This window comes from Bradyrhizobium sp. 35, assembly GCF_023073215.1.
Taxonomy (GTDB): Bacteria; Pseudomonadota; Alphaproteobacteria; order Rhizobiales; family Xanthobacteraceae; genus Bradyrhizobium; species Bradyrhizobium canariense_D.
The window spans coordinates 627,089-682,879 of the sequence record NZ_JADPJC010000157.1 but is presented as its reverse complement, the minus strand read 5'-3'; the positions used below and the strand labels follow the sequence as shown (position 1 = coordinate 682,879).

54 protein-coding genes and 1 pseudogene (2 of these 55 only partly in view) are annotated in these 55,791 nt (G+C 64.0%); 34 read left to right on the top strand and 21 right to left on the bottom strand.

Annotated elements, in window-relative coordinates:
• A protein-coding gene (locus tag IVB36_RS35460; protein ID WP_085352088.1) for an SDR family oxidoreductase crosses the window boundary here: on the bottom strand, positions 1-10 show its 5' portion. Its footprint begins 734 nt before the window's first position; 10 of the gene's 744 nt are visible here — the first part of the coding sequence; it begins with the start codon at positions 8-10; the stop codon falls past the left edge of the window.
• Between the two features lie 163 nt (positions 11-173).
• Between IVB36_RS35460 and IVB36_RS35455 the strand changes: the two genes are divergently transcribed.
• From IVB36_RS35455 to IVB36_RS35435, 5 genes and pseudogenes are all read left to right on the top strand, one after another.
• Positions 174-944, top strand: a complete 771-nt coding sequence (locus tag IVB36_RS35455; protein ID WP_247394684.1) for a methyltransferase domain-containing protein — start codon at positions 174-176, stop codon at positions 942-944.
• A 210-nt stretch (positions 945-1,154) separates the two neighbouring features.
• Entirely contained in the window at positions 1,155-2,156 is a 1,002-nt protein-coding gene (locus IVB36_RS35450; RefSeq protein ID WP_018457148.1) for a DctP family TRAP transporter solute-binding subunit, read from the top strand.
• 67 nt (positions 2,157-2,223) lie between these two features.
• A pseudogene (locus IVB36_RS40620) lies at positions 2,224-2,784 on the top strand (TRAP transporter small permease); the annotation flags it as partial.
• 219 nt (positions 2,785-3,003) lie between these two features.
• The gene (locus IVB36_RS40615) at positions 3,004-4,284 is read left to right on the top strand and encodes a TRAP transporter large permease subunit (RefSeq protein ID WP_240543406.1); all 1,281 of its coding nucleotides are present in this window, start codon (positions 3,004-3,006) and stop codon (positions 4,282-4,284) included.
• A 124-nt stretch (positions 4,285-4,408) separates the two neighbouring features.
• Complete coding sequence (locus IVB36_RS35435) at positions 4,409-6,340, top strand: alkyl sulfatase dimerization domain-containing protein (RefSeq protein ID WP_247394681.1); 1,932 nt, start codon at positions 4,409-4,411, stop codon at positions 6,338-6,340.
• Between the two features lie 133 nt (positions 6,341-6,473).
• Here IVB36_RS35435 and IVB36_RS35430 read toward each other — a convergent pair whose 3' ends face one another.
• Together IVB36_RS35430 and IVB36_RS35425 are read right to left on the bottom strand one after the other, a co-directional pair.
• Positions 6,474-7,544: a glycosyltransferase family 4 protein gene (locus IVB36_RS35430; RefSeq protein ID WP_018457145.1), complete on the bottom strand. Its 1,071-nt coding sequence runs from the start codon at positions 7,542-7,544 to the stop codon at positions 6,474-6,476.
• A 110-nt stretch (positions 7,545-7,654) separates the two neighbouring features.
• On the bottom strand, positions 7,655-7,900 hold the full coding sequence (locus IVB36_RS35425; RefSeq protein WP_018457144.1) for a hypothetical protein: 246 nt from the start codon (positions 7,898-7,900) through the stop codon (positions 7,655-7,657).
• Between IVB36_RS35425 and IVB36_RS35420 the strand changes: the two genes are divergently transcribed.
• Genes IVB36_RS35420 through IVB36_RS35405 form a run of 4 tightly spaced genes read left to right on the top strand, consistent with a single transcriptional unit; the run spans position 7,823 to position 13,728 of the window.
• Positions 7,823-9,586 carry an ABC transporter ATP-binding protein gene (locus tag IVB36_RS35420; protein ID WP_026233312.1) on the top strand — a complete coding sequence of 588 codons (1,764 nt, stop codon included), beginning with the start codon at positions 7,823-7,825 and terminating at the stop codon, positions 9,584-9,586. The two genes, IVB36_RS35425 and IVB36_RS35420, sit on opposite strands and share 78 nt — an antisense overlap.
• 56 nt (positions 9,587-9,642) lie before the next feature.
• Complete coding sequence (locus tag IVB36_RS35415; protein WP_247394579.1) at positions 9,643-11,847, top strand: amylo-alpha-1,6-glucosidase; 2,205 nt, start codon at positions 9,643-9,645, stop codon at positions 11,845-11,847.
• A gap of 22 nt (positions 11,848-11,869) precedes the next feature.
• Positions 11,870-12,391: a PRC-barrel domain-containing protein gene (locus IVB36_RS35410; RefSeq protein ID WP_026233310.1), complete on the top strand. Its 522-nt coding sequence runs from the start codon at positions 11,870-11,872 to the stop codon at positions 12,389-12,391.
• Between the two features lie 23 nt (positions 12,392-12,414).
• Positions 12,415-13,728 (top strand): MFS transporter, encoded by a 1,314-nt coding sequence (locus tag IVB36_RS35405; RefSeq protein ID WP_166517750.1) that lies wholly within the window; start codon positions 12,415-12,417, stop codon positions 13,726-13,728.
• 38 nt (positions 13,729-13,766) lie between these two features.
• Here the strand turns inward: IVB36_RS35405 and IVB36_RS35400 are convergent, their stop codons facing one another.
• The 4 genes from IVB36_RS35400 to fixL all read right to left on the bottom strand — a co-directional run bounded on the left by IVB36_RS35400 (position 13,767) and on the right by fixL (position 17,190).
• Positions 13,767-14,465 (bottom strand): helix-turn-helix domain-containing protein, encoded by a 699-nt coding sequence (locus IVB36_RS35400; RefSeq protein ID WP_026233309.1) that lies wholly within the window; start codon positions 14,463-14,465, stop codon positions 13,767-13,769.
• A 107-nt stretch (positions 14,466-14,572) separates the two neighbouring features.
• Positions 14,573-14,992 carry a response regulator gene (locus tag IVB36_RS35395; protein ID WP_247394564.1) on the bottom strand — a complete coding sequence of 140 codons (420 nt, stop codon included), beginning with the start codon at positions 14,990-14,992 and terminating at the stop codon, positions 14,573-14,575.
• A 59-nt stretch (positions 14,993-15,051) separates the two neighbouring features.
• Positions 15,052-15,669: a response regulator FixJ gene (fixJ, locus tag IVB36_RS35390; protein WP_018457137.1), complete on the bottom strand. Its 618-nt coding sequence runs from the start codon at positions 15,667-15,669 to the stop codon at positions 15,052-15,054.
• Between the two features lie 3 nt (positions 15,670-15,672).
• Positions 15,673-17,190 (bottom strand): sensor protein FixL, encoded by a 1,518-nt coding sequence (gene fixL / locus IVB36_RS35385; RefSeq protein WP_085362240.1) that lies wholly within the window; start codon positions 17,188-17,190, stop codon positions 15,673-15,675.
• A gap of 205 nt (positions 17,191-17,395) precedes the next feature.
• Here fixL and IVB36_RS35380 point away from each other — a divergent pair, with 205 nt between their 5' ends.
• From IVB36_RS35380 to ccoS, 10 genes are all read left to right on the top strand, one after another.
• Positions 17,396-18,229 carry a universal stress protein gene (locus IVB36_RS35380; protein ID WP_247394561.1) on the top strand — a complete coding sequence of 278 codons (834 nt, stop codon included), beginning with the start codon at positions 17,396-17,398 and terminating at the stop codon, positions 18,227-18,229.
• A 38-nt stretch (positions 18,230-18,267) separates the two neighbouring features.
• Positions 18,268-18,693 (top strand): CBS domain-containing protein, encoded by a 426-nt coding sequence (locus IVB36_RS35375; protein ID WP_085362242.1) that lies wholly within the window; start codon positions 18,268-18,270, stop codon positions 18,691-18,693.
• 211 nt (positions 18,694-18,904) lie between these two features.
• On the top strand, positions 18,905-20,554 hold the full coding sequence (gene ccoN / locus IVB36_RS35370; RefSeq protein WP_247394558.1) for a cytochrome-c oxidase, cbb3-type subunit I: 1,650 nt from the start codon (positions 18,905-18,907) through the stop codon (positions 20,552-20,554).
• Positions 20,555-20,564: 10 nt separating this feature from the next.
• Positions 20,565-21,299, top strand: coding sequence for a cytochrome-c oxidase, cbb3-type subunit II (gene ccoO / locus IVB36_RS35365; protein WP_247300297.1), 735 nt, complete (start codon positions 20,565-20,567; stop codon positions 21,297-21,299).
• 13 nt (positions 21,300-21,312) lie between these two features.
• The gene (locus IVB36_RS35360) at positions 21,313-21,477 is read left to right on the top strand and encodes a CcoQ/FixQ family Cbb3-type cytochrome c oxidase assembly chaperone (RefSeq protein WP_018457132.1); all 165 of its coding nucleotides are present in this window, start codon (positions 21,313-21,315) and stop codon (positions 21,475-21,477) included.
• Positions 21,478-21,483: 6 nt separating this feature from the next.
• A complete protein-coding gene (gene ccoP / locus IVB36_RS35355) occupies positions 21,484-22,359 on the top strand; it encodes a cytochrome-c oxidase, cbb3-type subunit III (RefSeq protein ID WP_247394677.1) in 876 nt (291 codons plus the stop codon).
• Between the two features lie 111 nt (positions 22,360-22,470).
• On the top strand, positions 22,471-23,937 hold the full coding sequence (gene ccoG, locus IVB36_RS35350) for a cytochrome c oxidase accessory protein CcoG (RefSeq protein ID WP_085362245.1): 1,467 nt from the start codon (positions 22,471-22,473) through the stop codon (positions 23,935-23,937).
• A 15-nt stretch (positions 23,938-23,952) separates the two neighbouring features.
• Positions 23,953-24,438, top strand: coding sequence for a FixH family protein (locus IVB36_RS35345; protein WP_247394533.1), 486 nt, complete (start codon positions 23,953-23,955; stop codon positions 24,436-24,438).
• 11 nt (positions 24,439-24,449) lie between these two features.
• The gene (locus IVB36_RS35340) at positions 24,450-26,642 is read left to right on the top strand and encodes a cation-translocating P-type ATPase (protein WP_247394675.1); all 2,193 of its coding nucleotides are present in this window, start codon (positions 24,450-24,452) and stop codon (positions 26,640-26,642) included.
• On the top strand, positions 26,642-26,809 hold the full coding sequence (gene ccoS / locus IVB36_RS35335; RefSeq protein WP_007594007.1) for a cbb3-type cytochrome oxidase assembly protein CcoS: 168 nt from the start codon (positions 26,642-26,644) through the stop codon (positions 26,807-26,809). The genes IVB36_RS35340 and ccoS overlap by 1 nt, the downstream gene beginning before the upstream one ends.
• On the opposite strand, the gene IVB36_RS35330 is transcribed toward ccoS, so the two are convergent.
• A complete protein-coding gene (locus tag IVB36_RS35330; RefSeq protein WP_085352100.1) occupies positions 26,806-28,008 on the bottom strand; it encodes an MFS transporter in 1,203 nt (400 codons plus the stop codon). The genes ccoS and IVB36_RS35330 overlap by 4 nt on opposite strands.
• A 100-nt stretch (positions 28,009-28,108) precedes the next feature.
• A complete protein-coding gene (locus IVB36_RS35325) occupies positions 28,109-28,591 on the bottom strand; it encodes a cupin domain-containing protein (protein WP_204510570.1) in 483 nt (160 codons plus the stop codon).
• Positions 28,592-28,833: 242 nt separating this feature from the next.
• On the opposite strand from IVB36_RS35325, the gene IVB36_RS35320 reads away from it, so the two are divergent.
• Positions 28,834-29,118: a hypothetical protein gene (locus IVB36_RS35320; protein WP_247394530.1), complete on the top strand. Its 285-nt coding sequence runs from the start codon at positions 28,834-28,836 to the stop codon at positions 29,116-29,118.
• Positions 29,119-29,198: 80 nt separating this feature from the next.
• Entirely contained in the window at positions 29,199-29,915 is a 717-nt protein-coding gene (locus IVB36_RS35315) for a peroxiredoxin-like family protein (protein ID WP_085362251.1), read from the top strand.
• Positions 29,916-29,939: 24 nt separating this feature from the next.
• Here the strand turns inward: IVB36_RS35315 and IVB36_RS35310 are convergent, their stop codons facing one another.
• On the bottom strand, positions 29,940-30,827 hold the full coding sequence (locus IVB36_RS35310; protein ID WP_247394527.1) for a LysR family transcriptional regulator: 888 nt from the start codon (positions 30,825-30,827) through the stop codon (positions 29,940-29,942).
• Between the two features lie 177 nt (positions 30,828-31,004).
• Between IVB36_RS35310 and IVB36_RS35305 the strand changes: the two genes are divergently transcribed.
• The 3 genes from IVB36_RS35305 (at position 31,005) to IVB36_RS35295 (ending at position 34,069) form a co-directional block, all read left to right on the top strand.
• Positions 31,005-31,820 (top strand): 3-hydroxybutyrate dehydrogenase, encoded by an 816-nt coding sequence (locus tag IVB36_RS35305; protein ID WP_247394734.1) that lies wholly within the window; start codon positions 31,005-31,007, stop codon positions 31,818-31,820.
• Positions 31,821-31,888: 68 nt separating this feature from the next.
• On the top strand, positions 31,889-33,034 hold the full coding sequence (locus IVB36_RS35300; protein ID WP_247394524.1) for a patatin-like phospholipase family protein: 1,146 nt from the start codon (positions 31,889-31,891) through the stop codon (positions 33,032-33,034).
• Between the two features lie 84 nt (positions 33,035-33,118).
• On the top strand, positions 33,119-34,069 hold the full coding sequence (locus IVB36_RS35295) for an oxygenase MpaB family protein (RefSeq protein ID WP_247394718.1): 951 nt from the start codon (positions 33,119-33,121) through the stop codon (positions 34,067-34,069).
• A 127-nt stretch (positions 34,070-34,196) separates the two neighbouring features.
• Here IVB36_RS35295 and glgA read toward each other — a convergent pair whose 3' ends face one another.
• A complete protein-coding gene (gene glgA, locus IVB36_RS35290; protein WP_247394673.1) occupies positions 34,197-35,612 on the bottom strand; it encodes a glycogen synthase GlgA in 1,416 nt (471 codons plus the stop codon).
• A gap of 195 nt (positions 35,613-35,807) precedes the next feature.
• Between glgA and IVB36_RS35285 the strand changes: the two genes are divergently transcribed.
• From IVB36_RS35285 to IVB36_RS35275, 3 genes are all read left to right on the top strand, one after another.
• The gene (locus tag IVB36_RS35285; protein ID WP_247394520.1) at positions 35,808-37,004 is read left to right on the top strand and encodes a CaiB/BaiF CoA-transferase family protein; all 1,197 of its coding nucleotides are present in this window, start codon (positions 35,808-35,810) and stop codon (positions 37,002-37,004) included.
• A 184-nt stretch (positions 37,005-37,188) separates the two neighbouring features.
• Positions 37,189-38,256 (top strand): alcohol dehydrogenase, encoded by a 1,068-nt coding sequence (locus IVB36_RS35280; RefSeq protein ID WP_247394517.1) that lies wholly within the window; start codon positions 37,189-37,191, stop codon positions 38,254-38,256.
• Between the two features lie 131 nt (positions 38,257-38,387).
• Positions 38,388-39,467 (top strand): isocitrate/isopropylmalate dehydrogenase family protein, encoded by a 1,080-nt coding sequence (locus tag IVB36_RS35275; RefSeq protein WP_247394500.1) that lies wholly within the window; start codon positions 38,388-38,390, stop codon positions 39,465-39,467.
• Positions 39,468-39,500: 33 nt separating this feature from the next.
• Here the strand turns inward: IVB36_RS35275 and IVB36_RS35270 are convergent, their stop codons facing one another.
• From IVB36_RS35270 to IVB36_RS35250, 5 genes are all read right to left on the bottom strand, one after another.
• Positions 39,501-39,785 (bottom strand): hypothetical protein, encoded by a 285-nt coding sequence (locus IVB36_RS35270; RefSeq protein ID WP_085352111.1) that lies wholly within the window; start codon positions 39,783-39,785, stop codon positions 39,501-39,503.
• Positions 39,786-39,965: 180 nt separating this feature from the next.
• The gene (locus tag IVB36_RS35265) at positions 39,966-40,787 is read right to left on the bottom strand and encodes an enoyl-CoA hydratase (protein WP_018457114.1); all 822 of its coding nucleotides are present in this window, start codon (positions 40,785-40,787) and stop codon (positions 39,966-39,968) included.
• Positions 40,788-40,898: 111 nt separating this feature from the next.
• A complete protein-coding gene (locus IVB36_RS35260; RefSeq protein WP_247300290.1) occupies positions 40,899-42,248 on the bottom strand; it encodes a L,D-transpeptidase family protein in 1,350 nt (449 codons plus the stop codon).
• 375 nt (positions 42,249-42,623) lie between these two features.
• Positions 42,624-42,995 (bottom strand): helix-turn-helix transcriptional regulator, encoded by a 372-nt coding sequence (locus IVB36_RS35255; RefSeq protein ID WP_026233304.1) that lies wholly within the window; start codon positions 42,993-42,995, stop codon positions 42,624-42,626.
• Positions 42,996-43,024: 29 nt separating this feature from the next.
• Positions 43,025-44,071: a LysR family transcriptional regulator gene (locus IVB36_RS35250; protein ID WP_231188740.1), complete on the bottom strand. Its 1,047-nt coding sequence runs from the start codon at positions 44,069-44,071 to the stop codon at positions 43,025-43,027.
• Positions 44,072-44,585: 514 nt separating this feature from the next.
• Here IVB36_RS35250 and IVB36_RS35245 point away from each other — a divergent pair.
• Both IVB36_RS35245 and IVB36_RS35240 read left to right on the top strand, forming a co-directional pair.
• Positions 44,586-44,852, top strand: a complete 267-nt coding sequence (locus tag IVB36_RS35245) for a hypothetical protein (protein ID WP_007593979.1) — start codon at positions 44,586-44,588, stop codon at positions 44,850-44,852.
• 206 nt (positions 44,853-45,058) lie between these two features.
• Complete coding sequence (locus IVB36_RS35240) at positions 45,059-45,790, top strand: cytochrome c biogenesis protein CcdA (RefSeq protein ID WP_083926459.1); 732 nt, start codon at positions 45,059-45,061, stop codon at positions 45,788-45,790.
• Here IVB36_RS35240 and IVB36_RS35235 read toward each other — a convergent pair.
• The 3 genes from IVB36_RS35235 to IVB36_RS35225 form a co-directional block, all read right to left on the bottom strand.
• Positions 45,787-46,923: a mandelate racemase/muconate lactonizing enzyme family protein gene (locus IVB36_RS35235; RefSeq protein ID WP_247394481.1), complete on the bottom strand. Its 1,137-nt coding sequence runs from the start codon at positions 46,921-46,923 to the stop codon at positions 45,787-45,789. The two genes, IVB36_RS35240 and IVB36_RS35235, sit on opposite strands and share 4 nt — an antisense overlap.
• A gap of 13 nt (positions 46,924-46,936) precedes the next feature.
• Positions 46,937-48,394: a sensor histidine kinase gene (locus tag IVB36_RS35230; protein ID WP_247394714.1), complete on the bottom strand. Its 1,458-nt coding sequence runs from the start codon at positions 48,392-48,394 to the stop codon at positions 46,937-46,939.
• A gap of 346 nt (positions 48,395-48,740) precedes the next feature.
• On the bottom strand, positions 48,741-49,085 hold the full coding sequence (locus IVB36_RS35225) for a DUF1236 domain-containing protein (RefSeq protein WP_018457104.1): 345 nt from the start codon (positions 49,083-49,085) through the stop codon (positions 48,741-48,743).
• Between the two features lie 137 nt (positions 49,086-49,222).
• On the opposite strand from IVB36_RS35225, the gene IVB36_RS35220 reads away from it, so the two are divergent.
• The 4 genes from IVB36_RS35220 (at position 49,223) to IVB36_RS35205 (ending at position 52,745) form a co-directional block, all read left to right on the top strand.
• Positions 49,223-49,456, top strand: a complete 234-nt coding sequence (locus tag IVB36_RS35220) for a hypothetical protein (protein WP_026233301.1) — start codon at positions 49,223-49,225, stop codon at positions 49,454-49,456.
• A gap of 374 nt (positions 49,457-49,830) precedes the next feature.
• Positions 49,831-50,829, top strand: coding sequence for a TRAP transporter substrate-binding protein (locus IVB36_RS35215; protein ID WP_018457102.1), 999 nt, complete (start codon positions 49,831-49,833; stop codon positions 50,827-50,829).
• 84 nt (positions 50,830-50,913) lie between these two features.
• Positions 50,914-51,429: a TRAP transporter small permease gene (locus tag IVB36_RS35210; RefSeq protein WP_085352116.1), complete on the top strand. Its 516-nt coding sequence runs from the start codon at positions 50,914-50,916 to the stop codon at positions 51,427-51,429.
• Positions 51,426-52,745, top strand: coding sequence for a TRAP transporter large permease (locus IVB36_RS35205; RefSeq protein ID WP_018457100.1), 1,320 nt, complete (start codon positions 51,426-51,428; stop codon positions 52,743-52,745). Before IVB36_RS35210 ends, IVB36_RS35205 begins: the two co-directional genes overlap by 4 nt.
• 49 nt (positions 52,746-52,794) lie before the next feature.
• On the opposite strand, the gene IVB36_RS35200 is transcribed toward IVB36_RS35205, so the two are convergent.
• The gene (locus IVB36_RS35200) at positions 52,795-54,069 is read right to left on the bottom strand and encodes a serine hydrolase domain-containing protein (protein WP_247394478.1); all 1,275 of its coding nucleotides are present in this window, start codon (positions 54,067-54,069) and stop codon (positions 52,795-52,797) included.
• Between the two features lie 169 nt (positions 54,070-54,238).
• Here IVB36_RS35200 and IVB36_RS35195 point away from each other — a divergent pair, with 169 nt between their 5' ends.
• Positions 54,239-55,156 carry an intradiol ring-cleavage dioxygenase gene (locus tag IVB36_RS35195; protein ID WP_247394474.1) on the top strand — a complete coding sequence of 306 codons (918 nt, stop codon included), beginning with the start codon at positions 54,239-54,241 and terminating at the stop codon, positions 55,154-55,156.
• 31 nt (positions 55,157-55,187) lie between these two features.
• Here IVB36_RS35195 and IVB36_RS35190 read toward each other — a convergent pair whose 3' ends face one another.
• On the bottom strand, positions 55,188-55,791 hold the 3' portion of the coding sequence (locus tag IVB36_RS35190) for a LysR family transcriptional regulator (protein ID WP_247394698.1). The gene runs 290 nt beyond the window's last position; only the last 604 of its 894 coding nucleotides appear in the window; its start codon lies off the right edge, out of view — the gene reads right to left on this strand; its stop codon occupies positions 55,188-55,190.

The window sequence follows — 55,791 nt, the reverse complement described above, 5'->3', positions numbered from 1 at the left end:
CGAGATCCATGGTGACACGCCCTCTTGTTCGCTTTTCTGCTTGTCGCTGGGCTGTTCGTTCTTCTGTTCGTTTTCCTGCCCTGTCCCCGTCAGCCTGATTTGCCCGACCGGGAGGAGCAGTGGTAACCAAGAGCCGCGTTGAAGGGAACACGAAAAAGAAAAGGCGCCGAGCGATGGTCTGGGATCCGCAGCAATATCTGAAATTCTCCGGCCTCCGGCTCCGGCCCGCCGTCGACCTCTTGATGCGGATCCCGGATTCTGGTCCGCGTGCGATTGCCGATCTCGGCGCCGGCGCCGGCAATGTCACCAAGCTGATCAAGGAGCGTTGGCCGGACGCGACGGTGACCGGTGTCGAGGGTTCGGCCGAGATGGTCGCCGCCGGCCGCAAGGCGGCGCCGGACGTGGAATGGTCACACGAGGATCTCGGCCACTGGCGTCCGACGAAGCAATATGACGTCGTCTACTCCAATGCCGCGCTGCACTGGCTGCCCAATCATGCGGCCCTGTTTCCGTCGATCATGGAGAAGGTGACGCCCGGCGGAATGCTCGCTGTGCAGATGCCGCGCAACTTTCTGGCGCCCTCGCATGTGCTGATCGGCGAGACCGCGCTGAACGGTCCCTGGCGGTCCAAGGTCGAGCATCTCGTCACGCCGCCGCCGGTCGAAGCGCCGGCCTATTATCACGGTCTTCTTGCTCCGATGTCGGCCAATATCGACATCTGGGAGACCGAATATCTGCAGGTGCTGGAAGGCGAGAATCCCGTGAAGGAGTGGACCAAGGGGACCTGGCTGACGCGCTATCTCGACATCTTGCAGGGCGACGAGAAGGCCGCGTTCGAAGCCGCCTATGGGATGCGGGTCGCGAAAGCCTATCCGAAGAACGCCGCGGGACAGACGCTGTTTCCGTTCCGGCGTCTGTTCATGGTCGCCCAGCGCAACGGCTGATCGCACTGCCGCAATGCGACATAAGCGCTCGTTTCCGGGAGCGGCAGCAGGTGCCGGGTTGCGCATTCAGCAGCGGCCAAGATAGCTTGAAGGTTGCTTGGCTGCGGCAAATTGGGCTTAGGTCTAGTTGTTCGGGTGGCGGATTGCTGTCAGTACTGAAATCGGAAAACAAAAAAGACCCGGTTTTAGAGGTTGTTGGGAGGTTCGTTCATGCGCAAGCTGCTTCTTGCGGTCGCCGCCGCAGCTGTTCTCGTGGGGCCCGCCGTTGCCGAGGCCCAGAGCCCGATCGTCATCAAATTCAGCCACGTCGTCGCCAACGATACTCCCAAGGGCAAGGGCGCCCTGAAGTTCAAGGAACTTGCGGAGAAGTACACCGACGGCAAGGTCAAGGTCGAAATCTACCCGAACTCCACGCTGTACAAGGACAAGGAGGAGATCGAGGCGCTGCAGCTCGGCTCGGTGCACATGCTCGCCCCCTCGACCGCGAAGTTCGCACCGCTCGGTATCAAGGAGTTCGAGGCGCTCGACCTGCCCTGGTTGTTCAAGGACGATCAAACCTATTCCAACGCGATGAAGGGCACGATCGGCAAGTGGCTGTTCGATAAGCTCGAGACCAAGGGCATCACCGGGCTCGCTTATTGGGACAACGGCTTCCACATGCTCTCCGCCAACCGTGCCCTGATAAAGCCGACCGATTTCCAGGGTCTCAAATTCCGCATCTCCGGATCGAAGGTCGCCGACCAATATCTCCGTATCATGGGTTCGATCCCTCAGATAATGGCGTTTTCCGAAGTCTACCAGGCTTTGCAGACGGGCGTGGTCGACGGCTGCGAGAATACCGCGTCCAATTACCTGACTCAGAAGTTCTACGAGGTGCAGAAGGACATCACGGTGTCCTATCACGCGCACCTGCAATATGCCGTCATCGTCAATTCGAAATTCTGGTCCGGCCTGCCGCCCGATATCCGCGCCCAGCTCGAGAAGGCGATGAACGAGGCGACCGACTACACCAATTCGATCGCGCGTCAGGAAAACGAGGATGCGCTGGCCGAGATCAAGAAGACGGGCAAGACCACGCTGCATTATCTGACTGACGCCGATCGCAAGGCGTGGCAGGAGGCGATGCAGCCGACCTACAAATGGGCAAAGGGGCGGGTCGGGCAGGAGGTGCTCGATCTCCTCGCCAAGGAACTCGACGTCAAGATGAACTGACGCCGGCGCGCTGGAAGAACAACCATGAACGGTCGGGGGTGATCGCACTCCCGGCCGTTGCTCTTGAATGATGAGCCAAGCTGAGGGGACCAAGTTGCTGCGTGCATTGAATCGTGTGCTCGATCATCTCGAGGAATGGCTGATCGCGACGATGATCGCGGCCGCGACATTGCTCATCTTCGTTGCCGTGCTGCACCGATATGGCGCCGGGCTGTCGATCGACATCGCCAAATGGGCGGAGGCGCGCAACCTGTCCTTGCTGGCCGCGCCCGCGCGAGCGGCGTTCGTCTGGCTTGCCGCTCTCGACTTGTCCTGGGCGCAGGAACTCTGCATCTACATGTTCATCTGGATGGCGAAGTTCGGTGCGGCCTACGGGGTGCGCACCGGCATCCATGTAGGCGTCGACGTCCTGGTCAATGTCCTTCCCGGCGGATCGCGCCGCCGCGTCATCACGTTCGGCCTGATGTGCGGCGCCCTTTTCACTGCCATCGTGTGCTATTTCGGGGCCGCGTTCGTCGGCCAGATGTGGCAGACCGGCCAGCAATCCAACGACTTGGAAGCACCGATGTGGCTGGTGTATCTCACCATCCCGCTCGGCTCCGGGCTGATGTGCTTCCGCTTCCTGCAGGTCGCCTGGTCGTTCTATCGCACCGGCGAACTGCCGCATCACGACATGGCAGGCGTCGAGGGCGTCGAAATAGACCCGGTCCATCCGGCCCCGGTCACGCGCAGTCAGGTCGTCCGCGACGAACGCAGCCCGCTCGGCTGGGTCCTGATGTTGTTGCCGGTCCTGATCGTCGCCGTGTGCTTCGCCCATTCGGCGCACGTGATCACGATGCCGCAGGGCTTGCGTGTCGCCGTGGTTTTCGGCCTTCTGCTGTCGTTGATGCTCACGGGCATGCCGATCTCCATCGCGCTCGGCCTGACCGTGCTCAGCTTCATGTTCACGTTGACCGACGTACGGACGGAATCGGTGGCGCTGAAGCTGTTTACCGGCATCGAGAGCTTCGAGATCATGGCGATCCCGTTCTTCATCCTTGCCGGCAACTTCCTGACCCATGGCGGCGTGGCGCGCCGGATGATCACGTTCGCGACTTCGCTGGTCGGCCATTGGTACGGAGGCCTTGCGCTCTCGGGCGTGGTCGCCTGCGCGCTGTTCGCCGCGATTTCCGGCTCGTCGCCGGCCACCGTGGTGGCGATCGGATCGGTGATCCTGCCCGCGATGGTCGCGCAGGGATTTCCCAAGAAGTTCGGGGCGGGCGTGATCACGACCTCCGGCTCGCTGGGAATTCTCATTCCACCGTCGATTCCAATGGTGCTGTTTGCCGTCTCCACCAACACCTCCGTCGGCAAGCTGTTCATCGCCGGCATCGTGCCGGGAATGGTGCTCGCCATGCTGCTTGGCGCCACGACGTTCTACCGGGCCTGGCGTAACGACTATCCGAGGATGCCGAAAGCAACCCTCTACGAACGCTTCGATGCGTTCCGCAAGTCGATCTGGGGTATCCTGCTGATCGTGATCGTGATCGGTGGCATCTACAGCGGCCTGTTCACACCGACCGAAGCTGCCGCCGTCAGCGCGGTGTACGCCTTCATCGTCGCAGTGTTCATCTACAAGGATCTGAAGCTGCGAGACGTGCCGCGGGTGCTGCTGTCGTCGGCAAATCTTTCAGCGATGCTGCTCTACATCATCACCAACGCCGTCTTGTTCTCTTTCCTGATGACTTACGAGAACGTGCCGCAAGCGCTCGCGCAATGGATGATCGACCAGGGCCTCGGCTGGATCGGCTTCCTCCTCGTCGTCAATCTCCTGCTGCTATTAGCCGGCAACGTGATGGAGCCATCCTCGATCATCCTGATCATGGCGCCGATCCTGTTTCCGGTTGCGATCAAGCTCGGCATCGATCCGATCCATTTCGGCATCCTGATGACGGTCAACATGGAGGTCGGGCTGTGCCATCCGCCGGTCGGCCTCAATCTCTACGTGGCCTCAGGCATCGCCAAGATGGGTATCACCGAGCTCACGGTCGCGGTGTGGCCATGGCTGCTGACGATGTTGGGATTCCTGGTGGTCGTGACCTATTGGCCCGGCCTGTCGCTGTGGCTGCCGAGGCTGTTGGGCATGTAGCCCGCGAACACGCTGCTTCTCTCCACCTGTGGGCGCGGGGCTACGCATTGCTGCGCCCTCCCGTCATGGCAATCGGCCGCGGGATGCGGTTAGATGCCGCGCAACAGGCGGGGAGGAGATCGAGATGACGGACACGTCCAGCAACGAGCCGAAGGGCGCAACGCCGTCCGTCATCGCGCAGCAAACGGCGATGCTGAATGCACTGCCGTTTTCCGACACGCGCGATTTCGACGACGCCGCGCGCGGCTTCCTCGGCACGATCGAGAATGCGGAGATCACCAATCCGCAAGGGCGGACGGTCTGGAGCCTCGAGCCGTACGCCTTTCTTGCCGCCGAGCAGGCGCCGACCACGGTCAATCCGAGCCTGTGGCGGCAGTCGCGGCTCAACATGCAGCACGGCCTTTTCGAGGTCGTGCCCGGCGTGTACCAGGTGCGGGGGCTCGACATTGCCAACATGACGCTGATCGAAGGCGACAGCGGCGTCATCGTCGTCGACACCCTGACCTCGATCGAGGGCGCGCGCGCCGCGCTCGATCTCTACTACAGGCATCGTGGCCAGCGGCCGGTCGCGGCCGTGATCTTCACCCATACCCACACCGACCATTGGGGTGGTGCGCGCGGCGTGCTGGAGGAGGATGCACTCGCGAGCGGCCGCGTGCCGATCATCGCGCCGAACTTGTTCATGGAGCATGCCGTCTCCGAGAACATCATCGCGGGACCTGCGATGCTGCGCCGGGCGCAGTACCAGTTCGGGCCTCTCCTCGCCAAGGGCGCGCGCGGGCAGGTCGATTGCGGCCTCGGCAAGTCGATGGCGGCAGGTTCGGTGGCGCTGCTGCGGCCGACCGACCTGATCACGGCGACCGGCGACCGGCGCGTGATCGACGGCGTTGAATTCGAATTCCAGATGGCGCCGAACAGCGAAGCGCCGGCGGAGATGCATTTCTTCATCCCGCGCTACAAGCTGTTGAACCTCGCCGAGAACTGCACCCACAATTTCCACAATCTGCTGCCGTTCCGCGGCGCCGACGTGCGCGACGCGCTGGCCTGGTCGAAATATCTGGGCGAGGCCTTGCAGCTCTGGGATGGCAAGGCGGAGGCGATGTGCGGCCAGCATCACTGGCCGGTGTGGGGACACGAACGCATCGGCACGATGATCCGGCAGCAGCGCGACCTCTACAAATTCGCGCATGACCAGACCATCCGCCTGATGAACCACGGCCTCACCGCGGCCGAGATCGCTGAAACGATCCAGCTGCCCAAGAGCCTGGAGGGCGCCTGGCACGGCCGCGGCTATTACGGCCACATCCGGCACAATGTGAAGGCGATCTATCAAAAATATCTGGGCTGGTACGACGCCAATCCGGTCAATCTCGATCCTTTGCCCCCGGTTGAGTCGGGCAAGAAATACGTCGAGTACATGGGCGGCGCCGACGCCATCCTCGCGCGGGCGCGTGTCGATTTCGACAAGGGCGAATTCCGCTTCGTGGCGCAGGCGCTCGGCCATCTCGTCTTTGCCCAGCCGGACAACGCGGCGGCGCGTGCATTGCTTGCGGATACGCTGGAGCAGCTCGGCTACGCTGGTGAAAGCGCGACCTGGCGCAATGCCTATCTGTTCGGCGCGCAGGAATTGCGCCAGGGCATGCCGAAGGTGCCGGCGCGCCCGCCGATGCCGCGCGAGACGCTGGCGGCGCTGCGCACCTCACAGCTCTGGGACGTGCTCGGCATCCGCCTGAACGGACCAAAGGCGGAAGGAAAGCACATCGTGCTGAACTGGAGCTTCTCCGACACCGGCGAGACCTTCGTGCTCAATCTGGAGAACTGCGCGCTGACTTACACAGAGGGCATGCAGGCGCACAATGCCGATGCCAGCTTCACGCTGGCGCGGTCGACGCTCGACGAGGTGATCGCAAAACTGACCAGCTTCCCGGAGGCCGTGGCCGCCGGCAAGGTCAAATTCGCCGGCAACCCGATGCGCCTCGCCGAGCTGATGGGCCTGATGGACGAATTCCCGCGCATGTTCGAGATCGTCGAGCCGAAGCGGGCCGTGGTGAGGTAGGGCAGCCGTCACCGCGTTCCTACTGTCATCATCCGGCTTGACGGGACGATCCAGTACTCCGCGGCGGGAGTTGCGTGAGCAAACTGCTGCCGCGGCGTACTGGATGCCCCGCCTACGCGGGGCATGACAGTGGCTACTCCGCGCTGCTCACCAGCTTGATCCGCGGCGCCTGTTCCTCGCCGAGGCTGCGATAGGCCGCGAGATAATCCAGCGCCATGCGACGCGCCGTGAAACGCGTCTCGAACTGCTTGCGAATGACGGAGCGGTCGAGTTGCTGCAGGCGGCCGACGACGCCGGCCGCGCTGAGGACGTCCTCGACGACGAAGCCGGTGAGGCCCTCGTCGATGATCTCCGGCACTGAGCCGCGGTTGAAGGCGATGACCGGCGTTCCGCAAGCCATGGCCTCGATCATCACCAGGCCAAACGGCTCCGGCCAGTCGATCGGGAGCAATAAGCCCAGCGCGCCGCTCAAAAAGTCCGACTTCTCGTGATCGCTGATCTCGCCGATGAATTCCACCAGCGGATTGTTCTCGATCATCGGCCGGATCAGCTCGTCATAGTAATCCTGGTCGGCACGATCAACCTTGGCGGCGATCTTGAGCGGAATGCCACAATGCGTCGCGATCTTGATGGCGCGGTCGACGCCCTTTTCCGGTGCGATGCGGCCAAGCACGGCGAGGTATTCCTGTTTCGCCGGCTTCGGCGTCAGCAGGTTCTCCGGCAGGCCGTGGTGGATCGTCCTCACCCAGTTCGCCTGCGGCACCGGCCGGCGCTGCGCGTTCGAGATCGAGATGACGGGGACCTTCGAGAAGGTGTTGAAGACCGGTTGATGCTCCGGCAGGTCGAGCCGGCCGTGCAGCGTGGTCAGGAACGGTGTCGGCTGCCGGTAGAACAGCGACCACGGATAATAATCGAGATGGAAGTGGAGGAAGTCGAACTCCTCGTCGTCACATTTCTGCCGCACCCGCTCCAGCATCACCATGTGCAGCGCATTGGGATCGCGCACGGAACCGTCGAGGCGGAGCGCCCGGGGCCATAACGCGTCCAGCTTCGCCGAGGTCTGCGAGTCGCCGCTGGCGAACAGCGTTACGTCGTGCCCAAGGGCCACCAGCTCTTCCGTCAACCAATGCACCACCCGCTCGGTGCCGCCATACAGCTTGGGTGGAACAGCCTCCGTCAACGGAGCTACCTGCGCGATGCGCATCTCACCATCTCCTCTGTGCGATCATGATTGTAGAAAGCCCCCGCCTGTTCAGCACCGGCACGCCAGACAAGGGAACGTTCCCGCACTTGCGAAGTTCCTCCTTCCGAACGTTACTTATTCGACACGTCGGACGCCTGTCGCGATGCTGCCATCACATCTTCGCAGAACGCCCGCATCCGCATGTCGTGATGGCGTTGCCCGGGAACCGAGGCGAAGTGGTCGATGTTCAGTCGGCTAACAACAAAAGTTTGAATCATCACGACGGGGTCAATAGTCACATGGATCATCTTTCTGGGTATGCGCACCGGCCGTTTGCCTTTGTTTTGCGCTATCTTCGGCGTCGGCTCGCGTCGCATCTCGTGATCCTGACCGCTGTGGTGGCGGCCGTTGCCTGCTCAGTAGGCACTCAGTATGGCGTCAAATCCCTGGTCGACAGCTTGTCGGCCGGCGCTTCGCATGGTGGGAGCGTATGGCTGGCATTCATTTTCCTCATGACGTTGATCGCCGCCGATAATTTCCTTTGGCGGATCGCGAGCTGGACCGCCAGCTTCACCTTCGTCCGTGTCACGGGTGATTTACGCCGTGACATATTTCGTCATCTGACCGGCCACGCGCCGAGCTACTTCTCCGACCGGATGCCTGGCATGCTGACGAGCCGCATCACGGCGACGTCCAATGCGGTGTTCACGGTCGAAAACATGTTCGTCTGGAATGTGTTGCCGCCGTGCATCGCAACAGTTGCGGCCATCGCGCTGATTGGAACCGTCAGCCCTTACATGGCACTCGGCCTGATGGTGATTGCCGGCGGCATGGTGCTTGCGATGTTCCGCCTTGCGGCCGCAGGGAAACCTCTGCATGACGACTTCGCCGACAAAGCCGCCGTCGTCGACGGCGAGATGATCGACGTCATCAGCAACATGCCGCTGGTGCGCGCCTTCTGCGGCATCGGGCACGAGCATGAGCGGTTCGACGCGACCGTGAACCGGGAGCTCACCGCGCGCGGCCGCAGCCTGCGCTATCTGGAGAAGCTGCGGCTTATCCATGCCGGCGTCACAGTCGTGCTCACGATCGCCCTGATGGCCTGGGCGATCATGCTCTGGCAGGACGGCAGGGCAACGACCGGCGACGTCGTGCTGGTCTGCACCCTCGGTCTCTCCATACTGAACGCGACGCGCGATCTCGCGGTGGCGCTGGTCGACGTCACCCAGCACGTTGCGCGGCTGACCGAGGCGATCGCCACACTGCTGGTGCCGCATGAATTGCGCGACCACCCCGAGGCCGAGCCGCTGGTGAAGAGCGGCGCCGCGATCGCGTTCAACAATGTCACCTTCGGCTATCCCGGCGGCGAAAAGATCTTCGAGCGCTTCAGCCTGCGGCTGCAACCCGGCCAGCGCGTCGGCCTGGTCGGCCAGTCCGGCGGCGGCAAGTCGACGCTGTTCACGCTGCTCCAGCGCTTCTACGATACCGACGAGGGAAGTATCACCATCGACGGCCAGGACATTTCCAAGGTGACGCAGCTGAGCCTGCGCGAGGCCATCTCGGTCGTGCCGCAGGACATTTCCTTGTTCCACCGCTCGATTCGCGAGAATATCCGCTATGGTCGCCCGAACGCGACCGACGACGAGGTGCTGCGTGCGGCCATTGCGGCGCGCTGCGATTTCGTCGAGAGTCTGCCTGGTGGTCTCGACACCATGGTCGGCGACCGCGGCGTCAAGATGTCCGGCGGCCAGCGCCAGCGCATCGCAATCGCGCGCGCCTTCCTGAAGGACGCGCCGATCCTGCTGCTGGACGAGGCGACCGCCGCGCTCGACAGCGAATCCGAGGAGGCGATCCGCGAGGCGTTGTCGCGGCTGATGCGCGGCCGGACGGTCATCGCGATCGCGCATCGCCTCGCGACCCTGCGCAATTTCGATCGCGTGGTCGTGTTGAGGGGTGGTAAGATCATCGAGGACGGGTCGCCCGAGCGTCTGATGCAGGGCCACGGGCCCTATCGTGAGCTGGTCACGCAGGAAATGAGCCGGCTCGCCCAAGCCGCCGCGTAAACCAATAGTCGCGTTCGAGTCGGTTGCGTGTCGAAACAAGCGCAGGGGAGCTGCTGATGTCGGTTGAAGCCGTTACCCAATTCGTCTCCGTGACGCGGACCGTGGACCAGGTCGCGGAGCAGCCTTTCTATATTCCGATGACGGGACCGTCAGCGCGGCCGCGGCGTTCGCTCAAGCACGACGACACCTTTATCGTGCTCGACAGCCATGGCGACATCGGCGCTTCGGCCGGCGGGCCCGATGGCCTGTTTCATCACGACACGCGCTACCTTGCGAGGCTCGAGCTCGTGCTCGACGATCTCCAGCCGTTGCTGCTGGGCTCGAACCTGCGCGACGACAATTCAGCCCTGACCGTCGATCTCACCAATCCGGACATCTACCGGCAGGGCAGCCTCGTGCTGCAAAAGGACCTGCTGCACATCGTGCGCACGATCTTCCTATGGCGCGGCACCGCCTATCAGCGCATCGGCGTGCAGAACCACGGCGACCGCCCGGCCGGCTTTGCGCTGACGCTGCTGTTCGACAACGATTTCGCCGATCTGTTCGAGGTCCGCGGCGAACGGCGCCCGCGCCGCGGCATCGGCTCGAGCCGGCTGTTGGGACCGACCGACGTGCTGTTCGACTACCGCGGTCTCGATGACGCCGAGCGCACCACGGGCCTGCATTTCGACCCGCGCCCAACCAAGTTGTCGGTGAATGCCGCGACCTGGCAGCTCGAACTCGACCCGCATGAGTCGAAATCCTTGTTCGTGGCCGTGTCCTGCAATCGGCCGGTCGCGGAGAAGCCTGCTCGCTTTTTCAGAAGCCTGCTCGCCCATCGCCGCGAGATGCGGCAATCGACGATGGGGGCGGCCAGCATCGAGACCTCCAACAACATCTTCAACGAGGTGCTGTGCCAGGCCATGGCCGACCTCAACATGCTGATGACGGAGACGCCGCAGGGCCGCTATCCCTATGCGGGAATTCCCTGGTACTCGACGACGTTCGGCCGTGACGGGCTGATCACCGCGTTGCAGATGCTGTGGGTCGATCCGCGAATCGCCAAGGGCGTGCTGCGGCGGCTCGCCCATTTCCAAGCCAAGGCGGTCGATCCGCTCGCCGATGCCGCGCCAGGCAAGATCCTGCATGAGATGCGCGGCGGCGAGATGGCGGCGCTGCGGGAGGTACCGTTCGCGCAATATTACGGCAGCGTCGATTCCACGGCCTTGTTCGTCCTGCTGGCGGGAAGCTATTTCGAGCGCACCGGCGACCAGACGACGTTGACCGAGCTGTGGCCGGCGATCGAGGCGGGGCTGGCCTGGATCGACGGTCCGGGGGACCCCGACAAGGACGGCTTCGTCGAATATCAGCGCGCCACGGAAAAGGGCCTCGCCAACCAGGGCTGGAAGGATTCCTACGACGCGATCTTCCATGCTGATGGCCAGCTCGCGGAAGGCAATCTCGCGCTGGCCGAGGTTCAAGGTTACGTCTTTGCGGCCAAGCGGCTCGCCGCGCGCTGCGCGCTCCGCCTGGGCAAGCCTGATCTCGCCAAGAAGCTCGAGGCCGAGGCCAAGACGCTGGCCGAGCGTTTCGAGGCCGCGTTCTGGTGCGAGGAGCTCGGTACCTATGCGCTTGCGCTCGACGGCAAGAAGCGGCCCTGCAAGGTGCGGACCTCCAACGCCGGCCAGGTCCTGTTCAGCGGCATGATCCGCGAGGACCGCGCGCGCCTCGTCGCCGCCGATTTGATGCGGCCGCATTTCTTCTCGGGCTGGGGCATCCGCACCGTCGCGCAAGGCGAGGTGCGTTACAATCCGATGTCCTATCATGACGGGTCGATCTGGCCGCACGACAATGCGCTGATCGCGCTCGGGCTCGCGCGTTATGGGCTCAAGCATTCGGTCGCGCATGTCTTCAAGGGATTGTTCGACGCCGCGACCTACATGGACCTGCGCCGGTTGCCCGAATTGTTCTGCGGTTTCCGGCGCGAAAAGCGGCGCGGCCCGACGCTCTATCCGGTCGCCTGCGCGCCGCAGGCCTGGGCCAGCGCAACGGCGTTCACGCTATTGGAGGCGGCGCTGGGCATCGAGTTCGACGTGGCGCGCGGCGAGATCCGGCTGCGCAATCCGCATCTGCCGGCGTTCCTGCACGAGGTGATCTTGCGCGATCTGCGTCTGGGCGAGTCCAGCGTGGACCTGCGCGTCAGCCGCCATGGCGACGACGTGGCGCTGGAGGTGTTGCGCACGCGTGGCCAGATTCAGGTCTCGATCGTGCTGGCGCGCTAGCGGCGCGCCGGAAGGAGGGTGCATGCGTACCGCCGGATGGTTGGCTCTGGGCGTCGTGATCGTCTGCGGAACGACTCTCGCCGTGTCACGCGCCGCGGAGGAGTCGCCCGCACCCTCGACGGAAGCGAATGCACCGCCGACGGCGCAGCCGCCGGCGTCATCGGTCCCCGTCACGCCAAAGAATGCCGCGCCACCGCCGTCGGTCACGATCATCGGCGCGAGCGATGCGCACGGTGTGCTTGGCCGTGACGTGCTCAGCGCGGCGAACGAAGACATGGGCCGCATCGTCGACGTCATCGTCGATCGGAGCGGGCACGTGCGCGCCGCCGTGATCGATTTCGGCGGCTTCCTCGGCGTCGGCAGCCGCAAGATCGTGGTGGACTGGAACGCGCTCCGATTCGGCAAGATCACCAACAAGAAGGACAGCATCACGCTGGAATTGACCAAGGCACAGGTCGCAGCCGCGCCGGAATACAAGGAGGACACGCCGATGGTGGTACTCGGCGCGTCCGGCAGCCTGCAGCCGCTGCAAGCCGTTCAGTGAGGCGCGGGGAGGGATGGCCGCCGGTGCTGTTGTCGAGGAAGCCGAATGATGCAGACCGCGAGGGCCGCGTTGAGCAGGATAAATTCTCGGCGCCGTCGCCTGCCGGCATTCCGGCGCCGTCGCGCCAAAGCCTGCGTGGCCTCGACTGGTTCATCTTCTTCCTCGCCGACGTGCAGACCGGATTCGGGCCGTTCATCGCAGTTTATCTGACGACCCAGAAATGGACCCAGGTCGAGATCGGCCTCGTGCTGTCGATCGGCGGCATCGTTGCCCTGATCGGCCAGATGCCAGGCGGCGCCATCATCGATGCCGCCAAATCCGAACGGCTGGTCGCAGGCCTCGCCATCGCCACCATCGGCTGCTGCGCGCTCGCCTATGCGGCGATGCCAGTCTTCCCCGTGGTGGTGGCTGCGGCCACCCTGCACGCGGCTGCGAGCTGCGTGCTCGGACCGGCGATCGCGGCGATCAGCCTCGGTCTGGTCGGCCCGCTCGCGATCGGCGAGCGTCTCGGCCGCAACGCGCGCTTTGCTTCGCTTGGCAACGGCGTTGCGGCCGCCGTGATGGGAACGGCCGGCTATCTGCTGTCGAGCCGCTCGGTATTCCTGGTCACCTTTCTGCTCGCAATCCCCACCTTGATCGCGCTCTCTCGCATCCGCGAGCATGAGGTCGACATCGCGCGCTGTCACGGCGAGATGCCGCGCGAGGCGGAGGATCGCGGCGACACCAATATCTGGCATCTGATCCGGCAGCGGCCGCTCATTGTCTTTGCGCTCAGCGTGCTCTTGTTGCAGCTCGCGAACGCCTCGATGATGCCGCTGATGGCAAGCGCGGTGACAGCGCGATCGAGCGAGTGGGCGACGGTGCTCGTCGCTTTTTGCATTGTCGTGCCGCAGGCGATCGTGGCGCTGCTGTCGCCGAGCGTCGGGCGCAAGGCGCAAGTATGGGGCCGCAGGCCGCTGCTGCTGATCGGATTCGCGGCGCTGACGATTCGCGGTCTGCTGTTCGCGACAGTGCGCGATCCGTATCTGCTGGTGCTGGTGCAGGTGTTCGACGGCCTCACAGCGGCGGTGTTCGCGGTGATGATCCCGCTGATCGTGGCCGACGTCGCCTTCGGCAGCGGCCATTTCAACCTCGCGCAGGGCATTGTCGGCACGGCAATGGGCATCGGCGCGTCGCTGAGCACCGCGCTTGGCGGCTATGTCAGCGATAAATTCGGCAATGCCATGGCGTTCACCGGACTGTCCGGCGTCGCGGCGACGGGACTTCTGCTTATTCTGCTTGTCATGCCGGAGACGCGGCGCAAGGGCATGATCGCAGCAAAAGAAATGGCCGGCTGAATCAATCAGCCGGCCATGAGGGGGTGGGAGAGGGGAGATCAGGCGTCGAGATTGTGCAGGCGTGCGCGGTTGCGCAGCACGATATGGCGGGCGCCGGAGAAGCCGAGAATGCCCTGGGCGTGAAGCTGCGACAGCGCGCGCGAGACGGTCTCGAGCGTGAGACCGAGATAGTCGCCGATGTCGCGGCGGCACATCGGCAGCGCCATCATGCCTGCAACCGCGAGGCGGCGGTCCATTTCGAGCAGGAAGGTTGCGACGCGCTCCATCGCGGTCTTGCGGCCCAGCAGCAGCATGTGGTCCTCGGCGTGGCGAAGCTCACCGGCGGTCATCGCCCAAAGCTTGCGGGCGACCTGGACGTCGGTGGCTGCGGCCTTCTCGAGGCTCGCGCGCTTCACGAGGCGCACAGTGGTGTCGATGATAGCTTCAGCAGCAAGGCGGTGGGTGGTGCCGGATTCGAGCCCGAACACGTCGCCGGGAAGGTGGAAGGAGCCGATCTGGCGGCGGCCGTCGGAGAGAAGCTTGTAGCTGCGCACGGCGCCGGTGACGACCTGATAGACATACTCGGCCGACTCGTCCTCGCCATAGATTTCCTCTTCCTTGCGGTAGGAGAACTCGGTGGCAACGAGGCCGACATGGCCGGCGATCGCACCGAACTGGTCGGAGACGGGATGGGCGGGTGCGATCTTGCCGCCGATCTGGGTCTTGATCGCCGGGGCGTTGAAGGTCTGGGTCAGCATCTGCGCCATCTCCGTTGTGATGACGCTTAGGTACGCGGTATCGGGTGCCTCGAAAATTTCGCGAGATATCTTAAGGAGATTGCCTTACGTAGAATCCCGTAGGTCAGCTATGGACCCCGGTTCTGGATGGCGTGGCGAATGCGTTTGACCAGGTTTTCGTCCAGAAGCGGCTTCAGAATCACTTCATTCACGCCCGCGGCCGCCGCCCGGGCCGAGATATTCGAGTCGGGATAGCCGGTGATCAGGATCACGGGGGTATCGCCCTCGGACTGGCGCAGTCGCCCGGCCAGCTCGATGCCGTTAAAGTCAGGCATTTTGTAGTCGATCACGTAACAGTCTGCACCGGACGGGCGCGCCGCATTGAGCAGCGCCGTGGCGTTCCTGAAGGTCCGTACGGCAAAACCGTCGGTTTCCAGCAAAAACCTCAGCGAGCCAAGCACAGCGGCATCGTCGTCGACCACATAGACAGTTGGCTTTGCGGGTGACGACATCTGGAGCCGCTCGGGATGGGAGCTGATCGCAATCATTCCGATCTGGTAGCACAGGGCGAGCGGAGGGTTTTGACTTGCCTCAACTCCTGTTGACTTCAATCATTGAGCATTCCGGCGCGCATCGCTAGCCGGACCAGCTCCGACAGGCTGTTGGCCTGCATCTTGGTCATTACGTTGGCCCGGTAGACCTCGATGGTGCGCGGGCTGATGTCGTACTCGCGAGCGATCAGCTTGTTGGAGAGGCCCGCGATCAGCCCCTCCATGACCTGTCGTTCTCTGGGGCTCAGGGACGCGACGCGAGCGGCGACGTCCTGGCCCATGGCCTCGTTCCTGGCGGCCGGCTCGCCCTCGCGGATCGCGGATTCGATCATGGCGACGAGGCGGTCATCCTCGAACGGCTTTTCCAGGAAATCCATCGCACCGAGCTTCATCGCCTCGACCGCGAGCGGCACGTCGCCATGACCGGTCATGATCAGGATCGGAAACCGGCTGCGCTGCGCCTTCAGGCGCTTCAGAAGCTCGATCCCATCGATGCCGGGCATCCGCACGTCGGAGACGACGCAGCCGAAGGCGAGGCCGGGCAGGGCATCGAGAAAACTCTGCGCGTTGTCGAACAGTGTGACGCCGAAGCCGGCTGAATCCAGCAGGAAGTTCAGCGAATCCCGCATCGCCTCGTCGTCGTCAATGACGTAGATGGTTCCCTTGGTCGTCATGGATCAGTTCTCGTCGGCTGCCGGCAAGGTGAAGCGGAATGTCGCCCCACCCGATGCATTGCTCTCGGCCCACATCCGGCCGCCGTGAGCCTCGATGATCGAGCGGCTGATGGACAGTCCCACGCCCATGCCGGTGTCTTTGGTGGTGAAGAAAGTCTGAAACAGGTTTGGCATGACGTCGTCCTGGAAGCCGGAGCCGGAGTCGGAGACCTCGATCTCGATCATGTCGTCGGCGGCGCGGGTGTTGGTGACGACGAGCTCGCGCCGTGGCGACTTCGCCATCGCTTCCAGCGCGTTGCGGAAGAGGTTGACCAGCACCTGCTGGATTTGCACCCGGTCGGCGAGCACGAGATCGGCATTTGGATTGAGGCTGAACCGAAGCTGCACGTCCTGCTCGCGCGCGCCGGCGAGCCCGAGCGCGCCGGCCTCCTCGATCAGCTTGGACAGGCTCTCGACCCTTTTCTCCGATTCGCCGCGGGAGACGAAGTCGCGCAAGCGGCGGATGATCTGGCCGGCGCGCAGCGCCTGCTCGGCGGCGCGGTCCAGCGCGCTCTCGATCTTCGGCGTATTCGGATCCTGGCTTCCGGCGAGGAGCCGCCGCGACCCCTTCATGTAGTTGCTGATCGCTGCCAGCGGCTGGTTGAGCTCGTGAGCGAGCGCGGACGCCATTTCGCCCATCGCGCTCAGCCGCGAGACGTGGACAAGTTCGGACTGCAGTTCCTGGAGCCGCGCCTGGGTTTTCTGATGCTCGGTCAGATCGCGGACGAAACCGGTGAAATAGGGCTCGCCGCCCGACTGCATCTCGCCGATCGACAGGTGCATCGGAAAGGTCGTGCCGTCGCGGCGCTTGCCGGTCACGATGCGGCCGATGCCGATGATGTGTGGGTCGCTGGTGGTCCGGTAGCGCGCGATGTAGCCGTCGTGACGTGAGCTGTCGGGCTCCGGCATCAGGATGCGGACGTTCTGGCCGATCGCCTCCGACTCGACCCAGCCGAACAGGCGCTCGGCCGCCGCGCTGAAGAGCTGGATGACGCCGTGGCCGTCGATGACGATCATGGCGTCTGGAATCGTCTGGAGGATCGAGCGGAGGTGACTCTCGCGCGTGCGCAGGGTTTCCTCGACCTGCTTCTCTTCATCGACGTCAAGAAAGATGCCGCTGAGATGTCGGGCGGCGCCGGCGTCGTCCCGAATCAGCCCCGCGCGCGCACGGATCCACTGCGCTCTGCCCAACGCCCCCGCGACCCTGAACGACACGTCGAAGCTGCCGCCCCGTTCGGAGACGTGTCGGATCGCACTCTCGATCCGCTCGCGGTCGTTCGGCTCCAGCCGGGACAGGAACAGCGCGTAACTCACCGATTGGCCAGATTCGATTCCGAACAGGATCCTGGCCGTCTCCGACCACTCCAACTCCAGTGTCTTGAGATCGAGGTCCCAGGTCCCGACGCCAAATCCTTCGATTCGAACGCGGAAATGTTCGCCCCGGCCGTCATCTTGCGGATGAATCACGCGGGTCGGCGCCAAACGATCACTCCCATTCTGATGCGGGGAACCGCACAGCGTTACCGTTGGCAATGTACCCAAGGAGGGGCCAGAGGCAAGTTCCGATGTCTTATACCATCGGCAGATTTCCGGCCGGCGCGGTGATCCAAGGTTTTGATCTATCTCATCCTGCCCCGGCGGCGGTGGGCTTACGATCGGATCAAAGCTCATTGCCCCGGAGACTCCGATGACATACGCGACCGTGATGGTCAGCCTGGCGCTCGATCAGCCCAACGAGGCGCGGCTTCAGGTCGCGGGCGAGCTTGCCGAACGATTTGAGGCGTCGATCATCGGCGTTGCTGCGGCGCAGTTCGCCCCGCCGCTCTACTACAGCGATGGCGCCGCAGCGCAGGGACTGATCGATGAGGGAGAAGCCTCGGTCAAGCGACGCCTGAGCAGGCTTGAGGCGCAATTCCGCGCCGCGATCAGGAATCGCGGCGGGCATGTGGAATGGCGCAGCGCCATGGATTTCCCGGCGCGCTTTACGTTCGCTCAGGCACGTTGCGCCGACATCGTCGTCGCCGGCGGGCAGAGCCCGGCCTTCTCCGACGCCTTCGCGCTCGCGAGCCCAAAGGATCTGGTGATGCAAGCCGGCCGACCGATCCTGGTCGTGCCTGACGGGATCAACTGGCTCGATCTGCGCAGCGTCCTGGTGACGTGGAAGGATACGCCGGAAGCGCGGCGGGCGCTCGCCGATGCGCTGCCATTACTGCGCAAGGCCAGGGATGTCACCGTCCTCGCAATTCCCGAAGGTGACGACGACCGCACTGCCGCGGTCGCTGGCGCGACCGACGTGACGGCGTGGCTTGCCCGCCACGGCGTGACCGCGATCACGCGCGTTTCCGAAGCGGCCCGGAACGAAACCGTCGTCGGGCAACTGGAGAAAATTGCCGGCGACGTCGGCGCCAGCATGATCGTCGCCGGTGCCTACGGTCATTCGCGCTTCCGCGAACTGATCCTCGGCGGCGTCACCCAATATCTGGTCACTCAATCTGCCCGCTGCGTGCTGCTGTCGCACTGACGCTGGAGCGATACAAGACCAATCAAAGAGGACGCGCCGTGTACAGATTCCTTGAACAGACCGTCGAAAGCTACATGACGCAGGACGTCAGGACAGTGAGGCGCGACCTCGACCTGCTCGCGCTGAGCGAGATGTTCGAGCGCGATGATTTCAATTCCTATCCGGTCGAGGACGACGGACAGGTCGTCGGTATCGTCACCAAGTTCGACATCCTGAAGTGCTTCGCCTTCACGCCGAGCCAGATGCTGCCGCGCTACCACGACCTGATGACCCGCAAAATCGGCGACGTCATGACGCCCGACTTTATCTATGTCAGCCCCGACACGCGGCTGACGCGCGTGCTCCAGATCATGGTCGAGCACCGCATCAGGAGCATCATCGTGCTCGACGGCGCGCAGAAGCTGATCGGAATCGTCGCGCGCGAGGACGTCATCGCGGCGCTCAAGGCGACGGCACGCGACTGAGGAGGCGGCTGCAGATTCGCAATTCTCGACTCCGCCATGTCACGCAGGCGGTGGGCTGCCCGTTTATGCTCTGCGGTGCCCAAGCGACTGATATCGCTCTGCGATCTACATCGGTCTCACATTAACAGAAATCCACATAGCTTGATTTCAATCAATTCCCCGCGAGGGCGAATGTGGTTTCTGGCCCTGTGTTCTTTCAGAGAGAGTCCGCATGAGCCAGCCCTCCATCTCCAAGTCCATGACGTCAGGTGAAAGCGGCCTGGCTGTCGTGTTCGCGGTCACCGCCTTCCTCTGCGTGATTGCCTCGGCCAAGGCGCTCGATGCGCCCTTCGCCTTCCATGCCGCGCTGAGCGCGGCGGCGAGCCTGGCCGCGGTCTTCTGCATCATCAATCGTTACCTCGACCGACCGGCGGCGCTGCCGCCTGCGGAGATCAACGGCCGGCCCAACTACAACATGGGGCCGATCAAGTTCTCCTCCGTCATGGCGATGTTCTGGGGCATTGCCGGCTTTCTCGTCGGCCTCATCATCGCCTCGCAACTGGCGTGGCCGGCGCTGAACTTCGATCTGCCCTGGACCAGCTTCGGCCGCCTGCGTCCGCTGCACACGTCCGCAGTGATCTTCGCCTTCGGCGGCAACGTCCTGATCGCGACGTCGTTCTACGTCGTCCAGAAGAGCTGCCGCGTGCGCCTTGCAGGCGATCTCGCGCCCTGGTTCGTCGTCGTAGGCTACAATTTCTTCATCCTGATCGCCGGCACCGGCTATCTGCTCGGCGTCACCCAGTCGAAGGAATATGCCGAGCCGGAATGGTACGCCGATCTGTGGCTGACCATCGTCTGGGTCACCTATCTGCTGGTCTTCCTTGCCACGATCATCAAGCGCAAGGAGCCGCACATCTTTGTCGCGAACTGGTTCTATCTCGCCTTCATCGTGACGATCGCGGTCTTGCATCTCGGCAACAACCCGGCGCTGCCGGTCTCGGTGTTCGGCTCGAAATCCTACATCGCCTGGGGCGGCATCCAGGATGCCATGTTCCAGTGGTGGTACGGCCACAACGCGGTCGGCTTCTTCCTGACCGCCGGCTTCCTCGCCATCATGTATTACTTCATCCCGAAGCGGGCCGAGCGGCCGATCTATTCCTACCGTCTCTCGATCATCCACTTCTGGGCGCTGATCTTCCTGTACATCTGGGCCGGCCCACACCATCTGCACTACACGGCGCTGCCGGACTGGACCCAGACGCTCGGCATGACCTTCTCCATCATGCTGTGGATGCCGTCCTGGGGCGGCATGATCAACGGCCTGATGACGCTGTCGGGCGCCTGGGACAAGCTGCGCACCGATCCCGTGCTGCGCATGCTCGTGGTCTCCGTCGCCTTCTACGGCATGTCGACCTTCGAAGGCCCGATGATGTCGATCAAGGTGGTCAACTCGCTCAGCCACTACACCGACTGGACCATCGGCCACGTGCACTCCGGCGCGCTCGGCTGGGTTGGTTTCGTCTCCTTCGGCGCGCTCTACTGCCTCGTGCCCTGGATCTGGAATCGGAAGGGCCTCTACAGCCTCAAGCTCGTCAACTGGCACTTCTGGATCGCGACGCTTGGCATCGTCCTCTACATCTCGGCGATGTGGGTGTCCGGCATCCTCCAGGGCCTGATGTGGCGCGCCTACACCTCGCTCGGCTTCCTCGAATATTCCTTCATCGAGACCGTCGAGGCGATGCATCCCTTCTACATCATCCGCGCCGCCGGCGGCGGGCTGTTCCTGATCGGCGCGCTGATCATGGCCTATAATCTCTGGATGACGGTTCGCGTCGGCGAACAGGAAGTCCAGATGCCCGTCGCTCTTCAGCTGGCGGAATGAGGAGTCTTCCATGTCGTTCTGGACACGCCACCAAATCTTCGAAAAGAACTCGATCATCCTCATCGTCGGCATCCTGCTGGTGATCGCGATCGGCGGTCTCGTCGAGATCACCCCGCTGTTCTACCTCAAGAGCACGATCGAGGCGGTCGACGGGATCAGGCCGTATACGCCGCTGGAGCTCGCCGGGCGCAACGTCTACATCCGCGAGGGCTGCTATCTCTGCCATTCGCAGATGATCCGGCCCTTGCGCGACGAGGTCGAGCGCTACGGACATTTCTCGTTGGCCGCCGAGAGCATGTACGACCATCCGTTCCAGTGGGGCTCGAAGCGCACCGGTCCCGACCTTGCCCGCGTCGGCGCCAAATATTCCGACGACTGGCATGTGACCCATCTGGCCAATCCGCGCGCGATCGTGCCGCAGTCGGTGATGCCAGGCTATCCGTTCCTCAGCCAGACCGAGGTCGATCCGGACACGATCGCCGACCACATGCGCACGCTGCGGACCGTCGGCACGCCCTACACCGACGACCAGATCGCCAATGCGGGCGCCGACATGAAGGCCCAGGCCGATCCTGACAATGCCGGCTCCGACGCTTTCACCAAGCGCTACGCCAAGGCCGTGGTGCGCAACTTCGACGGCAAGGCCGGCACGCCGACCGAGATGGACGCGCTGATCGCCTATCTCCAGATGCTCGGCACGCTGGTCGATTTCAAGATCTACAACGAGAAAGCCAATCTTCGCTGAGAAGGCACCCACGATGAAAGCCATCCTGACACTCGACAATCTCGCGTCCGGTCTCGTGACCACGATCTGGACGCCGGTGTTCGTCGCGATCTTTCTCGCGATCATCGCCTACGCATTATGGCCCCGTAACAAGGCTGCGTTCGACGAAGCAGCACACCTGCCGTTGCGGGAGGAGTGAGAGACCATGACCGATCATCATAGCGACATCGATTCCGTCACCGGCAAGTCCACGACCGGACATGAATGGGACGGCATCAAGGAGCTCAACACGCCGCTGCCGCGCTGGTGGGTGATCAGCTTCTACCTCACCATCGTCTGGTCGATCGGCTACTGGATCGTGTATCCGGCCTGGCCCCTGATCTCCAGCAATACCACGGGCCTGTTCGGCTACTCGACACGCGTCGATGTCGCGGTCGAGCTCGCCAATCTCGAGAAGATCCGCGGAGCCAAGATGGTTGCGCTGGGCGCGGCCTCGCTCGCCGACATCGAGAAGGACCCGGCGCTGCTGGCGCTCGCGCGCGCCAAGGGCAAGACCGTGTTCGGCGACAATTGCGCGCCATGTCACGGCTCAGGCGGCGCGGGTGCCAAGGGCTATCCGAATCTGAACGACGACGACTGGCTGTGGGGCGGTTCGCTCGACCAGATCATGCAGACCATCCAGTTCGGCGCACGTTCCGGCCACGCCAAGACGCATGAAGGCCAGATGCTCGCATTCGGCAAGGACGGCGTGCTGAAGCCGGATGAGATCGTCACGGCCGCCAACTATGTCCGGGCACTGTCGGGCCTTCCGACCCGCAAGGGCTATGACGCGGCCAAGGGCGAGAAGATCTTCGCGGAGAATTGCGTCGCCTGCCATGGCGACGGCGGCAAGGGCAACCCGGAGATGGGTGCCCCTAACCTGACCGATAAGATCTGGCTCTATGGTTCGGACGAGGCGACGCTGATCGAGACCATCAGCCAGGGCCGCGCGGGCGTGATGCCGGCCTGGGAAGGGCGGCTCGATCCCGCCACCATCAAGGCGATGGCAGTTTACGTCCACTCGCTGGGCGGCGGAAAATAGCCAATCCGGGACAAGCGGGGGCGAACAAAAAAAGCCCCCGCTTGCGCTGGATCAACTGACGCGGCGGCGTCGGGTCTAGGTTTTATCGCACCTCTCGAAAAGCTGCAGGCGATGAACAGGACCGCGAACCCAAAAGAGCTCCCATTAGACGATGACAACGGGCCGCTCTATGTGGCCCAGAAGAAAGTCTATCCCCAGAGCACCTCCGGCACCTTCCGCCGGATCAAATGGGGCCTGATGGCCTTCTGCCTCGGCGTCTACTACTTCCTGCCGTTCGTGCGCTGGAACCGCGGACTCGGCGCTCCCAGCCAAGCGGTGCTGATCGATCTTCCCAACAGTCGCTTCTATTTCTTCTTCATCGAGCTGTGGCCGCAGGAGGTCTACTACTTCACCGGCCTGCTGATCGTCGCCGCGGTGGCGCTATTCCTGATGAACTCGGTCGGCGGCCGTATCTGGTGCGGCTATCTCTGTCCGCAGACGGTGTGGACCGACCTGTTCTATGCGGTCGAGCGTCTGATCGAGGGTGACCGGCGCGAGCGGATGAAGAAGGACAAATCGTCCGACCCGATGAAGCTGGAGCGGATCTCCGAGATCGTGCTCAAGCATTCGATCTGGCTCTTGATCGGGTGGTGGACCGGCGGCGCCTGGGTGCTCTATTTCAACGACGCACCGACGCTGGTCAAGGAACTCGTCACGTTCCAGGCGCCGATGCTCGCCTATGTCTGGATCGGCATTCTCACCGCGACGACCTATCTGCTCGCCGGCTACATGCGCGAGCAGGTCTGCACCTATATGTGCCCGTGGCCGCGCATCCAGGCGGCGCTGACCGATGAATGGGCGCTCAACGTCACCTACCGCTACGACCGAGGCGAGAAGCGTACGTCGGTGAAGAAGGCGGCCGAGCTGCGCGCGCTCGGGCAGCAGGTTGGTGATTGCGTCGATTGCTACCAGTGCGTGGCGGTCTGCCCGACCGGCATCGACATCCGCAACGGACCGCAGATGGAATGCATCCAGTGCGGGCTCTGCATTGATGCCTGCGACAATGTGATGACGAAAATCGGCCGGCCGAAGCGGCTGATCGGCTATGACAACGACGTCAACATCCAGCGCCGCCAGGAAGGCAAGGCGCCGATCTACCGCATCGTCCGGGCCCGCACCGTCGCCTACAGCGCGATCATCGCGGCGGTCGGCGGCATCATGATCTATACGCTGGCGACTCGCAGCCTGCTCGACGTCAACGTGCTGCACGACCGCAACCCGATCGCGGTCAGGCTCAGCGACGGCTCGATCCGCAATGCCTACACGGTGCGGCTGCTCAACAAGAGCGGTTACGACCGGGTCATCGCGATCGACGCGAGCGGCCCGGTCAATGCGACAATCCATGTCATCGGAATCGATTCTGTGACGCCGGACCGGCCGATGATCGTGGTTCCGCGCGACTCCACCAGCGAGCTGCGGCTGCTCGTGACCGCTCCGGTGGAGGGCAATCCGGAAAAGTCCATCCCGGTTCACTTTCACGTCACCGATATCGGCCTCGGCGAAGTCGCCAGCGCCACCGACAATTTCGTCGCGCCCTAGGATCAGGAGTTCGCCATGGCAACCAAGCCGCTGACCGGAACAAAAGTGTTTCTGATGCTGGTCGCCTTCTTCGGCGTCGTGATCGGCGTCAACGCGACCATGATGAAGCTCGCGATCGCGACGCTGCCAGGGACGGACGTCGACAGCCCCTATGCCGCGGGCCTCACCTATGACCGCGAAATTTCGGCGGCGCAGGACCAGGCCGCGCGCAAATGGAAGGTCAACGCCCATGTCGAGCGCCGCGCCGATGGCGGCGCCGTGCTTCAGGTCGAGGCGCGCGACGCGAGCGGCCAGCCGATCGCCGGACTGAAATTCGGCGGCCGCCTGGAGCGGCCGACTGACAAGCGCGCCGATCTCGCCATCGAGCTCTCGGAGGCCGGCATCGGCCTCTATCGCGGCAATGTCGCATCGGTCGCGCCGGGCCAATGGGACCTGGTGATCGAGGGCGAGGCGCGGGGAACGCGCGTGTTCAAGTCCCGCAACCGCGTGATCCTGAACTGAAGGATTTTGCCATGCACGTCTCGCGGGACTTTTCGCATTACGTCCGGACTGCGGGCGAGGGCGTCCAGCACATCGATCTCGCGGTCGAGGGCGTGCACTGCGCCGGCTGCATGGCCAAGATCGAGCGCGGGCTATCCGCGATTCCCGACGTCATGCTGGCGCGCGTGAACCTCACCGACCGGCGCGTTGCACTGGAATGGAAGGCGGGCACGCTCGATCCTATCAGCTTCATCGACCGCCTCGAAGAGCTCGGCTATAAGGCCTATCCTTACGAGACCGAGAGCGCGGAGGCGACCGAGGTCGCCGAATCGCGCTTCCTGCTGCGCTGCCTCGGCGTCGCCGCGTTCGCCACCATGAACGTGATGATGCTATCGATCCCGGTGTGGTCCGGCAACGTCTCGGACATGCTGCCGGAGCAGCGCGATTTCTTCCACTGGCTGTCGGCGCTGATCGCGCTGCCGGCGGCGGCCTATGCCGGCCAGCCGTTCTTCCGCTCGGCCTGGCGCGCGCTGTCGGCCAGGACCACCAACATGGACGTGCCGATCTCGATCGGCGTGACGCTGGCGCTCGGCATGTCCGTGGTCGAGACCATCAACCACGCCGAGCACGCCTATTTCGACGCGGCGATCATGCTGCTCACTTTCCTCCTGGTCGGTCGCTTCCTCGACCAGAACATGCGGCGGCGGACCCGCGCGGTCGCGGGCAATCTCGCCGCGCTTAAGGCGGAGACCGCGGCCAAGTTCGTCGGGCCCGACGAGATATCCCAAGTGCCGGTGGCCGCGATCTATCCCGGCGACATCGTGCTGCTGCGGCCCGGCGAGCGCTGCGCGGTCGACGGCACTGTGATCGAGGGCCGTTCCGAGATCGACCAGAGCCTGATCACCGGCGAGACGCTCTATGTCACGGCCGAGCAGGGCACGCCGGTCTATGCGGGATCGATGAACATCTCAGGGACCTTGCGGGTGCGGGTCTCGGCGGCCTCCGAGGCGACGCTGCTCGCCGAGATCACGCGGCTGCTCGACAATGCGCTGCAGGCGCGCTCGCGCTACATGCGGCTCGCAGACCGCGCTTCGCGACTCTACGCGCCGGTGGTGCATGCCACCGCGCTCGTCACCATCCTCGGCTGGGTCATCGCGGACGCCGGCTGGCATGATGCCATCGTGACCGGCGTCGCGGTGCTGATCATCACCTGTCCCTGCGCGCTCGGGCTCGCCATTCCGACGGTACAGACCGTGGCCTCTGGCGCGATGTTCAAGGCGGGTGTGCTGCTGAATTCCGGCGATGCCATCGAGCGTCTCGCGGAAGCCGATCACGTCATCTTCGACAAGAGCGGCACGCTGACGCTGCCCGATCTCGAAGTGATGAATGCGGCCGATATTCCCGCCGATATCTTCGAGCTTGCCGGGCGGCTCGCGCTGTCGAGCCATCATCCGGTCGCCGCCGCGGTCGCGCAGGCCTCCGACGCCAGATCGCCGATCGTTAGCGCGGTCGAGGAGGCCGGCCAGGGCGTGCGCGCTGTGCTCGATGGCATCGAGATTCGCCTCGGCCGTCCGTCCTTCTGCGGCGCCGAGACGCTGGTCTCCGACGTGACAAATCTCGATCCCGAAGCCTCCGTCGTGGCGTTCAGCAATGGCAGCGAAAAATTCATCCTCTCCGTGCGCCAGGGCCTCCGTCCCGATGCGCAGGCTGTGATCGCGGCGCTGAAGGCGCGCAATATCGGCATCGAGATTCTCTCCGGCGACCGTGAACCGGCGGTGATCGCGGCGGCCCATGCGCTGGGTATCTCCGAATGGCGAGCCGGCGTGACCCCGGCCGACAAGATCGCGCGGATCGAGGTCTTGAAGCAGCGGGGCATGAAGGTCCTGATGGTCGGCGACGGCATGAATGATGCGCCGTCGCTGGCGGCAGCGCACGTCTCGATGTCGCCGATCTCGGCCGCGCATTTGAGCCAGGCGACCGCCGATCTCGTCTTTCTCGGCCGGCCGCTGGCTCCGGTCGTCGCCGCCATCGATGCTTCGCGCAAGGCGCTGCACCTGATGCGGCAGAATCTCTGGCTGGCGATCGGCTACAATTTCCTCGCGGTGCCGGTCGCGATCAGCGGCGTCGTCACGCCCTTGATCGCGGCTGCCGCCATGAGCGGATCGTCGATCCTGGTGATGCTGAATTCGCTGCGTGCGCGCGGCGCCCCGCGGGAGATCGTGTGATGGAAATTCTGGTCATCCTGGTGCCGCTGGCGCTGATGCTCGGTCTCGCCGGTCTGGCCGCTTTCCTTTGGTCGCTTCGAAGCGGCCAGTACGACGATCTCGACGGCGCCGCCTGGCGCGCCATCGCCGACGACGAGCCGCCGCAGGAGGCGCCGGCCAAGCGCTAGCGCTTCAAGGCGAGCGTCAGCAGGGCCGCGACAGCGAGCGCCAGGCCCACCCCGGCCACGCAGGCATGCCAGCCATACGCGTCGAACAGCCGGCCGAGGACGGCGGTGCCGACGAGCCCACCGCAGAAATAGCAGGCGAGATAGGTGCCGCTGGCGATGCCGCGGTTTACAGCCGCAGCCTGTCCGACGAATCCTGTCGCAGCCGCTTGCGCGGAAAAGGTGCCGCTTCCGACCAGAACCATCCCGGCGAGGACCGCGCCCAGGTGCGGGACCAACATCAGCGGCAAGCCGACCCCGGCGATGGCGAGCGAGCCCCAGATCGTCGGACGCGTTCCGAGGCGCGACGCCACTTTGCCAGCCAGCAACGTGGTGACCACCGACGGCAGGAAGACGAAGTAAACGAAGCCGAGGTCCATCATGCCCAGCGACAGCGGTGGTCGAACCAGAACGAAATTGACGAATGTGAAGGTGCCGATGAATGCGAACAGGATGCAGAAGCCGATGCCGTAGGCGGCACGCAGCCGTGCATCCTGCCACTGCGCGATCGTCGCGGCAAACGCCGATGCCGTCGACGTCGTTGCACGCGTCGGCTGTACGCGCGCAATGGTGAAATAGACCAGGGCGGCACCGGCCAGATTGAGGGCCGCGAAGAAGTAGAAATTCCATGCCAGGCCAAGGCTATCGGCGATCGCGGCCGAGACCAGCCGGCCGACGAGATTGCTGGCGACGTTTCCTGTGATGTAGGCGGCAAAGGCGCCGCCGGAATCCATTGCGCTGCATTGCTCGCCGAGATGAGCCAATGTCAACGCGAAGGCGGATGCCATGCAGAGGCCCTGCGCGACCCGCAGGCCGGTGAAGACGGCAAGATTGGGCGCAGTCGCCAGCAGGCTCGTCGGAATCGCGAGCAGGGTCAGGCTGAGCAGGATGCCGGTCCGCCTGTCGATGTGCGGGCTGAGAAGGCCGACGACGAGGCCTGCGACAGCCATGCCGAACGTGCTGGCGTTGACGGCCAGGCTCATCGCGGCCGGCGTGACGCCGTAGCGGCGCGTCAGCGAGGGCAGGATCGCCTGTGTCGCGAAGAGATCGACGACCGTCAGGAAGGCAGTGAGGCCGATCACGAGAGAGCGAAGCGCAAGACCTGGTGAATGCGCGTCCATCGTCATCGCGGTTGGTTTGATCGGCGCGGAAAGATCGGTCATGGCAGGCCTCCCTTGTGATGAATGTGGCGCCCGCATGCGGGGCAGCATGGGGATCGCGGGCGCCACATTCCGTCACGCGTGCGCTGGGGTCGCGCACCCGTTACATGTTGTGGTCGTGCGGGTCCTTGCGGACGTCGCCGACATAGAGAATGACCGTTTCCTTGCCGAGGTTCTTCCACCAGTGCGAGGTGCCGGACACCTCCGGGCGGATGTCGCCGGCCTTGTGCACGATCGGATCGACGCAGTTGGAAACGTGTTCGACGATCTCGCCTTGCTGCACGAAGATCAGGGCAGGGCGGTCGTCATGGCTGTGCCAGGGCACGATGCCGCCGGGCTCGATGGTCAGCTTGCGGAAGCGCAGCTCGCGGCCTTCGATATGCGCCGGCTGTTTGCCGAGGTCGATGGCGCCGAGCGTGACGTCGGTGACGCCGACCGGCTTGTAGTCGACCATCTGCTGCGCGTTCGGCTTGATCTTGTCGGCCGGGCATTCGCCGGCGGAGACTGGCTGCGCCGAGAGTGTCAATACGCCGAGGATGGCCAGGCCGGGCCAGACCGCACGCGACAATGTGTGATGCTTGAACATCGGGACGTCTCCTGTGTTGGCCGCAACCGCAATGGTCGCTGGCTCTGTTGGGACTTTCGTCGAGAGGGCGCTCGTTCTGAAATGCTCTTTCGCTCTCGCTGCGATAGACCGGCGCTATCGGGCCCGATAGGCGCTCGCTATCGAACCGATTGGGGATTGGCATTTCCGCTTCCCGAGCGACTGGCGTTCGATGGTGGGGCGCCCGGTTGGCGGGCGTTCACGTCACTCCGGAGGAACATCTCATGACGAAATTGTCCAAGACCTTGATTGCCACGGCTGCGTTCGTGGTCATCGCCACATCGGCCTTCTCGGAAGCCACATGGGACTTCAAGGCCGGCATGGCCTACATGTATGGCGGACCCGGCAAGATGTCGGCGATGGCCATGGCCCCGGCGGAGAAGAACCACGAGGCCATGATGAAGAACGCCAAGAAAGTCCCCGACAACACCGTCTTCTTCATGGACAACGGATCGCTGTATTCCACCTCGGGGCGCCTGGACCCGACCGGCAATTTCTACGTGAACTGATCGCGTGCGCATGACGGCCGCCCCTTGCGGGCGGCCGGATCGGGCACCTAATATTCGTCCCCTGAACGCTGGAGCGCAAGATGACCTCTCTCTCGCCGGCCGATGCCGAGCGGCTTAAACACGCCTTCCAGCGCTGCCGTGACATGGATGGCACGCTGAACGAGCAGCTCCGCGCCTATGCCGACGCCAGCCGCGACGTGTTCCCGGCCTATGGCGAGGCAGTCGACAATCTGGTGACCAGATTGAATGGAAACGGCGGCGGCGAGACCGCGCCGCGTCCGGGCGAGTCGATGCCGCCGTTCATGTTGCCGGACGAGAGCGGGCGTCTCGTCGCGCTGTCCTCACTGCTGGAGAGCGGCCCGGTCGCCGTGATGTTTTTCCGCGGCCATTGGTGTCCCTATTGCCGGCTCAATGTCCGCGCGGTGGTCCAGGCGCTGGACCGCGTCGAGTCCATGGGTGCGCGCATAGTCGCGATCATGCCGGAGACGCAGGAATACACCCAGCAGCTCAAGGCGGAAGCTGGTGCCCCATTTCCGATCCTGACCGACCTCGACAACGGCTATGCGTTGTCGCTCAATCTCGCGATCTGGCTCGGTGCCGAGATCCAGCACCTGTTGTCCTATCAGGACATGGCGAAATTCCACGGCAATGATGGCTGGATGCTGCCGATCCCGGCCGTGTTCGTCGTTGGTCGCGACGGTCTCGTGAAAGCCCGCTTCGTCGATCCGGATTTCCGCAAGCGAATCGAGATCGATGATCTGCTTGAAGCGTTGGAAGGCGCGAGCAGGGAGGCCTGAAAGAGTGAGGAGCGAGCGTGGCTGCTACCCCGCAATCTCCCGCCAATCCGCACCGCGCAACATGCGCATAACGGCATTGGCCACCGCCGTGCGCTGCCGGCCGGCCACCCCGTAGAGGCTGACGGTGCGACGGGCGTCCAGCCCGGCGACCGCAGCGCGCGTCAACGTCTCCGGAACGGGCGAGGTGTGCGGCAGCATGGCGACGCCGATGTCGGCCTCGACCAGCTCGATCAAATCGCGCTCGTTCGAGATTTCGTGACCCTGCTCGATCGCGATGCCGTGCTCGCGCAGGCTCGCCGAGATACGGGCGGAATGCTCGCAAAACGTCCGGCTCAGCAGCTGCTCCGCGCGCAGATCGTCCAGTTCGATGCTGCTGCGGCCGGCGAGGCGGTGTCCGTCGCTGACCACGAGCTCGAAGCTCTCGGTGAACAGCGGCCAGACATCGAGCCGCTCCCAGGCCTCGTCGATGTCCGCGGCAATCCCTAGCTCGGCCTCGCCCTTCTTCAGGAACTCGGCCACTTCACGACTCGAGCCGCGCAGGAAGCGGAATTCGAGCCGGTTGAACTGCCGCTTGATCTGGTTGAGATGCGGAATGAGGAGCGACAGGTCGATCGCATGCGTCAGCGCGACGCGGAGCGCGCCGATCTCGCCGCTCCGGAACGAGGAGGCCAGCGATCGGGCGCCGGTGGCCGCTTCGAAACACTGCTTCAGCAGCGGATGCATGCGCTGGCCGAGCTCGGTCAATTGCGCCGCGGGCCGTTCGCGGCGAAACAGATCGCCGCCGAGCTCGGCCTCGAGCTGCTTGATCGCGCGCGTCAGCGAAGGCTGCGTCACGTTGCATTCCTCGGCGGCACGCGTGAAGTTCAAGAGTTGCGCCACCGCGAGGAAATAGCGGACCTGGTGCATTTCCATGGATCGGCTCCCGGCAAGATCAGCCGAAAGCTAGCCGATCGGCGCGGAGAATGACATCCCGACCGCAATAGAGCACAGGCATGGTTTCGGAAGCCAACGGGCATTTCCGTCAAACCCGGCGATGCTTCACAGTCGGCTCAGCACAAGTCGTCATGCCAAAGGAGTTTGCCCGTGAATATGTCCGTCAAGCCGCAGACGTCCGCCTCCCGGGCGCTCGCGGGCAAGGTTGCGCTGGTCACGGGCTCAACCAGTGGCATCGGCCTCGGTATCGCGCGGGCACTTGCCGCGGCCGGCGCCGACATCGTGCTGAACGGCCTTGGTGTGGCGGCCGAGCTCGACCGGACGCGCGAGCAGATCGCGGCGGAGTTCGGCGTCAAGGCAAGGTTTTCGCCGGCCGACATGACCAGACCGAATTCGATCGCCGAAATGATCGCGGCGACGGTTGCGCAGGCCGGCCGCCTGGATATCCTGATCAACAATGCCGGCATCCAGCACGTTGCGCCGCTGGAGCAGTTTCCGGTCGAGAAATGGGACCAGATCCTCGCGATCAATCTGTCGTCGGCCTTCCACACCACGCGGCTCGCGCTGCCCGCAATGCGACAGAACGGGTTCGGGCGGATCATCAACATCGCCTCCGCGCACGGCCTGGTCGCCTCGCCGTTCAAGGCGGCCTACGTCGCCGCCAAGCACGGCATCGTCGGGCTCACCAAGGTGACCGCGCTGGAGACGGCAGAAGAGGGCATTACCTGCAACGCGATCTGTCCCGGCTATGTCTATACGCCACTGGTCGAGGCGCAGATCGATGGGCAGGCCAAGGCGCATGGAATCTCGCGTGACCAGGTGATCCGTGACGTGCTGCTGGCGCAACAGCCGAACAAGCGCTTCTCGACCGTCGAGGAGCTCGGTGCGCTCAGCGTATTTCTGTCCACCAACGCAGCGGCCACGATCACCGGGATTGCGTTGCCCGGGGACGGAGGCTGGACCGCGCATTGAGGCGAGCGCGTAACATAGGATCGTTAGGAGCGAACATGGCAAGGGTACGGGCTCTCAGGGAGCAGAATATGAACGATGTGAAGCGCGATACCAGCGTGTCGAAGGATCTGCCCGGCCAGGTGGTGCTGGTGCTTCAGGGCGGCGGTGCACTCGGATCCTATCAGGCCGGGGTGTACCAGGCGCTGCACGAGGCCGGCATCGAGCCGGACTGGATCATCGGCACCTCGATCGGCGCCATCAATGCGTGGCTCATTGCGGGCAACGCGCCTGACCAGCGGCTGCTGCGCCTGAAGCAGTTCTGGAAACGGATGGAGCAGAATCCGGTCTGGAATCTGCGCACCCCGTTTGCCGGCTTCAATGAAAAGCTCGCCTATTGGTCGACCTTGACCCACGGCATTCCCGGCTTCTTCCGTCCCAATCCATTGGCGCATGCGGGCGATTCCTATCCGCTCGGAGCCGATCACGCCGGCTTCTATTCGACGGCGCCGCTGGAGCGGACGCTGCTCGAGCTTGTCGATTTCGGCCGGATCAACCGCTGCGCGCCACGGTTGACGGTCGGCGCCGCTCACGTCCGCAGCAGCCAGATGCACTATTTCGACAGCCGCGACGGCGAGCTGACGGTGAAGCATGTCATGGCTTCGGGCGCGCTGCCGCCGGCGTTTCCGGCGGTACGCATCGACGGCGAGCTCTATTGGGACGGCGGCATTCTGTCGAACACGCCGACCGAGGCCGTCTTCGACGACAATCCGCGCAAAAATTCGCTGATCCTCGCCGTGCATTTGTGGAATCCCGCCGGCGCCGAGCCGACCACGATGGCGGAGGTGCTGAACCGGCACAAGGATGTGCAATATTCCAGCCGGATCGCGAGCCAGATCACGCGCCAGCAGCAAACCCATCGCCTGCGCCACGTCATTAGCCAGCTCGCCGCGCGACTGCCTGAAAGCGAGCGCAGCAATCCGGCGGTGAGGGAATTGATCGACTACGGCTGCCCGACCAGGATGCATGTCGTGCGCCTGCTTGCGCCGCAGCTCGACCGCGAGAGCCACACCAAGGATATCGACTTCAGTCCGTCCGGCATCATGCGGCGCTGGGATGCCGGCTATTCGCACACAAAGTCAGTGCTTGAGCGAAGGCCGTGGGTTGGCGAGTTCGATCCGCTCGCGAGCGTGGTGCTGCACGAACATATGGACGAGATGCCGATGGCGGCGGAGTAGGGCCGCAAGCGATCGTCCCCTTCATCGAATTGCCACATGCCTTGCGGATTGTCGGTCCTGGTCCGCAATCGAAAGTCCCTGCAGGTGGTGTCCGGGAGCGAACTTGAATCTGCCCTTGATACCGTCCGCGCCAACGCGGCGGGACCGGTCGCCGGCGTGTTCGGCCCTGACACGGTGACCTGGCAAATCGACCGCGAGGCCGTGATCTTTCTCGGCGCCGGCCGGGCGCTGCTCCTTCAACTCGCGCATCCCTGGGTCGCCGCCGCCATCGCCGAGCATTCGAAAACCCTCGCTGATCCGATCGGACGATTTCACCGCACCTTCGACATCGTCTTTGCCATGGTGTTCGGTTCGCTTGACCGCGCGCTGTTGTCGTCGCGGCAATTGCACCGGCGCCACAGCATGATCGTCGGCGAGATGCCCGAGACCGTCGGTCCATTCGCGGCAGGCTCGCGCTACTGTGCCAACGACATCCCGTCGCTGCGCTGGGTTCATGCCACGCTGGTCGAGGCCGCGCTGATGGCGCATGATCTGGTCTTGCCGCCGCTCGCGGCGGACGAACGCGAACGCTACTGGGCCGAGAGTCGGTTGTTCGGTGCGTTGTTCGGGTTGACGGCGCACGATCTGCCGGCGGACTGGTCCGGCTTTGCGGCCTACACCGCGGCAATGACGCAGTCGGATACGCTGACCGTCAGCCCGGCCGCGCGCGAGATCGCCGCGCAGATCTTTGGTGGAGCGCGCCCTTGGTTGCGTCCGCCGCGCTGGTATCGCGCGCTCACCGCGAGCCTGCTGCCGGAAAGCTTGCGTGTGGGATTCGGGTTCGAGCTTGACGAGCGTGACACCAGATCCGCCGAGAAGGCGCTGCGATGGATACGGCGGGTCTATCCAAGGTTGCCAGACCGGCTGCGCTATGTCGGTCCCTACCAGGAAGCGCAAGCGCGGCTGCGCGGAGAGCCGCAGCCCGACTGGATGACGCGGTGCCTCAACCGTGCCTGGATCGGACGGTCGCAGATGGATGTGCGCGGGAGGGGGTGAAGTCCTCCGCCGTTGCCACAAACCACCGTCATTGCGAGGAGCTCTTGCGACGAAGCAATCCAGGCTGCTGCCACGGAAACAGTCTGGATTGCTTCGCTACGCTCGCAATGACGAGGACACGCAGGCCTCACACCGCCGCCAGCTTCCGGTACAGCGCGTTGTAGCTGCCGGCCGGGATGCTCCAGGAGAACGACCGTCCCATCGCACTGCGACGCATGGTGTCGAGCTGGTCCTGCACCATGAAGGCGGAGAACGCACGGCGGACGCCGCCGAGGAAGGATTCATGCGAAGGTTTTGAGAACAGGAAGCCGGTTTCGCCGTCGGTAATGGTCTCGGCGAGGCCGCCGGTCTGGTGGCCGATCGGCAGCGAGCCGAAGCGCTGGGCGTACATCTGGCTGAGCCCGCAGGGCTCGAAGCGTGACGGCATCAATGTGAAGTCGCTACCGGCGAAGATACGGCGCGCCTGGGCCTCGTTGAAGCCGATCACGACCCCGATCGCGTCAGGCCGCCGGCGATGCGCGTCGATTAGCGCCTGCTCGAGCGCCGGCTCGCCGGAGCCGGTGACCACGATCTGCCCGCCGGCATCGACGATCTCGTCGGCCGCCGCCAGCACGAGGTCGATGCCCTTCTGGTGCACGAGGCGGGCGACGATGCCGAACATCGGGCCGCGCGACACCGCAAGCCCGAACTGCTTGCGCACGTAATCCGCATTGGCCTTCTTGCCGACCCAGTCGCCGGCGCCGAACTGCTGGGCAAGCTGGGCGCAGGAACGCGGGTCCCAGCTCTCGTCGATGCCGTTGAGGATGCCGGTGAGCTCGGCCGCGTCGGAGCGGACTCGAAGCAGGCCTTCGAGACCGCAGCCGAATTCATCCGTGGTGATCTCCCGCGCATAGGTGCCGCTGACTGTGGTGAGATGCGAGGCGTAGACCAGCCCGGCCTTGAGGAAGGAGAGCTGGTCGTAGAACTCGACGCCGTCGATGTGGAAGGAGCTCTCCGGCGCGCCGATCCGCCGCAGCGAGTCCTTCGGGAAGAGGCCCTGATAGGCGAGGTTGTGAATGGTCAGGATCGACGGCAGCTTGGAGCCGCGCCAGGCGAGGTAGGCCGGCACGAGCGAAGCCTGCCAGTCATTGGCGTGGATCAGGTCTGCTGCCCAATCCTTGTCCAGCGTGCCCATCGCCAGCTCAGCGGCGGCCGAGGCAAAGCGCGCGAAACGGATGTCGTTATCGGGCCAGTCGCGCCCGGACTCGTCGCCATAGGGGTTGCCGGGCCGGTCGTAGAGTTGCGAGCACAACAGCACATAGACCGGCAGGCCGTCCTTGGTCGCGGCGCGGCCGAGCGAGCAGGCCGGCATCTCCGCGAACGCCGGACAGCGGCCAACGACCTGAATATGCGTGAGTTGTTCGATGATGTCGCGATAGCCGGGCAACATGACCCGCATGTCGGCGAAAGGACGAAGGGCTCGGGGGAGTGCAGCGGAAACGGCTCCAAGTCCGCCGACGCGGACAAAGTCGTCCATTTCTGTCGTAACGAACAAGACCCTCAAGAACTGCTGCCCTCTGCCGGAGCCCGATTGCTGCTATGCAAGAACGGGTCCAGTTGCCCTGGAATTCCCAAGCCCGCCCGCGAGACGTGTCTGTTCGGTAAAGACTTTCCTACTCAGCGGCCGCCCTCTAGGGTCGGCGCACCAACAACAGAGAACTTCGATAAGTTCCTAAGTGACTCAAGGACGCAAGCAGGCATGCAGCTATCAGATAAGCATGAGGGGACCACGCCAAAGGCCTTCGCCGGCCTTAGGGTCCTGGATTTTTCGACCACCATCGCCGGTCCCCATTGTGCGCGGATGCTCGCCGACATGGGCGCCGAGGTCATCAAGATCGAGACCGACGGCGGCGAGACGATGCGGACCCGGCCGCCGCTGCGCAAGGGCTGCAGCACCGTGTTCGGCCAGCTCAACGTCGGCAAGAAGAGCGTCGTGCTCGACCTCAAGTCCGAGGACGGCAAGGAGGCGGTCCGCCGGCTGGCCGCGACTGCCGACATCCTGGTCGAGAACTTCCGCCCGGGCGTGATGCATCGGCTGCGGCTCGACTATGACAGAATACGCACGGTCAGCCCGAAGTTGATCTACTGCTCGATCTCCGGCTACGGCCAGAGCGGCCCGTCGGCCGAGCTGCCGGCCTATGCGCCGGTGATCCATGCAGCCTCGGGCTACGACATGGCGCATCTCGCCTATCAGCCCGGCCGCAGCCGCCCGGATTATTGCGGCATCTACCATGCCGACGTCGTCACCGGCACCTACGGGTTCGGCGCGATCGCGTCGGCGCTCTACCAGCGCACCCTGACTGGGCTCGGCCAGCATATCGACGTTTCCATGCTGGAATCGATGCTGACGCTGACATTGATCGAGTTGCAGAACTCGCAGTTCACCGTGAAGCCGCCGCCGCGCCCGATGTTCGGGCCGACCGAGACGGCGAGCGGTTATGTCATGATCACGGTTGCCAGCGAGAAGACGTTTCAGGGACTGATGGGAGTGATCGGCCGCCCCGAATGGATCTCCGATCCGCGCTTCTCCACCTACGCCGCGCGTCGCGATCATTGGGCCGACTTGATGGACGGTGTCGAGGCCTGGTCGCGGCAGCTCTCGACCGATGTCTGTCTTGTCGCGTTAGGTGCGGCCGGCGTGCCGGCCTCGGCCTACCGCACTGTGTCCGAAGCACTGGCCGATCCGCAGCTCGCGCACCGAGAGGCGCTCTCGTCTGTCGAGGATGAAGGCGGCTCGTTCCAGGTCCTCAATCTGCCGTTCCGGATGACCGGTGCTGATACAACACCGGGCAAGACGATGGCCGTTCTTGGCGAGCACACGGACGGACTGCGCGCGGAGATCGGGCTCACCGACAATGCGCCAATTCCGTCAGGCAAAACAGCCGTGCAAGGCTGAGGGCAAGGCTGACGGCAAGTCTCACGGGAAGTCTGACGGATACCACGCTGTGGCAAGCAATGCGGCGTTGCGCGTGGCCGGCTTGCCATCATCCGTCAGCCTAAATTAGACAGGTCCGAGTTTGTCTCGTCCCGCCGCCCATGCCATGGTGGCGACGACAAGAAAAATATCCGGGAGGACGCCAATGAAAAGTTTCAAGGTCGCCGATTTCAAGGCGCCGCTGCAGGAGTTCGACGAGGCCACGCCGCAACCGTCCGGCACGCAGGTGCTGATCAAGGTGAAGGCCGCCGGCGTCTGCCATAGCGACCTTCACATTTGGGAAGGTGGCTACGATCTCGGCCACGGCCGCAAGCCGCTCTCGCTGAAGGACCGCGGCATCAACCTGCCGCTGACCATGGGGCACGAGACGGTCGGCGAGGTGCTCGCCTTCGGCCCGGACGTGAAGTCGTCGGACCAGGGCGACGTGAAGATCGGCGATGTCGGGCTGGTCTATCCCTGGATCGGTTGCGGCAAATGCGCGACCTGTCTCGCCGGTGACGAGAACATGTGCCTGACGCCGCGCTCGCTCGGCGTCTATTGCGACGGCGGCTATTCCGACCACATGCTGGTGCCGCATCCGCGCTATTTGCTCAACCTCAAAGGCCTCGATCCCGCGTCAGCTGCACCCTACGCCTGCTCGGGCGTCACGACCTACAGCGCGCTGAAGAAGCTCGAGCAGCACTTCCACACGCCGATCGTGATGTTCGGCGCCGGCGGACTTGGCCTGATGGCACTGTCGCTGCTGAAGGCGATGGGCGGCAAGGGCGCGATCATGGTCGACATCGACGCGAAGAAACGCGAAGCGGCGGAGCAAGCCGGCGCGCTCGCGACCGTCGATCCCAAGGCGGCCGACGCGCTGGAGCAGCTTGCCAAGAAAGCCGGTGGTCCCATCCGCGCCGTGCTCGATCTCGTCGGAAACGCCGCCACCACGCAACTCGGCTTCGACTGCCTGACCAAGGGCGGCAAGCTCGTCCTCGTCGGCCTGTTCGGCGGCGGTGCGACCTGGGCGCTGCCGCTGATTCCGATCAAGGCGGTGACGATCCAGGGCAGCTATGTCGGCAATTTGCGCGAGACGCAGGAGCTGCTCGACCTCGTGCGAGCGAAGAACATAGCGCCGATCCCCGTGACGCGGCAGCCGCTCGCCAAGGCCAACGACGCGCTGGTGCAGCTGCAGCAGGGCGCGGTGGTTGGCCGCACGGTGCTGACGCCGTAACCAACGCTCCATCCTCCGTCATTGCGAGGAGCGAAGCGACGAAGCAACCCAGAGTGTTTCCGCAGATGCAGTTCTGGATTGCTTCGCTTCGCTCGCAATGACGATTTAGCTCGCTCCTCCTGAGGCTTCCCATGTCCGCAAATAACGCCTTCCACATTGCCGTGCTTGCCGGTGACGGCATCGGTCCCGAAGTCATGGCGCCGGCCATCGAAGTCCTGCGCAAGATCGAGACGAAATCCGGCCTGAGCTTTCGCTTCACCGAGGGGCCGGCGGGCGCCAATCATTATCTCGCCGCCGGCAAGTCGATGCCGGACACCACCATCAAGCTGTGCGAGGAGGCGGACGCGATCCTGCTCGGCGCCTGCGGCCTGCCGTCGGTGCGCTACCCTGACAACACCGAGATCGCGCCGCAGATCGAGCTGCGCTTCATCTTCGATCTCTATGCCGGTGTGCGCCCGGCGCGGCTCATTCCGGGCGTGCCGAGTCCGATCGTCGGCGCCGACCAGCGCGGCATCGATCTCGTCGTGATCAGGGAGTCCACCGAAGGCCTGTTCGCCTCGATGGGCAAGGGCGTCGTCACCCATGAGGAGGCGCGCGAGACCATGCTGATCACGCGCAAGACGTCCGAGCGCCTGTTCGAGTTCTCGTTTCGTCTCGCCGAGCGGCGCAAGGCGCGCGGCAAGCCCGGCGCGCTGGCCTGCGTCGACAAGGCGAACGTGTTCAAGGCCTTTGCGTTCTTCCGCGGCATCTTCGACGAGATCGCCAAGCGTCATCCGGAGGTGAAGACCGACCGGCTCTATGTCGACGCCTGCTCGGCGATGCTGGTGAAGCGTCCCTGGGATTTCGACGTGATGGTGATGGAGAACATGTTCGGCGACATCGTCTCCGACATCACCGCGAGCCTGATCGGCGGCCTCGGCATGGCGCCGTCGGCCGACATCGGCGACAAATACGCCGTGTTCCAGCCGTGCCACGGCACCGCGCCCGACATCATGGGGCAGGGCAAAGCCAATCCCACCGGGATGATCCTGTCGGCTGCAATGATGCTGGACTGGCTCGCCGACAAGCACGGCGTCGAAGGAGCGGCCGAGGCCGGCGAGACCATCGAGCGTGCGGTGGACAAGGTCTATGCCGACGGTCTCAAGCCGATGGAATTTGGTGGCCGCAACGGAACCGCCGACATCACGAAGGCGGTGCTTGCGGCGCTGTAGTCAAGGAAGAGAGGCCTCGCGGCCCCTCGCAATTCACCAGCGACGCCAGTGGCGGTGGCCGCCCCAGCCCCACGGACGGCCGCCGTAGAAGCGTCGCGGGCCGCCGTAAAAACCGTAGGCGCCGTAATAATTCGGACGCCAGAAGCAGCGACCCCAGGGGTTGCAGACCCAGCGCACCTGATCGACGTCGGCTGCCGGGCCGCTCGCGATACGGTCGGCCTGCGGAATGCCGTTCGGCATCGCTGCGAGTGCCTGTCCTGATGCGAGAGCGGCGCCGCCCAGGGCAGCCAGACCAACAACAGCAAATTTCAGTTTCATCGCAATCTCCCTCGTTTGATGGCGAGAGAACTTCCAGCAAATCAGCCGGTTGCTATGGTGTTGCGGGGCCGTGGGAATTTAATCTTCCTGAATGCATGTTCAGTTTGCCCGCCGTCATCGCGAAGAGCCAAGCAGGCAGAGGCACTCTGGATTGTTTCATTTTGCTCGCTGGCGACGGAATCACTGTCCCTGGAACTGCGGCTTGCGCTTCTCCATGAAGGCCTGCCGGCCCTCGCGAAAATCCACGCTGTCCATACAGGCCGTGCCGACCGCCCTGATCGCGTCCATGTCGCGCGCGCTTTCGTCCTTCAACACTTGCGCGATGGTGAGCTTGGCGGCCTTGATCGCGAGCGGCGCATTTTGCGAGATCGTCTCGGCGATGGCCATGGTCTCGCCCCAGAGCTGATCCTCCGGAAGCACGCGCTCGACCAACCCGATGCGCAGCGCTTCCGACGCATCGATGCGCATGCCCGTATACATCAGGAGCCGTGCCCAGGACGGGCCAACCAGCGACACCAAGTGCCGCAAGCCGTCATAGCCATAAGCGATGCCGAGCTTCGCCGCGGGAATGCCGAACTGGCTGCCATGGGAGGCGATGCGGATGTCGGCGAGCATCGCCACCTGCATGCCGCCGCCGAGACAAAAACCCTGGATGCAGGCAATCGTTGGCTTGGGATAATCGGCGAGCAGCGCGCGCTGGGCGGCGCTGCGTTTTGCGTATTCCTCGGAAGCGGCGGCGTTATGGCGCGTCTTCTCGAACTGGCTGATGTCGGCGCCCGACACGAATGCCTTGCCACCGCCGCCGCGCAGGATCACGACGCGCACGGCAGCGTCATCGCGTAAGGCGGTCAGCGCCTCGCCAAATCCCTCCCACATCTCCAGCGACATCGCGTTGCGCTTGTCGGGATTGTTGAACGTGATCACGCCGACGCCACTGGCTGTGTGCTTGAGGATCTTGCCGTCGGCGTAGGGAATTTCGGTCGTGCTGGACATGTCGGACATCGCGGGCGCTTTCGTTGGCGAGGCGCAATGTTCGGCCGGGGCGAGGCCAGGGTCAACCGCGACAACGGACCTGGCTTTGCAGCCGCCTGTGCCGCGATTGCATGGCGCGATCTATCTGGTCATGTGCGCGGTCAGCGGGTGGCTGCCGGCATTGCTGAAGAAGGCCGCCTCTTCGGCGGTCGCCTCCAGCAACTGCTCGTCCTGGTGATAGACGTCGTTGCGGAACTGGACGGTCTGGTCCTTGGTCATCCACGCCGTGAGGTAGATCCAGGCCACCGGCACCTTCTTCGCCATGGCGACGTCGAGATGCTGGCCGCTGGCGATCTCCGCGTCGATCGCGGCGCGGCTCCATTTCGGCTGGTCCTTCAGCAGCCAGGCGGCGAGATCGCGCACATTGTCGACGCGCGAGCAGCCGTGGGAATCGAAGCGGTAATCATCGCTGAACAGATTGCGCTGGTTGGTGTCGTGCATGTAGACCGAATAGGAATTCGGCATGTCGATCTTGACCGCGCCGAGCGCGTTGAACGTGCCGTTGTGCTGGCGCACGGTGAAATTCGGCGTATGGGTGCCCGACCAGTCAACCGAATTCGGGTCGATCGGATTGTCGTGGGCGTCGAGCACCTCCATGTGCATGCGCGACAGATAGCTGGGATCCTTGCGCATATGCGCGGAGATCTCGGTCTTGGCGATCGAGGAGGGCACCGTCCAGGTCGGATTGAGGACGACGCTGCTGATCTGGGCCGTCAGCGTCGGCGAGGGCTTTTCGGTCTTGCCGACGATCACGCGATAGCGCCTTACCACGACGTCGTTCTCGACCGCTTCGGCAAAGGCGGCGGGGATGTTGACCACGACATAGCGCTGGCCGAAGCCGAAATTCATGTTCTCGAGCCGCTGCAGCGAAGCCTCCAGCTGCCGGATGCGCTTCTGCACCGGCACGTTCATCGCCGCGATCGTGCGCGGCGTCATCGTTCCGGTCGGCGCGAGGCCGTGGCGGGCCTGGAAGCGTTTCACGGCGTCGGCGAGATCCTGGTCGAAGGCGCCGCTCGCCTTGTCGGCGGAAAGATCGCCGGAGACGATCAGCCGCTTGCGCAGGAGATCGTCATTGGCGCCCTGGGCGCCGGGCGCGAATTTGGCGTCCGCCGGGATCGTCGGCCAGCCGCCGCGCACGGCCAGATCGGAATAGCTCAGCGCCGCATCCTTGATGCGCTGGGCGGAGCCTTCGTCATAGGTCGGCTCATGCGTCAGCGCGAGCGCTGCGGCCGAACGGCTCTCCGCCGTAGATGCGGCCGCCGGCGCGGCGGTTTTCGGTGCGGCTGCGTGGGCCGGATTGGCGATGGCCGGCACCGTGCCAGCCGCAGTCGCCGGCTTGGGCCCGGCCTGTCCAATGGTCTCGGTCTGAGCAAGCGCAGAGGCGCTCGCAAGCATGCCGACGGCAATGATTATCGCATGGCGCTTCGACATGTGTCCCATCTTCCCTATGAGAGCGAGGCCCGGACAGGCGCTCGCATCGGCAATTCCCGGTTCGTCGGGCTGATTCGAGAAATCGGCGGGAGGCTAGCGCCTCCCGGTTGCGGCTCCCTTAAGCACGGCGCATCGCGAGCCCCATGCGCAAGGCACGCGGTCTCTGGATTGGGTCGCGAGAGGGCCGGAATGGGTTCGCGCAAACCGCGGGCGACGGCGGGAAAAATGGTCAACAAAAAGGGGCGGTCATGCCGCCCCGAGAAGTCCGCGCGAGCGCGCGGCCGGAGATATCTCGTCCGGATCTCGTCCAATCCCGCCGCGCCCCGTGGCGCGGCGGATTGAACATCGGGCAGAAAGGCACGAATGCCGATCGGCTCAGGCTTCGTTCGCCGCGATCGATTCCATCAGCGAGACGAGCTGACGCTGCACCGTCTGGTCCTTGATCTTGCTGTAGGCGCGCAGCAGGCGGAGGCTGAAGGCCGAGTCCAGGAAGAGCAGGCTCTCGACTTCGCGCGCCTTGTTGTCGCCGTCATAGAAGAAGGTCACGGGCACATCGAGGGCGGTGGCGATCTGCTGAAGCCGGGCCGCGCCGACGCGATTGACGCCCTTCTCGTACTTCTGGACCTGCTGGAAACTGACGCCGAGCTTCTCGCCGAGCTCGGCCTGCGAGACCTTCATCTCGACGCGCCGTAGACGGATTCGCTTGCCCAGCTCAATGTCCGGCTTGCCGGCACTGCGCTGCTTCATTCTCTTCGCCGCTGTCTTCATCTTTTTTCTCATCGGTCTTCGGTTGAAAACCCCCCGAAGAGCTGGGTCAGGGGTTCGCCCATATACTCGTCCTTGAATTCATGCGGGTGCACGAACTCTTCCTTAAACCACGGGAAACGCGCCGGATTGAAGGCTTCGATCAGCCAGTCAATCATGTGTCGTACGCGCGGAATCCGGCCGCTACCGGGATGGTAGGACAACCAGATATCCAGCGGTCTGTTCAGCTCGACCTCCAGTGGAATCAACTTCCCGCCAAGCGCAATGGCGTAGCTCGGAAACACGCCGATTCCGGCGCCATTCGCGACCGCCCAGTAGTTGGCGCTCGAGACGTTGGTCTTCATGACCAGAAGGTCACGTTCCGGAACGCCGGGGAAGAAGCTCTCGAAAGTTTGCTTGGCAGCAAGCTGGTCGGCGAACTGCAGCACCAGGCGGTGCTTGATCAACTCCATCGCCGAGCGCGGCGCGCCATGTTTCGAAATGTATTTCTCGGAGGCCCAGAACATCAGATGCATGCGGCCGAGCCGCACCAGCTTGACGTCGAGCGCCGAAGGCCGCGACAGGTGAATGGCGACGTCGGCCTCATGGCGGGAGACGTCGGCCGAACGCATCGCGCAATGCAGATCGACCAGGATCTTCGGATAGGTCTGCTGGAATTCGACCAGTCGCGGGGCGAGCCAGAATGTGCCAAGTCCCTCGGTGACGGCGACGCGGACCTCGCCGGACAGGGCGTTCGCCGTCGAATCGCTGGTGCGCAGCACGTCGAAGGCAGCCGCCTCCATTTGCTCGACGGCGGAGACCACCAGCGCGCCTTCGTCGGTCAGACGGGTGCCGTGGACGTCGCGGGTGAACAACGTGGTGCCGGTCTGGCGTTCGAAATCATCGATCCGGCGGCGAACGGCGTTGATCGACAGCGACAGGCGCTCGGCCGCCGAGCGGAAACTTCCGCATCGGACAACTTCCAGGAAAATGCGCGCCGCATCCCAGTCCGAGAGGCCGCTGACGTTTGTCTTTGGGCGTTCCTCCAGAGGAACGCCCCTTTCCGCCAAGGAGTGCATACAAGTCCCTTCGGGTCGCTAAACTGGCAGAATCTCGGGCAAACCACAACCACGGCGGGTTGGGGAACGACGAGTTTTGAACGTCATCCTTACTACGCCGCAGGTGGTATTCGGGTGCTGCCAAGCCTAGGAACAAGGGCTAGGAATCGGGCAAACCATCGCCCGTATGAGGGGTGTGGCGTGAGTTCCGTTGTGAGCCGTGACTTGCCTGCGGGATTGTCGGCATTGTCCGCAATGAACGTCCTTGCGCGAGAGCAGGTGCCTTCCGCGGTGGATCAATTGCAGCACGCCAGGCGTTTTACGAGCGAGCGTTTTACGATCGAGCGCTTTACGACTGAGCGTTTCGACGGCCGGCGGCGCGACGCGATACGCGCCGGAACCGCGGTTTCAAGGCAGAAACACACTGAAATCATGTTCGGGGGCGTAGCGGCCTCGTGTTATCCTCGACGCTCCATGGGGGCCAAAGGGGTCGTCACAACCACGTCTCACAGGCCGAATTAGCGGAAAGAACGCCGTGTCGCATTCAGACGAACAGTTGCAGTCGGTGCTGGAAACGCTCGAAGAGTGCCGCAGGGTGCTCAACGAGAGCAATAGCCGTGAGTCGGCCGAGCTGCTGTCCATTGTCATCCTGGACGTGCGGATGAAGCTCAAAGGAATTGACAGTGCCGATCTCAAGGCACTGTGCGACGAAATGCTGCGGACGGCCACGAACGAACCGCAGCCCCCTTCCAAGCAGACGCAGGACCAGCCCCGGCGTCCGCTGCTCCGCGTGGTGAAGTAGCCGCGCCGCCGAGTTTCGCTTTTTGGCGAGATTTGTGCGTGTCCCGGTGCCGCATCTGTGATCACAGACGGCATCGGGAGGAGCCCTGGTTTTGTGCGCCTCTGTTGCGCATTCGCTGGCATCGGCTACACCAGAGCCGGTTCGGCTCCGGGCCGCGCGCATTCCCCGCGCGCCGCATCGGCGCCAGAGATGGTTCCGACTGCATCATGCAAAATGTTTCGATCCCGGCGGCGCTGATTGCCGGCCTCGTCAGCTTCCTCTCCCCGTGCGTCCTGCCGCTGGTCCCGCCCTACCTGATCTATCTGACGGGCGCGACGATCGAGCATGTCGAAAGCGAAGAGCCCGCATCGGCCTCCAAACGCGCCATCATGATGTCGGCACTCCTGTTCGTGCTCGGCTTCTCCACGGTGTTCGTGGCGCTCGGCGCCAGCGCCTCGCTGATCGGGGCGCTGATCCGGGCCTGGTCGGCCGAACTCTCGATCCTCGCCGGCATCGTCATCATCGTCATGGGCCTGCACTTCCTCGGCCTGACGCGCATCGGCCTGTTGATGCGCGAGGGACGCTTGACCGCGCCCAAGCCCGTCGGCCTTTGGGGCGCTTATGTGATGGGGCTGGCCTTTGCCTTTGGCTGGACGCCCTGCATCGGCCCGATCCTTGCCGCGATCCTCTCGGTCGCCGCGGCCGAAGCCACGGTGACAAAGGGCGCCGTCCTGCTCGCGGTCTATTCGGCCGGGCTCGGCATTCCCTTCCTGATCGCTGCCCTGATGATCGAGCAGTTTTCCACCCTGTTTGCGCGCATGAAGGGCCATCTCGTCAATGTCGAGCGCGCTATGGGCGTCCTGATGGTGATCACCGGTATTGGATTCCTCACCGGCGCGGTCTCGAACGTGAGCATCTGGCTGCTGGAGACGTTTCCGACGTTGCAGACGATCGGTTAGGCCTCCGCATCAAAGCGCGCTAGCGCGGCGCGGTCGATCTCGATACCGAGGCCAGGCCCCTCGGGCACCCGCACGACGCCGCTCGCATGCTCGATCGGCTCCTGCAAAATCGCCTGCCGGATCGGATGTTCAGTGCGGTCGAATTCCAGCATCGGCTCGAGCGGTGACAGCGAAGTCGGCGTTTGCGAGGGCAGCACCGCGAGGAGCTGGAGCGACGCGGCGATCGCGATACCGGTGCCCCAGACATGCGGATTGTAGCGGATGCCGAACGCCTCGCTCATGTCGGCGATCTTCTTGCATTCGGAGAGACCACCTGCCGCGCAGGTGTCGGGCTGGGCGATGTCAAGTGCGTGCGAGACGAACAACTCGCGGAAGCCGAAGCGCGTGAATTCGCACTCGCCGCCGGCGACCGGAATCGTAAGCGCGGATTTCACCGCGCGATAGCCCGCGATGTCCTCCGGCGGCACCGGCTCCTCGAACCATCCGATGTCATGGCGCTCGATCAGGCGGCCGAGCCGGATCGCCGCGACCGCGTCATAGGCGTGGTTCGCATCGACCATCAGCGCGACATCGGGGCCGATCGCCTCGCGCACCGCGCGGGTGACCGCGGCATCCTCCGCGATGCCGAAACCGACCTTCAGCTTCACGGCGCGGAATCCTTCGGCGGCATAACCCGCCGCTTCCTCCGCCAGATAGTTCAGCGGATCGCCTGACTTGCGCCGGTAGAGACCGGTCGCATAGGCCGCAACCTGCTTGCGCGCGCCGCCGCCGAGAAGCTGATGCACGGGTACGCCAAAATGCTTGCCCTTGATGTCCCATAGCGCGATGTCGATGCCGCTCATCCCCTGGATCACGACGCCCTTCTGGCCGTGATCCCGCAGGCGCGCATAGACCATCTGCCACAGCACGTCGGTGCGCAACGGATCCTCGCCGATCAGCCACGGAGCGATACTCTGCACCACTGCCGCCGTGATGCGCGCCGGGCCGTAGCATTCACCCCATCCGACAAGACCATTGTCAGTCTCGATCTCGACCAGCATTGCGGTGCGCGTGTCGTACCAGGCGCGCGAATAGGCGAAGGGCTGCGACAGCTTTGCTTCGAGAATGTGCGTGCGAATCCTTGTGATCTTCATTGCCGGCCTCCGTTCATCGCGCCTCGTCCAGCGCGCAAATCACCGTGCAGACCACGCCGCGGGGCAGGAAGTCGACCGTTGCCTCGCCGCCGAGCTGGTCGCGCGCGCTGCGCTCGATCAGGCGCGAGCCGAAGCCGCGTTGCACCGGCGCCGTCACCGGCGGTCCGCCGATCTCGGTCCAGATCAGGCGCAGCCGCGGCTTCGGCGCATCGGCGATGACCTGCCACTCCAGCGTGACCCGGCCGGTCTCATTGGATAGCGCGCCGTACTTCGCCGCGTTGGTGGCGATCTCGTGCACGATCATCGACAGCACCACGGCGAGCCGCGGCGACAGCGGCACCGCGGGTCCGGCCATGCGGATGCGCTCCGGATTATTCAGCAGGAACGGCTGGAGCGCGCGGGCGATCACGTCCCGCAGCTCGGAGCCCGCCCATTTCTCCTGGCTGAGCAAATTATGCGCCTCGGCCAGCGCGCCGAGCCGGCCCTCGAATTTTACCCGCTCGTCCCGGCTGGCGCTGCGGAAGGTCTGCACGGCGATCGCCTGCATCAACGCGAGCGTGTTCTTGACGCGATGGTTGAGCTCGTCGATCAGGAGATCGTGCAGCATCTCGCCGCGCGCGATCGTGGTCGCCATCCGGACCGCGAAGGTCAGGCCGGTCAGCAGCAGGACGCCGCCGATAAAACTGGTGATCGCGATGTTGCGCCAGAGCGGAGCGATTAGCGAGCTCTCGGCGACGCCGGCCACGATGGTCCAGCCGGTCAGCCGCGACCTCGTATAGACGGTGGACAACGCGACGCCGTCGAGCGAAACCGTCGAGAGTGCGGCTTCCGGCGTGCGCAACATACTCTCGTACAGTGCGCCGGTAGCCCGTTTGCCAAAGATCTCCGTAGGGTTCGGCGTGCGCGCGAACACGATAGCCTTGGTGTCGAGCAGGGAGACCGTCCAATCCCGGTCGGGCCGTTGCTTTTCCACCAGGTCCTGAAAGGTGCTGACCGGCGGGCTGAAGCAGAGGTCGTAGATCACTTCGCCGTCGCGGAGCACCGGAACCTCGACCGTAAGCACCTGCCGGCCGTTGATTGCGCCGGTGAACAGGTCGGAATATTGCGGCGACCTGGTCGCAAACACCTTCTCGATGATCTCAAGATGACCGCGTGGCGGCAGGCTTGCGGTGTCCTCGGTCGCGGAGGAAAACAACAGCCGGCCCTGGCGATCGGAGATCAGCACGAGGCCGCCTTTGCCGTACTGGTCGACGAAGCCGAGCGCGATGCGGCGGAAGCTCTGGAAGTCGTCGTTGCGCAGCGAATTCGTCAGTGCAAGCACCTGCAGGCCGCCGGTCATCCGCTGCACCTCGGAGTCCAGCACGAGGCGCATGCTGCGCACATTCTCCAGCACGCGGCGGGTCGCGTCGTTGCGGTCCTGTTTGTAATTGTAGACGGCAATGCCGACCGCGAAGACGATCAGCGGCAACATCGTTCCCGTCACCAGAAGAGCGAGCCGGACCGGCAAAGTGAGCTTTGACAAACGCGGGCGTCCCGGTTCCAGCGCAGGGGAGCGCCGGATTTATGATTTTGGGAGACCATAGGGGCGGGATTTGCGCTACGCCAATAATTTTTGCGTTCGGACGCGCCGCCCAGGAAGAAGATTTTGCAGCGCGGTCCGCGGCTGCGCCTCAGCTCATGCTGATTGCGGTCAGTAGGAGACACATGGCGTACACGGCCGCCAGGCTGAGCCCGGCGATCCGGGCCTCTCGATGCGATTTCATAATGTCTACTCCCAGAGAGGGAGGCCGCCTCAAGGCGGCCCCCTTACACCTGGATCAATCAATTTCCTGAACGACCGTGCGCGTACCGGGATCGACGAGCATCACGCGATCGCCGGAGTAGACGTAGCGATACTTCGTCAGCGACGGACCCCAGTCTGCGGGAACGGCCTCAAGCTCGACGTCGCTCGGCACCGCCGCACCGACAACGATCTTTTCCTTCGTGGTCACCGGGCGAATGCGATGCTCGGTGACGTAGGATTTGATCTTGGTTCGGTACTGCGGCTCGATCTGGACGGCCGCCGCGTGGCCCGTCCCGGTCGTCGTCACGACGGTCGATTGCGCGAAAGCACCGGTCGACATCAGGACCGCCGCGGCGGAAAGCAGGAACAACTTCTTCATCTCGTTCTCCTCGTTTGAACATGCGCCGCAACAACCCCTCATTGCGGACAGCGTTCCCGGCTCAGGGAACTAATTGCCGCTTTTTCCCGTTTGTAGATGACCGGGCTGACGGCTCGGGCTCTGGAGGAGGACTACAAATGAAGTTGAAGATAGTAACTGCAGCATTGATGCTTTCCGCAATATCCCTGCCGGCGTTCGCGGCCGACGAGTTCTATGTCGTGCAGGACGTCAAGACGAAGAAGTGCACAATCGTCGACAAGAAGCCGACGGACACGTCCATGACCGTGGTCAGCCCATCGGGCGCGATCTACAAATCGCGCACCGAAGCTGAAGCCGGCATGAAGACCGTCAAGGTCTGCACGTCCAACTGAGGAGGATGACAAATGCCAGTTCTGATTCTCTGGGCCGTGCCGGCCGTGCTGGTGATCGGCGGCGGCATCTATCTGATCGGCCACATGCACTAAGCGGCAGTGGAAGGCGGGTCTGTGCGTGCAGCGCACGGGCCCGCACGCCGTCTGTCTGCTAAGAGAGGCTGCTCCCCTCGGCCTGCCACGCACCGGCAGGAGCGCAAGTTGCAGTGCAGCAGTTCGCGAAAGGGGTGGCCCTGCGACGAAGAGGGCCTCCCCCGCGCGTGAAATGACTTCCGTCCCGCCGAGGTTTTCCATACGCTTCCCACTCGCAAGCCGCATACCGGCTGCGCTCACGGCCCGGCGACAGGGCCGGAGCATCAAAAGGAGGGGAGACGATGAAGCGAAGATCATTTCTCGCTGGGCTCGGCGCGACCACTGCGGCGGCTGCGATGGGCATGCCGTCAATCGTCAGGGCACAGTCGCCGATCACATTGAACGGCGCGGTCCAGTTCAACGACGACCACGCCTTCAACCGGGCCCTGCTCCGGTTCGAAGAGCTGGTCAAGAAGTACTACGGCAAGCCCGTCAACTTCACACTGCACAGGAATTCCTCGCTTGGCCTCGAAAAGCAATATTTCGAGTACATGTCGCAGGGCAAAGCCGTCGATTACGGCATCGTCTCGCCGGCTCACATGTCGACCTTCGCCAAGGCGGCCCCGTTCATCGACGCGCCCTTCGTGTTCAAGGGCATCGACCACATGAACAAGGTCGTCGAAGCCAATATCCTGGCGCCGATCGCCGACGAAGTCGCGTCCAAGGCCGAGGTCGTTCTGATCGGCTATTCCGGCGGTGGCATCCGCAATATCTTCGCCAACAAGCCGCTCAAGACTCTCGCCGACCTTAGGGGACTCAAGGTGCGCGTACAGGGCGCGCCGATCTGGTCGAAGACCTTTGCGGCCGTAGGTATGAGCCCGACGGTGATCGCCTACAACGAAATCTACAACGCGATCCAGAACGGCGTGATTGCGGCCGGCGAGAACGAGGCGGCCGGCGTCGAGGCGATGAAGTTCTACGAAGTGGCTCCGCATCTCAACCTGACCCAACACGCCGTGTCGATCCGGCCGATCTGCTTCTCGGTGAAGACGCTAAAGACCTTGCCGAAGGAGTTGCAGGACGCGATCATGAAGGCCGGCAAGGAGGCCGGCGACTACGGCCGACAACTGGAGTCGAGTGAAGAAGTCGTCAAGCTCGACACGCTGGAGAAGGCCGGGAAGCTCAAGCGCGTTCCCTTCGAAGAACGGGACGCCATGAAGAAGCTCGCCGATCCCGTGATGGCCACCTACGCCAAGGAAATTGGCGCGGAAGGCATTTTCGAGAAGATCAACGTCGTCTGAAAACTGTCGCCGCCCACGCGACAGGACGTCGGGGCAAGCCAGACGGCTTGCCCCATTGCGTGATTGTGATCCCCCGGAGTCGTGATGACTGAAATATCGATGCCACCGAACCCGTCGCCATGGCGCCGAGCAACGGCGGCCTATGCAAAACTGCTGGAAATCCTGCTCGCCGCCTCCGTCGGCATGCTGGTCATTCCGGTCACGTTGCAGATCCTCTCGCGCTACACGCCTTTGATTCCGTCCTACATCTGGACCGAGGAGATGGCGCGGTTCATGTTCATCTGGACGATCATGATTGGCGCCATGGTTGGCATCAGAGAGTCGCAGCATTTTGAAGTCGACGTCTGGCCTGACCTGTCACGCCGAAGCGAAGCCATGGTCCGGATTCTCGCGCGGCTCGGCGTGCTGGCGCTGGCACTGGTGTTCGTAACCGCCGGAATCGAGTTCACCCGCTTTGCCTGGAACAGAACTTCGGAGCTGGCCGATCTGCCGCTTTGGCTGATCCACGTCGCCTGGCCGATTTCCGGCGTGACCTGGATCGTGTTCGCCGGTGAACAGATCGTCGACGAGATGCGGATTTTGTTTGGGGCAAATCAATGAGCGGCAATGTTCTTTCTGCCGGGCAGGCCGCAATGGTCCTGTTCGGTACTTTCGTTGGCCTGCTCATCATCCGCGTCCCGGTCGCCTTCGCGCTTGGCCTTGCCTGCGTGCCGATCCTGCTGATCGAGCCGCATCTGTCGCTGATGACGCTCGCGCAGGAAACCTTCAACGCCTACAATTCGTTCATCCTGCTGGCGGTGCCGTTCTTCCTGCTCACCGCCAATCTGATGAGCATCGGCGGCATCACCGACCGGCTGGTCGCGCTGTCCCGCTCGATGGTCGGGCACTGGCCGGGGTCGCTGGCGCAGATCAACGTGGTGCTGTCGGTGTTCTTTGCCGGCATCTCCGGATCCTCCACCGCGGACGCGGCGAGCCAGTCCAAGATATTCATCGATGCCCAGACCAAGGAGGGCTACGACCTCTCGTTCTCGATCGCCATCACCGCGGTCTCGGCCGTGCTCGCCGTCATCATCCCACCCTCGATCCTGATGATCGTGTGGGGCGGACTGATCTCGACCTCGATCGCCGCGATGTACCTCGCAGGCATCGTGCCGGGATTGCTGATCGCGGGCGCGCAGATGGCGACCGTGCATATCTATGCCGTGCGCCGCGGCTATCCGACCTATCCGAAGGACACCTGGAGGGAGATGTGCTGCGCCATCTGGCGCTCGATACCGGCGCTGATGACGCCGTTCATCATTGTCGGCGGCATCCTGCTGGGGTGGTTCACCGCGACCGAATCCGCCTGCGTCGCAGTGCTCTATTCCGTGGCGCTGTCGACGTTCTTCTACCGTGAAACCGGCGCGCGCGAACTCTACAAGGCGCTGCTCGATACCGGGCGCCTTGCCGGCGTGGCGCTGTTCTGCGTCGGTACCGCGAGCGCGTTCGGCTGGCTGCTGGCCTATTACAGGATTCCGCAGGAACTGCTGGCTAACGTCTCGACCTGGGGCATGGGCGCGATCGGGGCCGGCTTCTTCATCGCGTTCTGCTTTCTGGTGGTGGGCTGCTTCCTCGACGCCATTCCGGCGATCATCATCGTCGGCACCGTTCTCGAACCGCTGGCGAAATCGGTCGACCTTCATCCGGTGCAGTTTGCGATCATCTCGATCGTCTCGCTCGCCTTCGGATTGGTGACGCCGCCTTATGGCCTCTGCTTGATGATCGCCTGCTCGATCGCCGGGGTACGGCTGCGCTATGCACTTAAGGACACGGTGATCATGCTGATCCCCATGCTGCTCGTGCTGGCGGCGCTCATTATTTGGCCCAGCGTTTCCCTGTTCCTGCCGCGCCTGATCGTGCCGGAGATGTTGAAATGAGCGGGGCTTGATCCCGCGGCTCTGATGCCGCGGAATCGGTGCATTTTTCTCAGAGATTGCTCTCGGTGATCGCAGCGTAGACCATGCTGCGCAGCTCGCGCCGGAGCGGGTAGGCGCTCGACGGCAGCACCTGCGTCATGAAGATGGTGATCAATTCTTCGGCCGGGTCGATCCAGAACGAAGTCGTGGCCGCGCCGCCCCAATTGTATTCACCGGGGCTGCCGGCGACCAGCGTCTCGGCCGGGCGCATCGTCACGGCGAAGCCGAGGCCGAAGCCGATGCCGTTGTAGGCGGCTTCCGCGAACAGCGAGCGCGACACTTCCGGCAGCGAGCGTCCACCCGGAATGTGGTTGGTCGTCATCAGCGCCAGCGTCTTCGGCCCGATCAACCTGACGCCGCCGAGTTCGCCGCCATTGAGCAGCGCACGGCAGAAGGTGAGATAGTCGGCCGTCGTCGAGCACAGCCCGCCGCCACCTGAGATCAGGGACGGCGGCGACAGGAACGAGCTCTTGGTTGGATCATCCTGCAACGTCAGGCCCTCGCGGCGCTGGCCGGCATGGAAGGTCATGCCGCCACCCGGGTCGGCCGAGTAACAGGCAGCGAACCGGTGGGCCTTGGAAGCCGGCACGTGGAAATCAGTGTCGGTCATGCCGAGTGGATCGAGGATGCGTTGTTTCAGGAACTGCTCGAAGGGGATGCCGGAGATCTTGCCGACGAGGTAGCCGAGCACGTCGGTCGAAACCGAGTAGTTCCAGGCCTCGCCCGGCGAGAACTCCAGCGGAATTTTTGCGAGGCTCTCGATCATGGTCTGGAGCGTGCCCGATTTCTCGACCTCGCCGATCTTTTCAGCGCGGTAAGCGGCATCGACGTTCGAGCGCTGCTGGAAGCCATAGGTGAGGCCGGAGGTGTGGCGCAGGAGATCGACGATCAGCATCGGCCGCGACGGCGGACGGGTCAGGAAGGATGGCGCGGTGCCGGCGACGAACACGCCGAGATCCTTCCATTCCGGAATGTACTTGGCGACGGGCTCATCGATCGCGACGAGGCCTTGCTCGACCAGCATCATGAAGGCGACGCTGGTGAGCGGCTTGGTCATGGAATAGATGCGGTAGATGGTGTCGTCCTTGACGGGCAGCTTGCGCTCGACGTCGGAAAATCCCTGCACCGAGCTGTGGGCGATCTTGCCACGGCGATAGACCAGGAGATGCGTGCCCGGGAAGCGGCCGGCATCGATGTACCGGCTCTTCAGATGCGCGTCGACGCGGTCGAGCGCGGCCTTGGACATGCCGACGGATTCGGGCGAGGCGGGGGTGGGAGCAAGCATCAGTTCCTCCGGGCAGTTTGTCCGACGTTGATAGCCGATATGGCGGTCTCATTCCAACCCGGTCGCGCTTAACCCCGGCCGCCTGTTTGGTGTAGGCTCCAGCGTGGACGCCTCCAAGCAGCCCAAGAGATCCCTAACGGGCCAATGAGAAAACGCAGGCAAACGCACCATGACCCAGTTCAACGAGACCGAACTCACCGAAGCCGTCGTCCGGAGTTTTGACCAGACACCCGATCCGCGCGCGAAATTCCTACTCCAGGAATTGGTGAAGTCGCTGCACGATTACGTGAGCAAGACCGGCCTCACCTTCGAGGAGTGGGAATACGCCATCGATTTCCTGACCCGCACCGGCCAGAAATGCACGGACACCCGGCAGGAATTCATCCTGCTGTCCGACGTGCTCGGCGTCTCCATGCTGGTCGACGCGGTCAACCACCGCGAGCGCGAGGGCGCCACCCAGACCACCGTGCTCGGGCCGTTTTATGTCGGCGAGCACAAGGTGACCGCGCACGGCACCGACATCTCTCCGAACAATCAAACCGGCGAACGGATGTTCGTGCAGAGCCGTGTCACCGATCTCAAGGGCAAGCCGCTCGCGAATGTCCCCGTCGACGTCTGGCACGCCGACGATGACGGCTTCTACGACTCGCAGAAGCCGAACTATGACGAGGTCGGCGCCTCGGCGCGGGCGCGCTTCATCACCGACAGCGATGGCCGCTTCTTCTTCCGCACCATCTTGCCGTGCAGCTACCCGATCCCGACCGACGGCCCGGTCGGCGAGATGATCGTGCAGACCAACCGTCACCCGATGCGCCCGGCGCATGTGCACTTCCTGGTCAATGCCAAGGGCTACGAGCCGCTGATCACCCACGTCTTCATGGACGGCGACAAATATCTGGATTCCGACGTGGTGTTCGGCGTGAAGGACGACCTCGTCGCCAAGGTCGAGCCGCGCAACGATCTCGAGCTGCCCGACGGCACCAAGGCGAACGGGCGATGGCACCTGATGACCTACGAATTCCACCTCAAGCCCGGCGGCGGCATGGCGCCGAAGCCGCTGGGGACGAAGGCGGAGGAGCACGCCTGACCGTCAGGCGCGAGCAGCGCGCGCCGCCCGCTCATCTCCCGATAAACGCCGCCAGCTCGTCAGGCGTCCCCATCGGAAAGGCTTCTTTCATGAAGTCGAGGAAGGCGGAGACGCGCGCGCTCAACAGCCGGCGCGATGGATAGAGCGTCCATAACGCGATCTCTGGTCCGTCGATGTCGCCCCAATGCACCAGCGTGCCGGCAGCCAGGTCGTGACTGACCAGTGATACCGGAAGGCGTGCGGCGCCGACGCCCGCCCGGACCGCGTCGCGAACCATGACGAGCGATGACAGGCGCAGGACCGGATCAATCGCGATGCGCGACCTTCCACTGGGCATCGTGACTTCCCAGCTTGTCAGCTGGTCGCCCGCTCCGCGCATGACAGCCGGCACAGCGATGCCGTCCCTCGGTCGTTTCAGGTCCGGGCTTGCCACGACCACCAGCCGATCGCGCAGAAAGATTCGTCCGACAAGGCTGTCATCCGGATCGGGATTGACCCGAATGACGAGGTCATACCCTTCCTCCACCATGTCGACGGAGCGATCTTCCGTCGTGACCTCAAGACGGATCTCCGGATATCTGAGCGCGAACCCAGCCGCGAGGTTTCCCATTGCAGTCTGCGAGAACAGCAAGGGC

Bases quoted from the DNA above. Each gene is read 5' to 3' on its own strand.
- ccoS (WP_007594007.1), top strand. From the start codon at position 26,642: ATGGAAATTCTGGTCATCCTGGTGCCGCTGGCGCTGATGCTCGGTCTC.
- IVB36_RS35415 (WP_247394579.1), top strand. From the start codon at position 9,643: ATGTCGGTTGAAGCCGTTACCCAATTCGTCTCCGTGACGCGGACCGTG.
- IVB36_RS35305 (WP_247394734.1), top strand. From the start codon at position 31,005: ATGTCCGTCAAGCCGCAGACGTCCGCCTCCCGGGCGCTCGCGGGCAAG.
- IVB36_RS35255 (WP_026233304.1), bottom strand. From the start codon at position 42,995: ATGAAGCAGCGCAGTGCCGGCAAGCCGGACATTGAGCTGGGCAAGCGA.
- ccoP (WP_247394677.1), top strand. From the start codon at position 21,484: ATGACCGATCATCATAGCGACATCGATTCCGTCACCGGCAAGTCCACG.
- IVB36_RS35270 (WP_085352111.1), bottom strand. From the start codon at position 39,785: ATGAAACTGAAATTTGCTGTTGTTGGTCTGGCTGCCCTGGGCGGCGCC.
- IVB36_RS35315 (WP_085362251.1), top strand. From the start codon at position 29,199: ATGACCTCTCTCTCGCCGGCCGATGCCGAGCGGCTTAAACACGCCTTC.
- IVB36_RS35230 (WP_247394714.1), bottom strand. From the start codon at position 48,394: ATGTTGCCGCTGATCGTCTTCGCGGTCGGCATTGCCGTCTACAATTAC.
- IVB36_RS35430 (WP_018457145.1), bottom strand. From the start codon at position 7,544: ATGCGCATCGCGCAGGTAGCTCCGTTGACGGAGGCTGTTCCACCCAAG.
- IVB36_RS35420 (WP_026233312.1), top strand. From the start codon at position 7,823: ATGGATCATCTTTCTGGGTATGCGCACCGGCCGTTTGCCTTTGTTTTG.
- ccoO (WP_247300297.1), top strand. From the start codon at position 20,565: ATGTCGTTCTGGACACGCCACCAAATCTTCGAAAAGAACTCGATCATC.
- IVB36_RS35410 (WP_026233310.1), top strand. From the start codon at position 11,870: ATGCGTACCGCCGGATGGTTGGCTCTGGGCGTCGTGATCGTCTGCGGA.
- IVB36_RS35240 (WP_083926459.1), top strand. From the start codon at position 45,059: ATGCAAAATGTTTCGATCCCGGCGGCGCTGATTGCCGGCCTCGTCAGC.
- IVB36_RS35225 (WP_018457104.1), bottom strand. From the start codon at position 49,085: ATGAAGAAGTTGTTCCTGCTTTCCGCCGCGGCGGTCCTGATGTCGACC.
- IVB36_RS35210 (WP_085352116.1), top strand. From the start codon at position 50,914: ATGACTGAAATATCGATGCCACCGAACCCGTCGCCATGGCGCCGAGCA.
- IVB36_RS35360 (WP_018457132.1), top strand. From the start codon at position 21,313: ATGAAAGCCATCCTGACACTCGACAATCTCGCGTCCGGTCTCGTGACC.
- IVB36_RS35235 (WP_247394481.1), bottom strand. From the start codon at position 46,923: ATGAAGATCACAAGGATTCGCACGCACATTCTCGAAGCAAAGCTGTCG.
- IVB36_RS35330 (WP_085352100.1), bottom strand. From the start codon at position 28,008: ATGACCGATCTTTCCGCGCCGATCAAACCAACCGCGATGACGATGGAC.
- IVB36_RS35425 (WP_018457144.1), bottom strand. From the start codon at position 7,900: ATGCGACGCGAGCCGACGCCGAAGATAGCGCAAAACAAAGGCAAACGG.
- IVB36_RS35220 (WP_026233301.1), top strand. From the start codon at position 49,223: ATGAAGTTGAAGATAGTAACTGCAGCATTGATGCTTTCCGCAATATCC.
- ccoN (WP_247394558.1), top strand. From the start codon at position 18,905: ATGAGCCAGCCCTCCATCTCCAAGTCCATGACGTCAGGTGAAAGCGGC.
- fixJ (WP_018457137.1), bottom strand. From the start codon at position 15,669: ATGACGACCAAGGGAACCATCTACGTCATTGACGACGACGAGGCGATG.
- IVB36_RS35200 (WP_247394478.1), bottom strand. From the start codon at position 54,069: ATGCTTGCTCCCACCCCCGCCTCGCCCGAATCCGTCGGCATGTCCAAG.
- IVB36_RS35275 (WP_247394500.1), top strand. From the start codon at position 38,388: ATGTCCGCAAATAACGCCTTCCACATTGCCGTGCTTGCCGGTGACGGC.
- IVB36_RS35450 (WP_018457148.1), top strand. From the start codon at position 1,155: ATGCGCAAGCTGCTTCTTGCGGTCGCCGCCGCAGCTGTTCTCGTGGGG.
- IVB36_RS35325 (WP_204510570.1), bottom strand. From the start codon at position 28,591: ATGTTCAAGCATCACACATTGTCGCGTGCGGTCTGGCCCGGCCTGGCC.
- IVB36_RS35320 (WP_247394530.1), top strand. From the start codon at position 28,834: ATGACGAAATTGTCCAAGACCTTGATTGCCACGGCTGCGTTCGTGGTC.
- IVB36_RS35310 (WP_247394527.1), bottom strand. From the start codon at position 30,827: ATGGAAATGCACCAGGTCCGCTATTTCCTCGCGGTGGCGCAACTCTTG.
- IVB36_RS35280 (WP_247394517.1), top strand. From the start codon at position 37,189: ATGAAAAGTTTCAAGGTCGCCGATTTCAAGGCGCCGCTGCAGGAGTTC.
- IVB36_RS35215 (WP_018457102.1), top strand. From the start codon at position 49,831: ATGAAGCGAAGATCATTTCTCGCTGGGCTCGGCGCGACCACTGCGGCG.
- IVB36_RS35395 (WP_247394564.1), bottom strand. From the start codon at position 14,992: ATGATTGCGATCAGCTCCCATCCCGAGCGGCTCCAGATGTCGTCACCC.
- IVB36_RS35260 (WP_247300290.1), bottom strand. From the start codon at position 42,248: ATGTCGAAGCGCCATGCGATAATCATTGCCGTCGGCATGCTTGCGAGC.
- IVB36_RS35285 (WP_247394520.1), top strand. From the start codon at position 35,808: ATGCAGCTATCAGATAAGCATGAGGGGACCACGCCAAAGGCCTTCGCC.
- ccoG (WP_085362245.1), top strand. From the start codon at position 22,471: ATGAACAGGACCGCGAACCCAAAAGAGCTCCCATTAGACGATGACAAC.
- IVB36_RS35400 (WP_026233309.1), bottom strand. From the start codon at position 14,465: ATGCTGACCCAGACCTTCAACGCCCCGGCGATCAAGACCCAGATCGGC.
- IVB36_RS35455 (WP_247394684.1), top strand. From the start codon at position 174: ATGGTCTGGGATCCGCAGCAATATCTGAAATTCTCCGGCCTCCGGCTC.
- IVB36_RS35300 (WP_247394524.1), top strand. From the start codon at position 31,889: ATGAACGATGTGAAGCGCGATACCAGCGTGTCGAAGGATCTGCCCGGC.
- IVB36_RS35435 (WP_247394681.1), top strand. From the start codon at position 4,409: ATGACGGACACGTCCAGCAACGAGCCGAAGGGCGCAACGCCGTCCGTC.
- IVB36_RS35380 (WP_247394561.1), top strand. From the start codon at position 17,396: ATGACATACGCGACCGTGATGGTCAGCCTGGCGCTCGATCAGCCCAAC.
- IVB36_RS35195 (WP_247394474.1), top strand. From the start codon at position 54,239: ATGACCCAGTTCAACGAGACCGAACTCACCGAAGCCGTCGTCCGGAGT.
- IVB36_RS35340 (WP_247394675.1), top strand. From the start codon at position 24,450: ATGCACGTCTCGCGGGACTTTTCGCATTACGTCCGGACTGCGGGCGAG.
- IVB36_RS35265 (WP_018457114.1), bottom strand. From the start codon at position 40,787: ATGTCCGACATGTCCAGCACGACCGAAATTCCCTACGCCGACGGCAAG.
- IVB36_RS35345 (WP_247394533.1), top strand. From the start codon at position 23,953: ATGGCAACCAAGCCGCTGACCGGAACAAAAGTGTTTCTGATGCTGGTC.
- IVB36_RS35250 (WP_231188740.1), bottom strand. From the start codon at position 44,071: ATGCACTCCTTGGCGGAAAGGGGCGTTCCTCTGGAGGAACGCCCAAAG.
- IVB36_RS35205 (WP_018457100.1), top strand. From the start codon at position 51,426: ATGAGCGGCAATGTTCTTTCTGCCGGGCAGGCCGCAATGGTCCTGTTC.